This is a genomic window from Corynebacterium kefirresidentii (assembly GCF_016599755.1).
Lineage (GTDB): Bacteria > Actinomycetota > Actinomycetes > Mycobacteriales > Mycobacteriaceae > Corynebacterium > Corynebacterium kefirresidentii.
Genome location: NZ_CP067012.1, coordinates 2,018,506 through 2,075,902, shown reverse-complemented (window position 1 = coordinate 2,075,902; position 57,397 = coordinate 2,018,506). Strand labels below are relative to the sequence as shown.

Below are 57,397 nucleotides of genomic sequence, written 5' to 3'. Positions count from 1 at the left end.
GCGTGCTCATCAAACGGGATGACGGTAATCACCGCGTTAAAATCCTGCTGGGCTCGGTGCAGGCGATCAGAAAGTGTAGCCATAACGGAAGCTAAGTCCTTTCAACGTCGGCGTCCTCTGCTGTTTACTATGTATTAGAAGAATGCAGATGTTACTACCGTACATCAGGAATCGGTGAACAATCTCCCGTTTCTAGGCAAAGCACCGCTTGCATGGTGTTACCCAGCAAAAATCCCCAGTGCATCCCATACCAGCCAGCCTCCTTCGCGGAGGGTGAAGACGAGCTGGTTCTCTCCTTCCTTCAGGGTATCTTCGGCGAGAGCAAACTCGATTGCTGCCGGTCGCAGCGGGGTCGGTTCCCCGCTGGCATCGCCTTGGCGCGAACCTTGCGTTGCGCCTTGCGGGAGCTCTATTTGTTTATGAAAGTCATTAATCGTGACGTCGAGAACACCGCCGAGCTTGGTGGTATCAATGAGCCACAGTGCCAGTGCCGCCTTTGAGGCAGGCTTATCCAATTTCACCGTCCACTTCAGCGTGTAGGATTTGCTGCCGGCCCATTTATCGCCGGGACCGGGGAGGAGATAAGGGACGTCGGCAGGCGTAGCATCCGGTCCAACGGTGATCGTCTGGTCTGGGTGCGCAGTGACGATCTTCTTGTAGTCCTTTGGCGAGTACTGGAACTCTGTGCCTTTTCGATCAAAGGAACCAATCGTGGCTAGCGCTTGGCCAGCAGTAACCGAAGGCAGGGAGGTAGACGTTGCCTTGCCAGAAGGAGCGGACTCGGTACCGGAAGCATCTACTACCTTGACGTAGTAGGACCACTTTTCACCGGCGACGTCGCGCCGGGAGTGGTGGAAAAAGGGGAAGATGGTCTTGCCCAACAGCACGTCTACACCATTGGGATCGGTGCCGATGACACGGTAGTGATCCAAGACGACGTCCCAGGAAACAGGCTCCCAAGTGACGTAATTTTCCATGAGCTGCGGTTCTGCCTGAATGTTAGCTACGGCCGGTGGAGCAGCACTCGCGGTAGGAGCTGGGGTAGAGGACCCTTGGTCAGAGGAATGTTTGCGGGAAGAACCGTGGCGAGAGGAAGAAGAGGAAAGCGAGCTAAAAAGTCCCATGATGAATTGTCCTTTCGGGGTTTAGAGGGAGCGCAGCGTGTGCTCGCCGGCATTGGTACGGAAGGAGAAAGCAGTCTCGCGCGGGGCGGTATCATCGCGCTCAATCCAGGGCACGACGACGAATTCGGAATCGAGGTGCTCGCGGGTAGCGTGCACTTTGATGTAGCCACGGCGCTTATCCATGGCCTTCACATATGGCTTTTCCAACCACTCGGTGCTCTTGGAACCGGCAAAGCCATCGCCATCGGAAGCAATGGAGGTGGCGACCAATTCCACGCCGACGGGCTGGCCCGATTCGGATTGAATCTCGGCAGCGCAGTGTTGGTGAATATCGCCGGTAAAGACAACGGGATCGCTTACCTTAGATAGGGACTCGATAAGGCGGCGGCGCGCTGTTGGGAAGCCGTCCCATTGGTCGGTGCTATCGGCGATTGGTACGACGACCACGCTATTGACCACCACGTTCCACTGTGCCGGGGAGGTGGCGAGCTTATCGTTGAGCCACTGCTCCTGTTCCGCGCCCAAGATGCTGGCATCCTCCGCGGATTCCTCGCGGTATTGGCGGGTATCGACCAGGTTGAAACGCATTAGCGTGCCCACGTCGAAGGAATCATAAATGCGGTTATTGGGGCCTTCGGGAAGCGCGGGCGGGGCGACCGGAAGATTCTCATAAAAGGCACGGTAGGCAGCTGCGCGCTGGTAGAGGAAGTGCTCGGCCTTGGTGCCAATCTCGGACCAATTGCCGGCGTAGTTGTTTTCAACCTCGTGGTCATCCCACACAATCGCCATCGCAGCGCGCGCATGCGCGGCCTGCAGGTGCTCATCAGATTTGAAGAGCGAGTAGCGCAGGCGATATTGCTCCAGAGTCTCCACCTTTGCCTTGAAAACATCGGGCACGCTTGCGCCCTGGCGCCACAAATTATTGCCTTCCACAATGCCGTATTCGTAGATATAGTCGCCCACGAAAATGGTCATATCCAGATCCGGCTCCTGCGCAATATGCTTCCACGGGGTGAAATAGCCGTGATACCACGCCTGACACGAAGCCACTGTGAAGGTGAAATCATCCACCTTCGCGCCGGGTGCGGGCAGAGTTTTAAACCGACCTACTGGGCTTACCTTGCCATCCACGCGGAAGCGATAAAAATACTCAGTTGCCGGCTCCAGTCCAGTGACCTGCGGATGTACCGAGTGTGCCAGCTCGCGTTGGGCTAAGGCCTCGCCCTGCTTGACGACGTCCCCAAACCCCTCATCCTTCGCAACTTCCCAACCCACGCGGACATCGCCGCCGGTCATGCCGCCGTGACCATCCTCAGCCAGCGGTTCCGGGGCCAAGCGGGTCCACAGGATCATGGAATCATGCCGCGGCATACCCGCCGCTACGCCCAAGCCAAAAAGCTCCGAATCCTGCGGCAGATCCCCACCTCGTGACGATCCCCATGAGCTTAGGCTCGACTGCGCACCCGCCTTTGCTGGTGCATTAATACCCGCAGCCACCGCCGCGGCCGACACACCTGCAATCTGCAGGAAGTTACGACGATTAAAAGAAGAACGACTATTTGAATAAGGCATACAAAGCTCCACAAAAGGTTTAAAAGGAACTTTTTCAGCCTAAGCAGCCGCGGTGAATCGCTGGTTAAATCAGCATGAAATCTATGGACTCCAAGGATCGTTCTCGAGGCAGTATTCAGCCGAATGTTCTGCCTGGCAGTTAAACCACCACTTCTGGTTTTCAGCGCGCATCTGCTCAACCTCAGCGGAACGTGTCATATAAGCCGGGATGCTGGGATCATAATCCGAATCTGAGCCGCCAGTACCGTTGCCTACCGGGGACGAGCACTGAGACGGATCGGAGACGTAGTGATCTGTTTGCGGGCACCGGTAGGGGTATTTTGCCATTTGCTCGTCGTGGAGGTTTTGGCATTCTTGCGCCCAGCGGATAGTTCCATCGCTGTACCAACCGTTGGTAGTCCAGCTACCGCCGCCGTAGACGCACTCGGTCAGGGTGGGTTCTGAGGTGGATTCGGTGGTGTTCGCTAGGGGAGCGTCGGCAAGCGAAGGCTCAGCTTCCGCTGTCGGTTGCGGCTCCGAAGAGGACGGCTCGGGCGCAGAGCTTGTGGAACTAGAGCTGATAGTTGAACTATTGGCCGTGCTGGAGGAACTAGTTGCGGTTGCTCCTGCCGGCTGCGAATCCGGAGAGGAACAAGAAGCCAAAGAAAGCATCACCGTTATGAGAGCGACGAAGTAGGAGAGAGTTTTCATAATCTATGGATAGTAGACAATGAGAAAATATCTGGAGCGCAGGATTCATCAACTACATTGAAAGCCATGACTTCCACCACCTCTGAGCCCCCAAAGCTCCAGCCCAGCTCCTATATCCCGTTGATGTTCGCACTGCTTACTGCGGTGTTTGCGTTCCAGCTCAATGCGTCGATGCTCTCGCCAGCCTTGGCGACGATGGAAGACGAGTTGGGAGCTACCACCGCACAGATCGGCCTGACGCAAACGGCATTCTTTACGGCCGCGGCACTGTTCTCACTATTCCTGCCGCGCTGGGGTGACCTCATCGGGCGCAGGAAGGTCCTCGTTGGCATGATGGCGGTAGCTGCGCTGGGGTGCGTGGTATCAGCCATTGCGCCGAACGTCGCCGTGCTGCTTATTGGCCGCATTATTCAAGGCGTGGCAGGTCCTACGGTCCCACTGTGCTTGATTATGCTGCGCCAGCAAGTGCTCAATGAACAGCAGTACGCCCTGTTGCTGGGCATTGTGACCTCGGTAAACGGTGGTATTGCCGGCGTGGATGCGCTGGCCGGCGGCTGGCTGGCAGGCAACTTCGGCTACCGCTCGGTCTTTTGGACCATGGCAGTTCTGTGCGTCATTGCAGTAGTAGCGGTGCAGGTATTTACCAAGGAGTCCACGGCCACTGAAACCCCGCGCATGGATTGGGCAGGAGTTCTACCTCTGGCGGTGGCGCTGGGTTGCGTTCTCACTGCGTTCAACGAAGCCGGCAAGCTTGCTGAGGCCAATTGGTTCCTCGTCATCATCCTTCTCCTCATCGGTGCCGCCGGCTTCTGGGCCTTCTGGAATGTGGAGAAGAAGGTCGCCGATCCGCTCGTACCGGTGGCCTACCTCAAACAACGCCGCACGTGGGCACTGCTTTCTACCACGCTGCTCACCATGACCGGTGTCTTTGCCGTGATGAATGGCCTTATCCCTAACCTTGGCCAGGATGCAGATGCCGGCGCCGGAATTTCTGCCAGCGCCATTTCTTGGGTCACGCTCACCCCATACGCCCTCGCCGGCTTGGTCTTCGGCCCGATTGCCGGCTGGATGGCCTCCAAGTTGGGCTATAAATACGTCTTGCAAACCGGCCTCATCGGTACCGTCGTCGGCCTGATTATTTCTATCTTCGTGGTTGGTGCCCCGAACGCGTGGACCCTGCTTCTCGTCTCTATTTTCTTGGGCGTGACCTACGCGGGCATTGCCAATATCATGCTCAATGGCTTAGGAATTGTGCTCTCGCCGGCCGATAACCAGGGCTACCTGCCCGGCATGAACGCCGGCGCCTTCAACCTAGGCGCGGGCTTGTCCTTTGCAGTGCTGTTCGCGGTTTCCGGGTCTTTCGAGCATGGTTACCGCGCGGGCATGATTGCCGGCGTCATCATTCTGCTTGCAGCCCTAGCTTTGTCCTTCCGCATTCCGCGACCGGAGTCCATCGATGACACCGTGGCGGCCGTCAACGCCCGAAAGTAGGCTCGTGGCATGACGCGAAAAACCATTCTGGACTGCGACCCCGGCCACGATGACGCGGTGGCCCTGCTTCTAGCCATGGGAAACCCCACCATCGAGCTGCTGGGCATTACCACCGTGGGCGGCAACCAGACCTTGGATAAGGTCTCCCATAATGCCCTGGTGGTCAAGGAAATCGCTGGTCACCCGGAGATTCCCGTTTATGCCGGCTGCGACCGCCCACTCGTGCGCCCCGTCGAGGTTGCCGAGGCCATCCACGGCTCCACCGGCATGGACGTGGAAGGTGTCCAACTTCCGGAACCAAGCACCGCGCTTGCCGACGCCCACGCCATCGACTTCATCATCGACACCATCATGTCCCACGAGCCCGGCACCATCACCCTCGTGCCTACTGGGCCGCTAACTAATATTGCGATGGCCGCGCGCAAGGAGCCGCGCATCGTCGAGCGTGTCAAGGAAGTAGTCCTCATGGGCGGCGGCTACCACGAGGGCAATTGGTCCCCAGTCGCCGAGTTCAATATCAAGATCGATCCCGAGGCCGCCCACATCGTCTTTGAAGAGCCTTGGCCTGTAACCATGGTGGGCCTCGACCTCACGCACCAGGCGCTTGCCACCCTGGAGGTCGAAGCAGAAATCAAGGCTTTGGAGACCCCAGTCTCGGAGTTCGTCGTCGGCCTTTTCGGCTTCTTCCGCAAGGCCTACCAGGCCAACCAAGGCTTTGATAACCCGCCGGTCCACGACCCGTGCACCATCGCCTACCTCATCGATCCGGACATCGTTCAGACCCGCAAGGCACCCGTCCACGTCGAACTTGCCGGCGCCCTTACCACTGGCATGACCGTCACCGATCTCCGCGAGCCTGCCGACGCCTCCTGCCACACCCAAGTCGCCACCACCCTCGACCACGCCGGCTTCTGGCGGCTGGTTACCGACGCTCTCAAAAACCTCGCCTAGGCCACCTTCACCCCGCGAGCCAGCCAACTTTCAGCCACGTTATCGCCCCTTAACCCTCAGTTGGGGGGGCATAGCGTGGCTGCTTTCCTTGGCAGAGGCTCCCAACGGATGATTTATGCGAAATCATGTAGTCGCTGAACCAATTCAGCTATTGAGCCATCCTTAATTTTCTGGTGGAAGTTATTTCTGCCGAGATTCGTGGTTACCTTGATGTGCTTCGTCCAAACATCTAGGCCTTGGTCGCAATGACACAGATCGCACCGGTTGTGCCAGGGATGAGAACGGCGCAAAATAGGTCAGCGCTGGGGTTCAGCCTAAACTCGATTAAAACCCCAACCCTAGGAGCCACCATGAAGCAGCACAGTTTCCGCCACGTCGTTGTCATGGGAGTATCAGGCTCGGGCAAGACAACGGTGGGGGAGGCGCTCTCGCCGCTGGTTGGGCTGGAGTATCGCGATGGCGATGATATGCACCCGCAGGCCAATATCGACAAGATGGCGGCGGGGATACCGCTCGATGATGCGGACCGGGAACCGTGGCTGAAGCAGATTGGTCAGTGGTTGGCGGATAGGCCGGATGGTGCGATGGTGGGGTGTAGTGCGTTGAAGCGGAAATACCGGGATCTGATTCGCGAGTATTGCCCGGGCGTGGTGTTTGTCCACGTGCACGGGGATTTTGATGTGCTGTATGAACGCATGCAGCATCGGCCGGGGCACTTTATGCCGGCATCGCTTTTGCAATCGCAATTCGATACCTTGGAGCCGCTGGAAGATGACGAAACCGGCCGGGTCTTTGATGTGACACGGCCGGCGTCGGAAATTGCGGGCGATGCCGCAGCATGGATTAAAGCGGGTACTTAAAGCTGGCGCTAGAAGGCGGCTGCGGCGCCGTACATGACCAGGACTAGGGCGAAGCCGATAACGGAGATGAGCACCTGGTTGACAGTCCAGGTCTTAAGCGTGGTCATGGTGTCCATGCCCATGAGACGGCCGACGAGCCAGAAGCCGGAGTCATTGACATGGGAGCCGAAGACGGAACCGGCGGCGGTTGCAACAACGATAAGAGCGAGCTGGAGCTCGTTGAAGCCACCAGCTTCTACGGCTGGGACCATGAGGGCGGCAGCCGTAGTTAGCGCAACGGTCGCCGAGCCTTGGGCCAGGCGCAGGGCCACGGCGATGAGGTAGCAGGCCAGGATGACGGGGATGCCGAGGCCGGAAAGGGAATCAGCAAGCGCATCGCCAATCCCGGAGGTACGCAACACACCACCGAACATGCCGCCGGCACCGGTGATAAGCACGACCGAGCAGATGGGGCCGAGGGAGGAATCGACAAGCTTTTCCAACGCGGTCTTTTCTACGCCACGGCGCAGGCCCAAGACCACGAGCGCGACGAGGAGGGTAATCAGCAGGGCAATGGGGGTCTGGCCCAGCATGACAAAGAACCGTACCCACGCGGCGTCGGCGTCGATGGTGCCATAGGACGCCAAAGCATTGAGACCGGTGTTAAAGAAGATGAGTACCATCGGGATGAGCAGGATGGAAATCACCGTGGCGGCAGAGGCAGGCTTGTGAGGTTGCTCGTCCTCCGTGAGGAGGGGACCGGCGATGGCATCGGTTACCTTGATGGGGAATTTCTTACCGGAGAGCAGTCCAAAGCGGTAGCCGGAGATATACCAGGTGGGCAGGGCTAGGATGAGTCCGACTAAAAGAACGAGACCCATATCGGCGCCGTAGAATTCGCTGGCTGCAACGGGGCCCGGGTGCGGCGGCAGGTAGACGTGCATGACCGAGAATGCGCCAGCTGCCGGCAGACCGAAGGCAAGGACAGGGCCATTCAAGCGGCGAGCGACGGCGAAGATAACCGGCAGCATCACAATCAGGCCGGCATCGAAGAAAATGGGAAAGCCCATAATGAGCGACGCTAGGCCGAGTGCTAGGGGTGCTTTGGATTCGCCGAAGCGGCGGACCATGGCGTCGGCAAGCGATTTAGCGCCACCGGAAGCCTCCACCAGCCGGCCGATCATGGCGCCCAAGCCTACGAGCAGTGCCACCGAACCTAGGGTGGAGCTAAAGCTCTCTGTCATGGTGGGCACGATTCCGTCGAGGGGAATGCCCGCAGCCAGCGCCGTGAGTGCCGAGACCACCAATAGTGTGAGGAAGGCGTGAAGCTTGAAATAGATGACCAACACCTAAATTACGGCGATGGCGGCCACCGCAATGCCCAGCAGCGGGCCGGTCGACAGGGTGGGTTCCCACGTATCCATGGGCGGACTCCTTTTCTAATGCAAACCTTTGAATAACGGCAACGTTAGCAGCAGCTCTGCTTACCGACGCCCCCTTCCCCTAAATGCGACCAACCCGACACCCCTGCTGGGGTTGGCATATAAAAATTCCCTGGGAGCCAATGAACTGGCCCCAGGGTTTAGTGTTGGATACTGCATCCTGCGGGTTTACGTGGCAGGAAAACGGATTTTAACTGACGGCGGCATTTAGTTTAGACGTTCACCAGTGGTGGTGCTGAACAGATGCACATGGTCTGGGCTGGGAGAAACATAGAAAGTATCGCCCACCGCATAGCGGCTGCGGGCATTGACTAGGATTCCTGTCTGACCGCCCATGCGGGTAGAGGACTTAAGGATGCCATCGGCGGAGCTGCTGCCCGCGGCGCCGTTAAGGTCGCCATAAACGTAGGTCTGGTTACCCAGTTCCTCGATATGCGCGACAGTAAACTTTGCCCCACCGTTGCCGGTATCGCTTAACTGCCAGTCTTCAGGGCGGATGCCCACGGTGACAGTCTCAACGCCATCGAAGTTGTAATTGGCCAAGTTGATGCGGGTAGAGCCGATACGCAGCTCCGAGGAGTTATGGGATAGGTCGTAGATATTCATCGCCGGGGAGCCAATGAAACCGGCGACAAAGACGTTCTGCGGGCGGTCATAAATGGTACGGGTGGTATCCACCTGCTGTAGGACGCCGGCGTTGAGAACTGCGACGCGGTCACCCATGGTCATCGCCTCCGTCTGGTCATGGGTGACGTAGACGGTGGTGGTGCCAAGACGGCGCTGCAGGTTAGAGATCTGCGCGCGGGTGGATACGCGCAGTTTGGCATCCAAGTTGGACAAGGGCTCGTCCATGCAGAATACGGCCGGCTCACGCACGATGGCGCGTCCCATGGCCACGCGCTGGCGCTGGCCGCCGGAAAGATTGGCGGGCTTGCGGTCCAGCAGATCTTCCATCTGCAGGATTTTCGCGGCCGCTTGCACGCGAGACTTAATCTCGCTTTTAGGGACCTTGCGGTTTTCCAGTGCGAAAGACATATTCTGCGCTACGGACATATTGGGGTAGAGCGCATAGTTTTGAAAGACCATGGCTACGTCGCGGTCCGAGGGGCTCACGCCGGTGACGTCCTTACCGCCGATGCGAATGGAGCCGCGGTCGGTGGGTTCGAGGCCGGCGAGCATGCGCAGGCTGGTGGACTTACCGCAGCCGGAGGGGCCGACAAGGACCAAGAATTCGCCATCAGCAATATCGAGGTTGAGGCGGTCAACGGCGGGGCGTTTAGCATCCTTGGAGTAGATGCGGCTTGCGCCATCGAAGGTGACAGTAGCCATGGTTACCTTTCAGAATGTAGTGAGGGGAGGAGGGCGCCTGGGGGAGCCTACTTATTGATGACGGTCTTGACCTGGTTGTCATAAATGGACTGCAGGGTCTTTTGCAGGTCTGTAAGCACCTTGGTGACGTCATCGCGGTTGGTGACAATCTTTTCGAAAGCACCACCAATCTCCTGGTCCGCGCCGGGCAGGAAGACACGGGCATTATCCTGCGGGCGAGTCTCCGGAAGTTGCTTGATGGCGGTTTCGAAGTTCGGGTTTTCTTCCATGAACTTCTTCTGGTCCTTGTTGTCTACCGCGGTGGAGCGCACCGGCATATAGCCCACGTTCTGGGACCAGTAGCAGGTGTTTTCCTCATTGGTGATGAAGTCGATGAGCTTAATTGCAGCCAACTGGCGGTTCTTGCTGATGCCAGCTGGGATGGCAAGGCCAGCACCACCGGTAGGGCAGGCGCCATCGCCAGTAGGGTTAGGCAGGAATGCAGTACCGAGCTCGAATTTAGCGGTATCGGTCAGGCCTGCCAGGTCACCGGTGGACAGCACAGTCGCGGCTGCGCGGCCGGTGCCGAACTCCATGGCCATGTCATTGCCCACGTAGGAGTAGCCCTTCTTTTCATCGGTGATGTCTTTGAGCCACTCGACGGCCTTGATGGTCTTGTCATCGGTGAACTTCAAGTCCCACTCATCGGAGTAGGCACCGCCCTTGGACCACAGTGGGCCTTGGAAGATCCAGCCCAGGTAGTCCACGGCATCGCCCCAGCCAAATGGCTTCATCTTGGAATCGGCCGCGGCGAGCTTCTTGGACCACTCGTCCATCTCATCCCAGGATTTCGGACCGCGGTCTGGCAGACCGGCCTTCTTCCACGCGTCCTTGTTGTAGTAGAACAACGGCGTGGAACGAGCGAAAGGAAGCGCAAAGTGGCCGCCGTCGTAGTTGTAATCCTCGTAGAGTGGCTGCACATAGGTAGACAGGTCGATGCCGGCTTCTTTCGCCAGGTCATCCACGTTGGCGATCTGGCCGTTGATGGCAAAGTTGTACCACCAGACGTCGGAAAGCACCACGATGTCCGGTAGATCTTGGCCGGTGAGCGCGGCGTTGAATTTCTGTGCAGCCTCTTCGTAGTTCTTGCCGGCATCAACGAGGTTGACCTTGATATCAGGATTCTCCTTTTCAAAGCGGGAGATGATTTCCTTCTCAATGTCCTTAGACGTGCCCGGGTGGTTGGACCACCAGGTCAGTTCGGTGACTTCACCATCGCCGCCTTTGTCTTTACCGCCTTGTGGGTTAGTAGAAGAGGTGCCGGCGCAAGCGGCGAGAGTGGTGGCAGATGCGGCTGTGGTAGCAAGGGCGAGGAATGTGCGGCGTAGCATGTAGTTCTCCTGAAAAATCCTGGTTAAGGGGGGAAATAAAGTATGTGGAAACGGCGAGCGTGGGTGGGGTAGAAGTCCTTCTATCCCTTGACGGCGCCAGTGGTCAGGCCTTGAATCATGTACTTTTGCAAGGCTAGGAAGATGATCACCATCGGGATGATGGTGAGGATGGTGGCGGCCATAACCGGACCCCAGTTGGTCACGCCATCGTTGTTTTGCAGCATGGTCAGACCCACCTGCAGTGGGGCAACGTCCTCAGTATCGGCCATGAGGAATGGCCACAGGTAGGTATTCCATTCATTGACCATGGTGATGACGGAAAACGCGGTCAGCGTTGGCCAAGAGACCGGCAGGAGCACCTTGGTAAGCAGGCGGATGGGGCCGGCGCCGTCCATACGGGCGGCTTCCACCAGCTCATAGGGCAGGGATAAAAAGTGGTTGCGCATGAGGAAGGTGCCGAAAGCCACGCCGGCCAGCGGCACGATGATGCCCACGAAGGTATTGCGCCAGCCCAAGGAATTGACCAAGGCGTAGTTAGAAATGACGGTGATTTCGCTGGGCACCATGAGTGAGGAAATGACCAACAAGAACACCAGATGGCGGCCTGGGAAGCGCAGGATGGCCAGCGCATAGGCAGAGATGACACCAAGCACAATCTTGATGATGGACAGCACCGCGGTAATTACTACCGAGTTGCGCAGGTAGGTCCAGAAAGGCACGCGAGTGGTGGCATCGGAGTAATTCTCAGTCTCCCATACCGGCGGCAGCCAGTTGATCGGATCTGTATAAATATCGCCCTTGGCCTTGAAAGAGGTCATGAGGATCCAAAAGAGCGGGAGACCAATAAGGAGCAGTACCGCGAGGATGCCCAAATAGCCGCCTACGAGCTTGGCGCGACGGGTGGTGGGGGATTCATCCGTGACCATGTGAAGGGTTGAAGTAGCCATAGTGGGTTAACCTCGCTTATCCATGATGCGTACCTGGATCAGGGTGATGATGAGCAGGATCAGGAACAAGATGGTGGCGGCAGTCGCACCGTAGCCGGCGCGGAAGTTGACGAAGGTCTCGTTATAAATCTGGAAGACCAACGTCTGCGTGCCATTGCCCTGTGGGCCGCCACGGGTCATGACGTTGATGATGTCGAAGACCTGCACGGAGTTAAGAAGCACCGTGATGGAAAGGAAGAAGGTCGTATTGCGCAGCTGCGGCATGGTCACACGCCAGAATTTGCGCCAGCGTCCGGTGCCGTCGATAGCGGCGGCTTCATCCAGTTCCTTGTCTAGGCCCTGTAGTGCTGCCAAGTAGATGACGAAGGTATAGCCCAAGTTTTTCCACACGAAGGTGAACGTCACCATAAACATCGCCCAGCCTGGCACGGCATAGAAATTCGGGGAGTCGATGCCGAACCAGCCCAGCATGTCCTGGATGAGGCCAAAGTTCGGGTCAAAGACGAATTGGAAGGCGATACCAATGGCCGCGCCAGAGATGGCATAGGGCGCGAAGACCACCGAGCGTGCAAAGTTGCGGCCCTTAATGTTCTGGTTGAGCAGTAATGCCAGCGCTAGACCAATGACCATTGAGCCAATGACCGCAAAGAATGTAAATACCACAGTGTTGAGCACGATGGTCTTCGTATCCTCGCGGCTAAACCACTCCACATAATTGTCCAAGCCTACAAAGGTGGAGGTAGGGCTGGAAATATTCCAATTGAAAAAGGATAGCCGGATATTATCTAGCAGCGGCCGGTAAGTAAATACAGCCAGCAGGATCAGGTTCGGCGCTAAAAGCGCTGCGGCCAGCAGCCATTCCTTGTGGCGATTGCGCGCTGCTTTGCGTAGCAGCGCCGCAGAATCACTGGGGTTTTCCGTGTGGGCGGGACGGGCGATGGTAGTGCCTGAGTTGCCGCCACTGAGAGAGTCTTCCTGAAAGGTCACTCGGTTAATCTAGGGCGGATGGGTGAAGCCCAGATACATGGAAAACAAATAATCGGTGAATTATAAATGTCCGATGGGTTAAAGGTGGATACGTCATCGAACTTTCTGAAAACTCCAGCTCAGAGTGCCATGGCGCCTGTCTCTTTGCCATAAAACTATGGCTGGCATTACAAAAATGCCTTGCTTGCCGACGCCCACCTTTCTCCCGCCCTTCTACACTGGCACCCATATTCCACCGCGATTCCACAAGGAGGAAGCAATGTCTGTCCGCACTGTCTGCAGCAACTATGACTCCGTCAAAGTTTGGCAGGAGCCACTTTATAAGGACCTGCATCAGCACCCGGAGTTATCAATGCAGGAGGAGCGCACGCTTGGCATCATCAAGGGCAAGCTTGCTGACCTCGGGTTTGAACAAGTGGATGTAGGCGGTGGCGTGGTTGGCATCTTAGAAAATGGTGCCGGGCCAACTGTCTTGCTGCGCGCGGATTTTGATGGCCTACCAGTCAAGGAGGACACTGGCCTGGATTATGCCTCCACCGATACCGCCCTTGACTCGGATGGAAACCCCATTTCCGTCATGCACGCCTGCGGTCACGATTCGCACGTGGCCAGCCTGCTGGGCATGGGTGCGCTCATGGCGCAGGCCACCGACCAGTGGTCCGGCACCCTGCAACTAATTTTCCAACCGGGCGAGGAAATCGCTGCCGGTGCCCAGTCCATGGTGGATGACGGTCTGGTAGATAAGGTAGCAACTCCCGATGTTGTCCTAGGCCAACATGTTTTTGCTAGCCAATTTCCTGCTGGCACCGTTGCTCTTGCCGCAGGACCCTTTATGTCCACCGCGGTAAGTCTGGATGTCAAGGTTTATGGCCAAGGCTCGCACGGTTCCATGCCACACCTCAGCGTCGATCCAGTGGTGCTGGCCAGCTCCATTGTGACGCGCCTTCAGACAGTCATTTCCCGCGAACTAAGCCCTTCCGAGTTTGGCGTGTTGACCGTGGGTGCTATCAATGCCGGTTCGAAGGCAAATATCATTCCTTTTGAGGCTAACCTGAAGATCAACGTGCGTGCCTATAGCGAGCAAGTACGCGATAAAATCTCCGGCGCCATCGAGCGCATCGTCAACGCTGAGTGCCAGGCTGCCGGTAGCCCTCAGCCTGCTGAATTTAACTATCACGATGCCTACCCGCTTACCAGCAATGATGACGAGACCACGGCGCGGCTCCAGAAAGCCTTCACATCCTACTTCGGCGCCGACCGCGTTCTTACCGCAGAACCCCTCACAGCCAGTGAGGATTTCTCCACCATTGCGCGTGCCTTTGGGGTTCCCTATTGCTTCTGGGTATTTTCCGGCCGCGAAGAAGGAAAAGATGTTCCCAACCACAGCCCGCACTTCGCCCCACTGCTCCAACCCACATTGCGCACTGGCACCGAAGCACTTGCTGCCGCTGCATTGAGCTATCTGGGCAACGACTAAGCGGGAAACTGTACATGGCCGCACGGCTTTTAAAAGGTGTGTGGCCATTGCTGCTGGCATCCGGGCTGTGGGGGAGTAGTTCATAGCCGCCAGGTCTGGTGAGTTTTCTCTATGCAAGGTTTTCCTGCGTCCACCGTTTCTTAGTGCATTTAACCGGCAGACCCCTAAAACAGCTCCAACGCCCGGGCCTCACTTGGGGCCGCAGGGCGCTGGAACTGGTTCTCTCTATCTCTCTTGCGTTCTCTCAAACGCATGAACTTAAGATAACTTTCTAGCCTGCTACAGGCCTGCGTTTTACCTGTGAGTATTGTGGTAATGGGGTGGAAATCGGCTAATAGACGCGCAAACCTGCCCACGGTGTAAAGGGCGGCGACCTCTAGGCCGATGAAGAACTATTCATAGGGGTGCGGTTCTGCGTAGGATTCTAGGTAAAACTAAAAGTGTGTTCTCGGGCTTCGGTTGGGGTCGAGAAGCCTTTAAATAGGCGCTAAAACCGTGTCAGAGGAGGAGATGTGTCGCAACAATTTGATCCAGAATTGCACCGGCAAATGGGCGTGGAAGCGGATGTTGTCTTGCGGGTGGGAATGCTCCTAATGGGTGCCGGCACTTCTGGTTACCGTGTTTTAAGGGGGATGAAACGCAGTGCGCGTGCTTTGGGGTTTGACCACTTAGATGCCACAGTGGGTTTGACGCAGATTACTTGTACGTTCCACCGCGGGGAATATTTCAGGACAGTGATTGCCCGGCAACATTCTCCTGCGGTTGATGCTTCGCGGATAGAAGCCTTAGAAGACCTGACCCATAATCGGCTCTATGCGGGGATTACTGCCCAAGAATTGGCGGCAAAGCTGGATGGTATTGAGTTTGGAGTCAAAAAACGCTGGAGCGGTTTAGTTCTTTCTTTTGCCGCCGCGATCGCGTGCGCGGCGTTTGCGTATCTTAACTTTTTCCCGCTAGAAGCGGTGGGGTTGGTGGCTCTAGCGGCGTTTGCAGGCCAGTTTGTGCGGTACACGGTTCTCCACCGGCACGTCCATCAAATCGGGGGAGTAATTGCTGGCGGGGCAACGGCAAGTATCGTTTTCTTCCTTTTAACGGAATTTTTTGGTGCGATAGGCTCAGTGGCTCCGAGTGAATTGTCCTCGGGCGTGGTAGCAGCGGTTTTATTCTTGATCCCCGGATTTCCTCTTTTCTCTGCTTTGATCGACATTGCGCGTTTTGATTTGGACGCAGGAATAGTCAGGTTAGGGTACGCCTTCACTGTTATATTTACAGCGACTTTCACGGTCTCGATGGTTAGCTGGTTGACACAACTTACCCCTGATCCGCCCGCCCCTGCACAGGATATGAAGTGGTTTTTGTTGGCGCCGGTCGCAAGTTTTCTGGGAATTGCTGGCTTTGCCTTTCTTTTCAACTCTTCCCGCCGCATGGTTTTGGTCGCAGCGTGTGTCGGAACGGTGGCAAACGAGCTCCGTTTGATCCTCATTCACGCAGGTACAACTATTTTCTTTGCGGCATTCGTGGGAGGACTATTGATTGGGCTGCTAGGTGCGGTTGCTTCTAAAAAGGCGCGCCTTCCTCGTATTACAACGACCGTTCCGGCTGCCGTGATTATGATTCCGGGGGTGACAATGTTTCGAGCAGTGTTTTATTTGAATGACGGTCAAATGGATCAAGCTTTGGCAAACGTTGCGACAGGAATGATGGTGGTTGGTTCTATTGGCGCCGGATTGGTGTTTTCTCGCCTGCTAACTGATAAGGATTGGGCATTGGGCCGACTTATTGATTTTGATAAAAAAATTCCGCAGAAGCCCTCTACAGCATGAAGTTAGGGTCTTAACTGGGAAAACGCCTGTGGCCCCCACTTCCTTTCGGAACTGGGGGCCACAGGCGTCTCTCTCACTGTTTCCATATATCGGCATGTGCCGCCCTGTGGAAACTGCAGGGGGTTCTCTCTATCTCTCTCATATGCGCTCTCTCAAACGCACGATCTCAGTATGGGGCACTGTGCTGTAGTGTCCATGAGGCTCGGCTGTTGGGTGGCTGTTAATGGCTGGGAGGGGATGGATAAGGCGCTGACAAGCGTAACAATTGTGGGGGAGTGCAATATTGGCGCATAAAAGTGACGTACACCATAAGTTGATTCTGTAGGGTTGAGGGCATGCGCGCAGCGGGCCTGCGCCGTTTTCAACTGCTTGTATAGCTACAGAATTGAGGTGAGGAGCATGTCTCCTCTCACTTCCCAACCCCCAGCCAATGATGCCGTGCCGGCACAGGTGGAAGATACAGAAGAAACAAAACGCCAGCATCGCTCGGCCATCAAGGCAGCGTTTATAGGCACCTTCATTGAGTGGTTCGATTACGCAGCCTATATCTATATGTCCGCGATTATCTCCCGAGTCTTTTTCCCGGAGATGGAAGGCCGCCGTGCCCTGATTATGACGTTTGCGCTCTTTGCGCTGTCATTCTTGGTGCGGCCTTTGGGTGGCATCGTATGGGGTCACTTCGGTGATAAACACGGACGCATCCAGACCCTAACGGTCTCCATTGTGATGATGTCCCTGGCTACCGCGTGCATCGGTTTCCTTCCTGGCTATGCCACCATCGGCTTCGCCGCGTCCCTTTTGCTGCTGCTGTGCCGCATGGTGCAGGGTTTTTCGGCAGCCGGTGAGTATGCAGGCGCGGCCACGCACTTGGCCGAGATCGCTCCGGCCGGCAAGCGCGGCATATATTCCGCGGTGGTACCGTCCGCTACGGCTTCCGGCTTGTTGCTGGGCTCGCTCATTGCCTCGTTGCTGACGGGCGTGCTCGACGATGCCGCCTTGGATTCCTGGGGCTGGCGTGTGCCTTTCTTGATTGCGCTGCCTTTGGGCATGTATGGCCTGTGGATTCGCCGTCATACGGAGGAGTCCTCCCACTTTGAGGATCAGGATGAACCGGAAGAATCTCCGTTGCGGGAGGTGCTCAAGTATCCCAAGGCCTTGGCCATTGCCTTTGCTGGTGCGGTGCTCAACGCCATTGGTTTCTACGTCATCTTGACCTACCTGCCCACCTACCTCTCAGAAGAGTTGGGTATGGCCGCAACCCCGGCGTTTATAGCGTCCTCTGTTGCCTCCGCATTTTATGTGGGCTTTGCCTTGCTCACCGGCATGCTTTCGGACCGCCTGGGCCGCCGCACAACCATGCTGTGCGCGGCAGCTTTTATGGGCGTGACTATCATTCCAGCCTTTATGCTTCTCAACGGCGCCGGAATCCTCCTCGTCATTATCATTCAGGTTTGCTTGGGTGGCGTGCTGGCGCTTAACGACGGCGTCCTGCCCTCCTTCCTTTCCGAGCAGTTCCCCACGCACGTGCGTCTATCCGGCTTCGCGCTGACATTTAATACGGCCAATGCTGTCTTTGGCGGTACCGCTCCGATGATTGCCACCTGGCTTATTGATGTCACAGGACTGCAGCTTGCCCCTGCTTTTTATTTGGTGGCTGCGGCGCTGGTGACTGGAACCGCGGTGCTATTCGCGTCGAAAAAGAATAAGCTGCACCAGTAGCGTTTCGCTATAACAGGATAAAACGCCTGCGGCCCTCGGAACCGGAAGGAACCGAGGGCCGCAGGCGTCTCTCTCTACAAGGTGTTTCCATGTATCGGCCTAAGCCGCCCTCTGGAAACTGAGGGGTTCTCTCTATCTCTCTCGTATGCGCTCTCTCAAACGCATGATTAAAGTATGGGGCACGGGGCTGCTACCACAATGGATTGTGCCTGATAGGTCCCTGCTAGTTGCTGAAAGTTTACTGCTAGCCCATTTGTGACTTAGTAGTCATAACTTTCGGCAGTATTTGCATCCGCGCCAATGCGTTGCAGGTGTGTGCGGCGCTTTAAGCGGATGGCCGGGCGGGCTGCCATGCCGAGGCTGCCCAGGAGGTAGAAGACGGTAGCGACCATCGACAAGCCGGCAAGCGTTAGCACCGAGCCGAGGATAAACACCACGGAGATGGCGATATCATTGGCGATGGAAAACGTCTCGTATTTGTTTTTAATTTTGATTTCGTTATTCTGCCCGAGCTTGATTTTTAGGTCGGGGTCCTTTTCCTGTTCTGACATGATGCCTCCCACCTTGCCAGACAGGAAAAGTGCTTGTCGAACCACGTTTTTGTGGGATTATTGGAACATTCCCCAGATAGTGGCAAAGAGCACGATAAAGCCCATGACCGCCACGAAATAGTTGGTCTTTTTGCCGCGGAAGCGGGCTAGGGCGTCCACTCGGTAAATGACCCAGATGGGAAGCAGGTAGGTCATGAAGGCGAAGAAGACGCCGCCCACGACAGAAATCATGTCCAGGATGGAGGGGTTGAAAATTCCTACCAGTGACGTGGCGATGAAGATGAAGAGGTAGGTCCATAGGTCGAGCGTGCGGGCAGACATCTTCTTTGTGGCTTTCGGGGCGGCCAGGTTGAAGAGGTACTGGGTGCCCTCGATGGTGCCAAGGGCATGGCCGAAATAGGAAGAAGCCACTGCACAAATAACCACGATGGGTGCCATGTAGGCCATAAATGGGGTGCCGGTCTCGTTGGCGAAGTAGGAAAGTACCGGCAGGTTCTTGTCATTTGCCTCCTGCATGCCGTCTGCACCCATGGCCAGCGCGCAGGACCAGACAAAGAACATGGTGAAGACGGTTAGCAAGATGGCGGAATTGCGGATAACCTTATCGGATTGTGCGTGGTGGTCCGCGCCGTATTCCTTTTCCATGCCCAGCGAGAATTGGGAGATCGCAGCAACGAAGGAGAAGGAGAACACCAAGACGGGAAGGATAAGGATAATGGCCTTGATAACGCCGCCAGCGGTGTGATCGCCGGCCTCCATGAAGGACCCGAGGTCCCATTGTGGAATGAGGTAGAGCGATACTGCTGCCAGCGCCACGATGAGCGGGTAAACCACGAACTGAGCAATCTTCAACATGATGGCATTGCCAAAGGCAAGTGCCAGCGTCATCAGACCTACGCACAGCGGTGCCAAGATGTAGCGGGAAATTTCCGGCCCGCCTAGCTGGTTGACGATGAAACTATCGACTGTATTGGTAATAGATACGCCGTAAATGAGCACCACCGGGAAGATGGTGAACCAGTAGATAATCGCGAGGATGATGCCGTTGCCCCGGCCAAAGAAGTGAGTGAGTACTGCAAGGACGTCTTCGCCATGCAGCGGCGAATAGCTAATGATCCAGGAGAAAGCACGGTGGGCCAGGTAGGTCATCGGGAAGATGAGCAGGGTGGCTACCAGTAGCGGGACAAAGCCGAAACTGCCGGCGGAAATCGGCAAGAAGAGGATACCTGCGCCCACGGCAGTGCCGAAGAGCGTGATGGTCCACTGGCTATTGACGGCCTTATTGGTAGCTACCTGGCTGCCGCTTGGGGTGTCTGCGCCGCCGGTAGTGGGTGAACTAGCCGGTGAAGCAGGCGCATTCGCAGTCGTGTGAGACATAGAATTTATCCTTCAGTACGTGTGAATGAGCTAACATAAACAATCTATATGAAGGTTTTGGCAAACGAAAGCAAATGTGTGATCTAGATTAAATAAAAGCTAAAGACCGCCGCACCGAGGGTGGTGCAACGGTCTTTGGGAATCTTGCTAAGGCTTGGCAGCTAGTCCGCGATCAGGTTTTCTTCCTTCAAAAAATCGAGTGCCACGGTGGTGTAGTCCTCACCGTCGACGTCGACGCGGGCATTGAGTTCCTGCATCTTTTCGTCGGTAAGCAGCTGTGACAGGGGAGCGAAGAGCTCTTTAATTTCTGGGTGTTCATCTAAAACCTCGGTGCGGATAACCGGGGCAAGGTTGTACTTAGGGAAGAACAGATCAGGGTCCGTCAACACCTGCAGTTGGAGGGCTTTAATGCGGCCATCGGTGGCGAAAACGGAGCCAAAGGTGCATTCTCCCTTGTCTAAGGCGGCATAGACCGCGCCGGAATCCATTTCCTTAATGCGGCTGCGTGGAGGCTCTTTCACCCCATAACTCTTGAGCATGGGAAGGAGTCCATCATTGCGGGCGAGGAATTCGGCATCGGTGCAGAAGGTTTGCTGCTCGGGAGGAAGCTCCTTAATATCCGCGAGCGTCTCTACGTCCGATTCTTGGTGCGTCTTCTCACTTGTAGCCAAGGCGTAGGTATTGTTCATTGGCGCTGGCGGCAGCCACGTTAAGCCATTTTCCTTATCAGCCTTTTCCACGGCTGCGTATTGTTCCCGTGAACCAGGAACGGGATCATCATGGCCCAAATAGGTAATCCATGCGGTACCGGTGTACTCAAACATCGTGTCCATATCGCCTACTTGGAGGGCTTGGCGGGCCGAAGTAGATCCCGGAATATTGGTGAGATCCTTGACGTTGGCACCCGCTGACTGCAGCAAAATGGCTCCAATTTTTCCCAAAATGATCTGCTCGGTGAAGTTCTTTGACCCGATGGAAATGGTCTCGCCTCTCAGATCAATGCCGGCGAGATCGCCTTGCAGTTCGCCGCGGGGAATCAAACCACCTGCAGTACCAAGGCCACAGCCCGCCAGAAAAAGGGTGCCTACCGCGGTGAGTGTTGCCATCAGGCGTTTCATTTGATCATCCCCTTCGGCGTAAAAGCGAGTTCCAATAGTCGGCCCACCCATTCCACGGTGAGCGCTAAGGCTGCGATAAGTACCGCGCCCGAAACAAGGATCGGCGTGCGATAAAGGTTGATTCCAGAGGTGATGAGTCCGCCAAGCCCACCGGCATCGATAAACGTGGCAAACGCACCTGCGCCTACGAGAAGCACCAAAGACGTGCGGACACCGGTCATGATGACCGGCAGCGCAAGCGGAAGCTCTACCTTGGCGAGAACCTGCATGGGGGACATGCTTAGCCCGTGCGCTGCCTCAATGAGCTGCTTGTCGACGCCCCTTAAACCTGCAATGACATTGGCCAGCACCGGCAAGAAGGCATAAAACCACAACCCGAGGATGGCAACCGGAGTGCCGAAGCCGAGCCAAATGGCCAGGAGTACAATGACGCCAACGACCGGAGCTGCCTGACCAATATTGGCGATACCCGTGACCACGGGGGCAAGAAATTGCGTGGACTGTCTCGTGAGCAGAATCCCTAAGGGGATTGCGGCAGCGATAACCAAGAGTGCGGAAATAAGCACGAGCACGAGGTGCTCCCACGCCAAAGCCGCGACGGAATTGAGCTCCAAGGTGCGAGCCTCAATTTCATCAAGATCCGCGGTGGCGTGCCAAATGAGCCATCCGACAACTGCCGCGATGACTAGAACTGGAATACCGAAAATGAGGAGCCGGTTCTCTCCTCCGAGGCGTTTAAGCTTTTCCACTGCTACCTCCTTCACCGCGAGGAGAGTGGGCATCGGAGTTGATCTGACGGATGTAGTCATTGACCGTGTCATAAAGGAGCACGCCTTGGAATTTTCCGCGGCGGGTAACCATGGCGCCGCCGTGGGAGGAAGCAAGCATGGCCGACATGGCGTCGCTAAGCGTAGAACGAGCTTCCACCACAGAGGACAACTCTATAGTCGGATCAGGAATGAACTCAAAGCGGCTGAGCTGGCGTTTGGTGATCCATTCGCGCGGGTGATCGTGCTCGTCCAGGATAACGACAGTCCCTTCTCCGGCGGTATCTAAACGCTCGAGAACGTCTGCAGTCTTCTCGCCGATGCGCCCTATGGGTGGCGACCAAAGCTCAAGTTCATCCGCGCGCCGCAAATTTAGCTGCTTGAGGGCAGAGCCCGAACCGATGAAGTCTTCCACAAAATCATTCGCTGGTGCGGCCAGAATATTTTCCGGCGTATCGTACTGGCTAATCTGCGCGCCGGGTTCAAAAATGAGGATACGGTGGCCCAGCTTGATCGCCTCATCGATATCGTGCGTTACGCACACAACGGTCTTCTTTAGCTCCGATTGGATGTTTACCAGTTCATCCTGCAGGTGCGTGCGCGTAATCGGGTCCACTGCGCCGAAAGGCTCATCCATGAGCACCACTGGGGGATCGGCCGCGAGACCACGCGCTACACCCACACGCTGCTGTTGTCCGCCCGAAAGTTCTCGGGGGAAGCGGTCCCGGTAGATCGAGGGATCCAAGCCCACCATGTCCAAGAGCTCATCGGTGCGCTGTGAGATTTTGTTGTTATTCCATTTCTTGAGCTTTGGCACGAGTGCAATATTGTCTGCGACGGACATGTGGGGAATGAGGCCGCCGCCTTGAATAACATATCCGATGTCTCGGCGCAGCTGGGTGGAATTCTTCTTGGTTACGTCTTCACCGTTAATCCGGATTTCGCCGCTGGTGGGTTCGACCAGGCGGTTAATCATTTTAAGCGAAGTGGTCTTACCACAGCCGGAAGGTCCCACAAATGCCACGAGCTCTCCGGCGGGGATGCGGAAAGACAACTCTTTTACCGCAGGTGATTTCTGTCCTGGGTAAGACTTGGTCACGTGGTCAAAGACGATTTCAGCACCGCTGGTCTCGCTAGCTGAAACCGGACTTGATTGCTTGTTTTGTGTCATGCGGAAATGCCTTTCGGGGTGGTCAGTTTCTGGATGCCGGCAAGAATTGCATCCACGATGAGAGCGATTACCACGACGCCGAATGTGCCGACTAGCGTGTAATTCAGCGCGTTGGTGCCGCCAATTTGGCTAAGGCCGGAATAGATATAGCCGCCGAGGCCTGGTCCAAGTGCATAGGCCGCGATGGCGGCCACGCCCATAGACATCTGGGTTGCCACTCGGATGCCAGTCATGATGATGGGCCATGCCAGTGGCAAGCGGATGCGAAAAAGAATCGCCGCTTTGCTCATGCCTTGTCCGCGAGCAGATTCAATAATGCTGGGGTCCACCGTATGCAGCCCGACAATCGCGTTGCGCAGAATTGGCAAAACTGCATAAAAGACTACGAGAACTACGGAGGGCACTGTGCCGATTCCAAAGAGGGGAATGGCGAGGCCGAGAAGGGCGAGTGAGGGAAGCGTTAGGCCAATGGAGGATAGGGCATTGGCTAGGGCCGCTCCGCGTGGGCGTTGAGCCGCAAAAATAGCTATCACGAGAGCGATTATTAGTGCTACGGCCACGGATTGGATGACCAAGCTGGTGTGCTGATAGCTGCGGAAGAGGATGTCCTGCCAACGCGCAGCAATAAAATCTGTCATTTCATCACCTTAAAGAAAGAAGGAGAGGGTGGGATTGGTGTTTTAGTCTCTATAAAACTCCCTTCGAGAAGGCATGACGTACCGGTCAAGGATACAAAGTTGGAGGTGGGTCGGCCAATGGACAAGAAGAAGGCCGCCGCACCATGGGAGGTGCGGCGGCCTTCTGTTTGAGACGGGCTAGGAAACTATATTCCTAGGGCAGAAGTGAGGTGTTCTTAGAACAGGCCCTCAGCCTTCTTGCCAAAGTCATTCAAGGTGTGCTCGCGGGAATCAACGTTCTGGTCGTTGTACTTGGAGTCATCACCCTTGATGCGGGAGGTCTGGGTTACCTCGATGTTATTGATGAGGCGGCCTTCCTTGGTCTTGCCATCGCCGAAGTCCAGGTTCGCAATGCGAGCCTCCTCGCCAGCGTTAATCGGGTTAGCCAGGGTTACCTCGAAGGAGCGGGTGGAGGTCTTCTCGTTGAAGCCCAGGTCACGGATGTGAGCGCCTTTGGAGGAACGCGGAGTGATGAGGCGGTCAACGCCCTTCGGGCCCTTGGCGGTCTTCACATCAACGCGGAACTGGGTAGCTGGGAACTCGCCGTAGTAGCGCTCGGAGCCAACGTTCTTGGCGCGGACTGCAACGGTGCCTGCGAAGCCAGCGTGCTTAGCGCCGGAAACGGTCATGTAAGGCTCGAGGTCGAGCTTGTGCTTGGAGTCCTTCTTGTCCTCCTTGGCATCAACCTCTTCCTGCTTCTTCTTGTCAGCAGCCTCTTCGTTCTTGCCCTCTGCCTCAGAAACCTTCTCGGCATCTTCCTTGGCGGTGCCCTCGGTGTCCTTGATTACCTCTGCGTCAGCCTCGAGGTTCTTGTCCTCTTGCACAACCTTCGGGTCGTTGACGTCGGTGGTGTTCTGGGCATCCTTGTTAGGAGCGTAGGAATCAGACAGCTTGTCGTACAGCTTGACGCGAACTTCGTTCTTAACCGGCTGCATTGCATTCCAAGCGGTCGGGGTGGACCAGGTGCCGTTTGGCTTGCAGTACTGCTGGGTACCGGTCATGTTCAGCACGCGGAAGCCGTAGGTAGCTTCACCGGTGTGGTTTGGCGGAACGTCGTAAGGTCCGATGGACTGGCCAGCCTCCCAAGACAGGGAGTAGGAGGCGCTAGCACCAATCTTGGTTGCGATCTCGTGGGAGATGCCTGCGGAGCCTTCAGCATTCTTGCCGGAGCCCTTGCCGCCCAGGTTCATGGACGTGGTCTCGGTGCGGTCACCGTTGACGGAAACGGAGATGGACTGGGACTTGGACAGATCCTGCTGCAGCGGGATGTCCTTCTTGGTCTGGTTGGTGGTGGAGATGGTGCCGGCCGGCAGGAAGCGATCGGAAACCTTGTAGACCACGGTGCGGTGGTCCTCCCACGGGTTACATACCGGGCGAGGGTTCAGAACGTTCGCCTTCATGTGGTCGGAACCGTGGGTGGTGTGGATGATGGGCAGATCCGGGTTCAGCGCCGGGGTTTCCGGGTAGGACTCGGTCTGGGTGGTGGCGCCAGCCAGCGGTGCCGCGAATGCGGTGCCGGCGACGATGAGGCCGGCGGTCAAGCCGGTCATGCGACGACGAATCGACATCTAGAACTTCTCCTAATGCAGGTAGAAAATGAATGAACTTATGAATGAAATCCAGCAACACTCGACGTTGCGCTAAGAAAACGCTAAAACACGCTTAAAGTTACGTCATCTCTTAGATGTCTATATATTTTGCCTCCAGAAGGAGCGATATACTTCATATAGACCAAGCTGTTTATTAGGTCTTGTTCCTGCTAAGTGGTCGATAGTGCGTCAAAAATTATTGATGGATAGATGTCTATACAATTCCTATTTGGAGCGAATTGGAATACCCCCGTGTGGGGGTATTCTGCCTCTCCCAAAATTGACGTACGAGTCTTGTAGGGAAATTACGGGCGTACCACTATATGCGTCGTACGCTGCATTTAAGCGGGTGAAAGGTGGTTATAAAATGCCTGCGCGTGAATGTTACATGTCATAAGTTATAGGCGTTTACATGGCAGAGGTTGGTGCTTTTCGCAACCGGAACTGTCCAGGATGTTCCGAAGAGGGTGGGGTGCAGGGCTAGAAGAGGGCGGATTCGACGATCAGCATGAGGGCTGCAGAGATGGCCACAATGATGACGATGCGGTTGAGCAGTTTCCTATCTATAAATCGGTTGAGGTAGTTCGCTGCGATAAGTCCAATGACAATAAGGGGGAAATAGGCCGCCGCAGCGGTTACTTGGGTGCTGCTGATCTGTCCATTGAGGGTCAAAATTATAAGAGAAATTAAGGTTCCGAGGACGAAGGTGCCCGCCAAAGTGCCGCGGGTACGGTTCGGATCAAAACGCTTCATAATCAACGCCATGGGCGGGCCGCCTATGGAAGTGGAGGTGCCCAGGATGCCGGAGGCTACGCCGGCGATGAGCGTATTGAGGGTGGTCGGCCGCGGGCTCCATCCCAAACTGGATAGGGTCATGGCAAAGAGTACGGCGCAACCGATGAAGATGGATAATCCATCAGGGGACAGACTCGCGATTGCCCAAGCGCCTATTAAGGAACCGGGGATGCGGGCAAGAGAAGAGATTCCCACCACGCGCCAAGAAGTCTCGCGGTAGGAGCGCGATAGCGTATAGCTAGAAATGCACAACGCGAGCAGCAGAATGAGCGTGGGTAGCAGCTCAGGTCGAATGAGCGCGATGATGGGCGTGGCAATGGTCCCTAAACCAAAACCGATGGCGCCCTGAGTGATGGTGCCGGCAAGGATGAGGAGGCCGATGAAGATATAGGACCATGCGTCCGCGGAGATTCCCAGAAACATAACGAGTGCTAAGTGTATCTGGGCTCAATCCTGCCGACTAAACCTAGGAAAGGCGAGCTGTCACTTTCTCATTGGAGGCGATTTCCTCCAACCGCTCTGCTGGGCACACGCCGGCAACGATGACGGCGGAACCTCCCGCGGCGAGGGGCTCGAGCACGGCGCGGGAAAAAGACTCATTATCAGACCAGCCGGTAGATAGCAGGCGCTCGGCGCTCGCAGGAGTATTGACGAGTTGCGGCAGTGGCTGGGTTTCACCAAAGTACTGATCGCCGTAGAAGCGCACGGTAGGGCCGAAATCAATAGCGCCAGTGGGTAGATCGCCGCCGGATTCTACGACGCCGCGGCCAAAGGGGTCCTCGCTGATGAGCACGATATCGGCTTGGGGTTGACGATCATGGGCGGCGGGGTAGCGGGAGGGGGAGGTAAAGACGACGTCGGCAAGCGCGGCAGACTCGCCAAAGCTATAGGAAGGGCCGGAGGCGAGCGCACCCAAGGCCACAACGGCCGCTTGCCACGAGGAGGGCAGATCGATGGCAATGGTGGAATCTGCCTCTAGGTCGAGCTCTTCTTCCAGCATATTGGCGATCTTCGCTACCCAATTGTCGAGCGTTTGCCCGGAAAAATCCATGCGTGCGCCGGTGGTCTCGTTATATACGGTAAGGCGCGGAGAGGCGGCATCGGCATGCAAAAGATGGGCGAGTAGTTCCATACTCGCCCATCGTAGGGGAGAAGTGCTAGTTCACGCAGCGCGGGCCATCGCCACCGGCGTCGATTTCTGGGGAAACCTTGGCGGTACCGAAGTCATCGCCCGGGGTGCCTACCGGCTGGCTGGACTTGTCTTCCTCCGGCTCTTGGGCGCTGGCCTCCTTATCGGAGGGGCCCTGGTAGTCATCGGTAGCCACGACGATGAGGGTGTCATTATCGAGCTGCGGGTTCTCTGCCACCGGCAGGCCACCCAGTTTCTTGGCTAGGGCTTTCGCCTCCTTGCTCGTCGGATCAGCGGCTACCACTTGCGACTCACTGTAGATGCCCGGTTGCGCGTTAGCGGAGCGCTCTACCGTATAGCCCTTGCCCTCAAGCCAAGAGCCGATGCCGGAAGCTAGGCCGTCAATATTGCCGGCGTTGAGGACGTGGATATTGATATTAGCATCGACGTCCTTGTCCTTGTCCGCCTTTTTCTGCTTGTCCTTATCCTCGGCCTTGGCCTCATCGGTGGCTTCATCGTGGGACTTAGCCAAATCGTCCATGAAACGGTGAACCTCGGCGGCGTCGATAGTGACGATAGATTCGCCATAATCGCCCTGGCCGTCGATGGAGGTAACAGGGATGGTGGTGAAGGTGACATTGCCGCCTGCCAGGCCGGCAAGCTGGGTAACAAAGCCCATAATGTCCCAGCCCTCATCGATGACTACGGAGCGTTCCACCGCCTTGGCAATCTTGGAAAGCTTGGAGGGATTAGCCAGGGTGTCATTGTCCAAGATCTTATTGACCAGGGAAGCCATAAAAGCCTGCTGGCGCACGATGCGGTCGAGGTCGCCGCGCGGCAGGTTGTAGCGCTGGCGCACAAAGGCTAGGGCCTTGGCGCCATCGAGGGTCTGCTTGCCCTTGCTGAACTTAGCGCCAGACATATCGTCATTGACGTCATCATTGAGGCAGACTTCGACACCATCGACGGCGTCGGTAAGCAGGGTAAAGCCCAGCAGGCCCACCTCCGCGTAGTGGTCGATGGACGCACCGGTCAAGGACCGCACCATGGCCAATAACCCTTCGCGGCCGGCCTCGACGCCCTGCTTTTCGATGTCCTTATCCGAGTGCGGCTTCTTTTTGCCCTTTGCTTCTGCCTCTGCGTTTTCCTGCTTGAGCTCGTCCACCTTGGCGTTCTTGTGAGAGGCGAAGACAGCATTCATCTTCATATTGCCGTACTCCGGATCCTTAACATAGGTATCGCGCGGAATGGACACGGCGGTAGCACGGGAACCATCCTCCGGAACGCGGATGAGCATCATGGTGTCGGTATTTTCCTCACCATCGGCCACGCCGGCGTGCAGGTCTGCTAGTTCCTTATCGGAGAGGGGATCGCCCTTAGCATCGGTGCGCGAATCCTTGCCCACCAGCAAGATATCCACCGCGCCATCGAGCGAGTCACCGGAAAGTCCCTTGCCGCCTAAGGACAAGTCCTTGGCAGAAGACATACCATTATCAAGCCGGCCGACGGTGGCATAACCCACGCCAGATACCACCAGGATCAGGGCGGATAGCAGGGCTACGATCGTCTTTATGGCCGTGGAACCTTTTTGCTTTACCGCACTAGCGGCAGAGGGCGCCGGCTGAATGGTGCGCGCCCGGCGAGTGTTCTCAGAAGTCACAAGTGGAGGCTTTCTAGATTGGTGGGGATCTGGAGACAGTTTAGGGCAGAACGTTAAAAAATTAGTGATCCGCGTCCGATTTCGCGTGTTCGGGCAGTGTCCCTGCCCAGCGCGAGGAGTGCTTGTGACTAAGCTCGTGGCCATTGTGACTACTCCAACTCAACTCCCACTGGCCGTGATCACCGTGACTTATAGTCCCGGACAATACCTCGGTAGTTTTTTAGACTCCCTGCCGAGTGCGTACGCCCGCGGCACCAAGGTGGTGCTTGCGGATAATGGCTCTACCGACGGTGTTCCCGAGGCTGCCGCCCGCGAGCGCGCCGGGGTAGATTTCCTCGATACCGGCGGGAATATCGGCTATGGCGCTGGCATGAACGCCGGTGCCCGCTTCGCCCGCGAGCGCGGCGGAGTAGATGAGGAATTTTTCCTGATTTCCAACCCGGACGTTGCCTTTAGACCGGGATCTATCGATCGGCTCATCGAGTGTGCCCGCAAATGGCCGGACGCTGCGGCCGTGGGCCCGCGCATAGTAGAGCCGGACGGCACCAATTACCCCTCTGCCCGTGCCGTGCCTACCGTCGCCACCGGCATTGGGCACGCCCTCTTTTCCTCGATCTGGCCCTCTAATCCGTGGTCGCGCGCTTATCGCAATGAAACCGATATGACTACGCAGCGGCCGGCTGGTTGGTTATCTGGTTCCTGCCTTCTTGTGCGTTGGGAGGCTTTTGAAGCCATCGGCGGATTTGATGAGCGTTACTTCATGTACCTCGAAGACGTAGATCTAGGCGATCGCTTCGCGCGTGCCGGCTACCAAAACATTTTCTGCCCAGAAGCAGTCATCAGTCACGCCAAGGGGCATTCCACACAAGCGCACGCCGGCGCCATGCTACGCGCTCACCATGACTCCGCCTACCGCTTCCAAGCAGACCGCCACCCCGCCTGGTGGCAGGCCCCATTGCGTGGTGCACTGTGGCTGGGGCTGCGGGTGCGTGGGTTAATTGCCTCGGCATCGGCAGGTTCTTAGGCCGCGGTGCGCGTGCCGTTGACCTAGATTGCGCTTTTAAGCTCTACACTGTCCCTCAGAAAATCACCGAATAAAACTGTCTGCATACATAAGGAAGACTATGACTGAAGCAGTCACCACCCACGGTGCCAGCACGGATGCAGTGATTCTCGTTGGCGGTCGCGGTACCCGCCTGCGTCCACTAACCATCGGTACACCGAAGCCGATGCTGCCGACGGCCAACTATCCGTTCCTGCAGCATCTTCTCGCCCGCATCAAGGCCGCCGGCATCGAGCACGTGGTCATGTCTACCTCATATAAGGCTGAGGTCTTTGAGGAGTACTTCGGCGACGGTTCGGACCTAGGCCTGGAGATCGAGTACGTGGTGGAAGAGACCGCACTCGGTACCGGCGGCGGTATCCGCAATGTCTACGACAAGCTGCGCAATGACACCGTCATGGTCTTCAACGGCGATGTGCTGTCCGGCATGGACCTGGAGGGAATCCTCACCACGCACCATGACAAGGACGCCGATGTCACCATGCATCTGCTCAACGTGGCTGATCCTCGTGCCTTCGGCTGCGTGCCTACCGATTCCAATGGTCGGGTAACCGCCTTCTTGGAAAAGACTGAGGACCCGCCGACCAACCAGATCAACGCCGGCTGCTACGTATTCAAGCGTTCGGTCATCGAGTCTATTCCGGCCGATCGTGTCGTCTCTGTCGAGCGCGAGACTTTCCCGGGACTGCTGGCAGAGGGTCGCCTCGTTGTCGGTCACGTGGACAACTCCTACTGGCGCGACATGGGCCGCCCAGATGACTTCACTCGCGGATCGTCGGACTTGGTGCGCGGCATTGCGCCTTCCCCGCTGATTGAAGGCAAGACCGGCGAGTCCTTGGTGGATCCTTCGGCCGGCATCGCTGGTGGCGTGCTGCTGCTGTCCGGTACTGCCGTGGGCCGTGGTTCCGAGGTAGGCGCCGGATCTCGCCTCGAGGGCACCGTCGTCTTCGATGGCGTACGCATTGAGCCAGGTGCCATCATTCATAACTCCATTATTGCCTCCGGCGCACATATTGGCGCCAACGCGGTCATTGAAAACTGCGTCATTGGCGAGGGCGCCCACATTGGAGCGCGCTGCGAGCTTCTCGACGGCATGCGTGTCTTCCCCGGCGTTTCCATCCCGGACGCTGGAGTGCGTTTTAGCTCCGATGCTTAACGCTCCTGCCGTGGGCTAGGAACTGCGATAAGTCCAACCAGGACAGGCCGAACTGAGGAAAATGCGTCTTTGGTTCGGCCTTTTTCATGCGGAATTACTCAGTCCGTCCTTCTGAGGTTGCCACCATAATGCGAAATCTGTGCAGCGTTGCTGAGTACGTAGATCCCTTCTTTGAGAGATTGTGCGCGCGACACGCCGGAATTTTCTGAAAATTGTTGACAGAAAAACGGGGTGCCACTACATGTAGTACCCCCTACCTATACCCCCGGTGGGGAGTAGTTGTTACAGATGTGACGCGTGGGGATCGTGTGCTGCGTTTTTGCCGAAAAGTGCGAAGAAGCCGCTAATTCGGGTTGACGATATTTAGTGATCCGGTGTGAAATTACATCAGTGAAAGAAACAGCGGCCGACGCCGTTACTTCCACACCGGCCCAGCGGGGTTACCCAAAGGGAATGTGGTGTACGGTCGGTTGCACTGATTAGAATTACCCAACCTCGGAGAAAGGAAAAGGCGTGGACAAAATGGCTAATAACAACGCCATTCTCCGTGGCGGTGCTGCTGCAGAGATGTCACTCGATGAACTCTTCGGTGCCGTCGAGCAGGAGTGGCAGGACCAAGCGCTGTGCGCGCAGACGGACCCTGAAGCATTCTTCCCTGAAAAGGGAGGTTCTACCCGTGAGGCTAAGCGCATTTGCCAGGCCTGCGCGGTGCGTGATGAATGCTTGGAGTACGCGTTGGAGCACGACGAGCGCTTCGGTATTTGGGGCGGGCTATCGGACCGTGAGCGCCGCCGCCTCAAGCGCGAGATTGGATAATTAAGGTGTCCAGAAAGGCCCCGGGCAAGCACATGACGTGCGGCCCAGGGCCTTTCTGCTGGGTCATATCGTGAAGGTGGCTACCAGCTATAGCGTGGATCCACTTCCTCCGGGTCCAAGTTGAGATAATTCGCCACGAGCGCGGTAATAACCGTACCTAGAAGCTCGGAACGCTCGGACGGGGTGGAAGCGCGCTGCTCGATGGGCATGCGGAAAATGACCAACCGGGCGCGCGTGGGGTGGCCGGCGGAGTCTACGCCGGCAGGAACCACGCGCCCGAGGGGGACCGGCCCATCGGCGATAATCTCATCCGGGAGCACGGTCATATCGGGTGAGAGCCGCATGCGCGGAATGGTGTCTACGGCTAGGTCGAGGCCACGCAATTGCGGGGCGAAGGAGTTTTGGATGGGGGCATAGGCCTCCAAGACGGCCATGTCGAAGTGCTCGCGCGCGCTGCGGTAGCGCGGAGTCTGCTGGGGGAGGAGGGGTCCGCGCATGCCGTGGCCGTGTCGGTCGCGGGCGGGGCGGATGTGCGGGCGAGCGGCGGTCATGCCCTGATTCTAAGGCGCAGGTGGTCTGGATTTAGCGGAGCCACGCCGGGGCGAAGACTATCTAAATCTCAACTAAGGGTTTAGACTTATGCGCTGTGACTATTTCTCGCCATTGCTCCCGCCCAGGCTGCGGCCGCCCCGCCGTGGCGACATTGACCTATGCGTACGCGGACCAGACGGCCGTGGTCGGCCCGCTGGCGGAAGAAGAGAACCCGCACAGTTGGGACCTGTGCGCCACGCACCGCGATCGCATCTCGGCTCCGGTGGGCTGGGAGCTGGTGCGCGTCGATCGCATCGAGCTGGATGAGGAAGACGATCTGATGGCCCTGGCAGAAGCGGTCAAGGAAGACGGCCGCGTGACCACCGGCTTGGTCGATGACGGTAGCGCCGGTTCGGGGGCAGACCCTATCGACTATTCCGCGACCTTTGATGGCGCTGACCCAGCTAATTCGAATCACCCGGTCTTTCGTACCCGTCGCGTGGCTTATGCCAAAAAGGCCCGCCGTGCCCACCTTTCGGTTGTACCCGATGAAATAACGCCGGCGGAATCGGAACTGGACTGACACGGACCCCGCAGTGCAGTAGTTTCCCTGCGGGCGAGAGTACTATTGCTGGGTATGCGAACTCGTGAGCAGCTTGATGCAGTAATTAAGGCCTATGACGTCCGTGGCGTGGTGGGCGAAGACATCGATGAACACTTCGTGCGCGATACGGGCGCTGCGTTTGCCGCCATCTTGCGTGAGGAAGGCGAAAATACCGTGGCCGTCGGCCACGATATGCGTCCCTCCTCACCGTCTTTGGCGCGCGCCTTCGCTGAGGGTGTGACCTCGCAGGGCCTCAATGTGACCCTGTTGGGGCTGACCTCTACCGACGAGCTTTACTACGCCGCTGGTTCCCTGGAGTGCGCGGGCGCTATGTTTACCGCCTCCCACAACCCAGCCAAGTACAACGGAATTAAGCTCTGTCGTGCCGGCGCAGTGCCTGTGGGCCAGGAGACTGGTTTGGGGAAGATTAAGCAGATGCTTATTGAAGGCACCCCTGAGTACACCGGCACTGAAGGTGCGATTGCAGAGCAGGAGATTCTGGCTGGCTATGCGGACTTCCTACGCAAGCTGGTGCCGTTGGAGGATTCCAAGCCTCTCGTCGTGGCTGTAGATGCCGCCAATGGTATGGGTGGCCACACCGTGCCGGCTGTCTTCGATGGCCTGCCTTTCGAGGTTCGTGATTTGTACTTCGAACTTGACGGTACCTTCCCGAACCACGAGGCTAATCCGCTGGACCCGAAGAACCTGGTGGATCTGCAGAAGTTCACCGTGGAGCAGAAAGCCGATATTGGCTTGGCTTTTGATGGTGATGCGGACCGCTGCTTCGTCGTGGATGAAAAAGGCCAGCCTGTTTCCCCGTCTGCCATTTGCGCGTTGGTGGCAGGACGCTACTTGGATAAGTTCCCCGGCGCTACCATCATCCACAACTTGATTACCTCTAAGACCGTGCCGGAGCTCATCAAGGAAAAGGGCGGCACCCCAGTGCGCACCCGCGTGGGTCACTCCTTCATTAAGGCGCAGATGGCTGAGCACAAGGCCGCCTTCGGCGGTGAGCACTCCGCGCACTATTACTTCCAGGAGTTCTGGAATGCTGATTCCGGCATGCTTGCCGCTATGCACGTGCTGGCAACGCTCGGACAGTCCGATAAGCCGCTAAGCGAGCTCATGGCAGAATACTCCCGCTATGAAGCCTCTGGTGAGATCAATTCCACCGTGGAGGATCAGAAAGCCGCTACCCAGGCAGTGCTGGATGAGCTGGCGGATAAAATTGAGTCCGTCGATGAGCTGGATGGTGTGACCGTCGAGCTCAAGGGAACCGAGGCATGGTTTAACGTACGCGCCTCCAATACGGAACCGCTGCTACGCCTCAACGTAGAGGCAAAGACCGCCGACGAAGTTCAGGCCATCGTCGACGAAGTCCTCGCCATCATCCGCCGTTAAACCTCGGCGCGCGAGTGGGAGACCATGTCCTCCCACTCCACGAACTTCTTGCGTTCGCGGCCCTCGCGTTCGCCCAGTGCGCGCTCGGCCGCGTCTAAACGCTGCCAGTCTTGCCACGTCAAGTATTCGATTCCCCGCTCGCTAAGGACCTCGGTGATATCTGCGTCGCTGGAAGGGGAGGGGAGGGTGCCGGAGGCGGCGTCGGCAAGCAGCATGCCAATCGTTTCCGTGGCATCGGACTTGGTATTGCCAATGAGCCCCACTGGCCCGCGCTTAATCCATCCGGTGGTGTACAGGCCCGGAACTACCTTGCCGGCCGCATCGATGACATGGCCACCATCGTTATTGATGACGTTTTTGTCCTGGTTGAAGGGCACGCCATCGACCGCATCGGAGCGGTAGCCGGTGGCGAAATAGACCGCCTGCGCCGGCCATTCGGTGAACTTCCCGGTACCGTGCACGCTGCCATCCCCATTAAGGGCGGTGCGCTCGGTCTTAATCCCGCTGACTTTGCCGTCCTTACCCATGATCTCCACCGGCTGCTCAAAAAGGTGAATCTGCAGGGTGTGCGGTGCCTTTTTCGGATCTCGAATGGCGTACTGCTCGAGCACCTGGCACACCAAGTCAGTGGACTTGCTTTCTTGGCGCGCGGCCAGCGAAGCCTCGTCATAGTCAATGTCCTCCGGGGAAACCACGACATTAATGGACTCGGAATGGTCCAGCTCCTTGAGCTCCTGCGGGGTGAACTTGGCCTGCGCCGGGCCGCGGCGGCCGAAGACGCGCACGGTCTCGGCCTGGTTCTGGGCCAGGGAATCGTAGACATTATCGGGGATTTCGGTCACCTTGAGCTCGTCACCAGTCTTGGCCAGGATGCGGGAGACATCAAGGCCCACGTTACCCACGCCGATGACTGCGACCTCTGTGGCGGAAAGATCCCAATTGCGCTCGAAGCGCGGGTTGCCATCGTAGAAGCCCACGAACTCGCCGGCACCATGCACGCCGTCGAGGTCCGCGCCGGGGATATCGCGGTGGCGGTCGCCCACGGCGCCGGTGGCAAAGACCACGGCATCATAATGCTGCTGCAGCTCATCGACGGTGATATCCCGGCCGATGTGCACGTTGGTCAGCAGGCGAATCTGCTCCGTATCGAGTACGCGGTGGAGGGATTTAATGATGCCTTTAATGCGCGGATGGTCCGGTGCTACGCCGTAACGGATGAGGCCAAAGGGGGCGGGCATCTGCTCAATGAGGTCAATCTGTACCTCACCACCGGTCTTTTTTACCAAGATGTCGGAGGCATAGATGCCGGCTGGACCGGCACCGATCACGGCTACTTTTAAGGGCTGATTCATGTTGTGCGAAGGCCTTTCTCTTTCTCGCGGGGCTAGACCGCTGGGTTCATTTTCTTAGCTTTATCTTTCTGGCAATTGAACCGTCTGGTCTAGATTGCGGCAAGGCTAAGAATTAGTTTCTAAAATTATTCTGACTTTTGCGCAGGTTATGGCGATTTTTTACTTGAAAATAAAAAAGACCGCTTTGTCTGTCTGATTTAGACGGGTAGGTTGTCTTTCAATACTTAGGAAAGGCAGGTTGAGATCTACACCATGACCACCGCGACTAATACCAAGCGCACTCCCCGCGCCAAGAAGCCCGAAGGCCAATGGAAGATTGACGGTACCAAGCCCCTCAATAACGATGAGGTAATTAAGCAGGAGGATGGTGGGCTTTCTGCCAAGCAGCGCGTCATCGATATCTATTCCAAGCAAGGATTTTCCTCGATCCCTTCTGATGACCTAGCTCCTCGGTTCAAGTGGTTGGGCCTTTATACCCAGCGCAACCAAAACTTGGGCGGTGAGATGACCGCCAAGCTTTCTAACGCTGAGCTGCAGGATGAGTACTTCATGATGCGCGTGCGCTTCGATGGTGGCCGCGCCGATCCCGCCAAGCTGCGCGCTGTGGGTGAGATCTCGCGTGATTATGCCCGCTCTACCGCGGACTTCACGGACCGCCAAAATATCCAGCTGCATTGGATTCGTATCGAGGATGTGCCCACCATCTGGGACAAGCTTGAGTCGGTGGGGCTGAGCACGCTTATGGGGTGCGGCGACGTGCCCCGCGTTATCCTGGGCTCGCCTGTCGCGGGCGTGGCAGAAGATGAAATTATTGACGCCACCCCGGCCATTGAAGAGATCAAAAATAACTATCTGCCGCGTGAGGAGTTCCATAACCTACCGCGCAAATTCAAAACCGCCATCTCTGGCAACTCCCGTCAAGACGTCACACACGAGATACAAGACGTCGCATTCGTAGGCGTGAACCATCCAGAGTACGGCCCTGGATTCGATTGCTTTGTTGGCGGAGGCCTTTCTACTAACCCGATGCTCTCGCAGTCCCTCGGCGCCTGGGTTCCCCTAGAACGCGTGCCTGAGGTGTGGGCCGGTGTGGTCGGCATCTTCCGTGACTACGGCTTCCGCCGTAATCGAAACCGAGCCCGCCTGAAGTTCTTGGTGGCTAAGTGGGGCATTGAAAAGTTCCGCCAGGTGTTGGAAGAGGAATACCTAGATGAGCCGCTGCTGGATGGCGTCCCGTTGGAAGTCGAGCCCGGCTCTCGCGATCATCTTGGCGTGCACCGCCAAAAGGACGGCAAGTTCTACGTGGGCGTGAAGCCTACCGTGGGCCATGCCACCGGCGAACAGCTCATCGCTATCGCAGACGTGGCTGAGAAATTTGGGATTAGCCGTATTCGCACTACCCCGATGAAAGAGCTGCTTTTCCTCGACGTCGATGAAGAGGACATCCCGAGCCTATCCCGTGCGCTCGACGAGACCGGACTGTATTCCCAGCCATCCGAGTTTCGCCGTGGCGTCATTTCCTGCACCGGGCTGGAGTTTTGCAAGCTCGCGCACGTGACCACCAAGGCCCGCGCCATCGAGTTGGTGGACATCCTGGAAGACACCCTGGGTGATCTGGATGTGCCGATTTCCATCGCGCTTAACGGCTGCCCCAACGCCTGTGCGCGTTCACAGGTAGCAGACATTGGCCTGAAGGGGCAGATCGTCACTGATTCCGAGGGCAACCGCGTCGAGGGTTTCCAGGTCCATCTAGGCGGCGCCCTTGGCCTGTCTCCGGACTGGGGCCGCAAGCTGCGTGGCCACAAGGTCGTGGCCGATGAGGTGCCCGAGTACGTCATCCGCTTGGTCAACAAATACAAGGAGCAGCGCGAGGAAGGTGAGCAGTTCCGCCACTGGGTTTTGCGCGCAGCTGAGGAGGACTTGCAGTGAATTTTCGCCGCCAGCCCAATCCCAACCGCAACCATCCCAGCTTCTGCCCATATTGCGCCGGAACCGACCTCTTTCCGGATGAGGAAGACGACTTTGCCTGGAAATGCCAGGAATGCTTGCGGATTTTCTCCGTGCGTTTCCACGGCCAGGACGATGCCCCGGTAGTCCCTGCACCGGCCGTGTCCTCCAACGAAGCACTGAAGCGCTCGCTTGCCCGCCGCGGCCATACCACGGCGCTAAAGGCTTAAGGATGCCCCATGCCCGCACTCATTACCCTGTCTCACGGTTCACGGCATCCGGGTGCTGCGGCCGGAATTGAGCGTTTGACCCAGGCCACGGGCCTGCGTCCAGCTCGCGCGGCGCACCTGGAATTCAACGAGCCTGACCTCACCGCGGCCGCGCTCGAGCTTGCCCAGGTGGGGGAAACCGAGGCAATTGTGGTTCCCCTGCTTTTCACCCAGGGGTATCACCAGCGCGTTGATGTTCCGCGCGCGCTTGCCGCAGCCTCCCAGGCCTCACACTTGTCCCTCTACCTCGCCGCAGGCCTCGGCACTGGCGAGGACCTCGCCCATGTGCTCGCCTCACGTACCCGGCCTGGCGACGCCCACGTGGTCATCTATTCCGTTGGTTCCTCCGATTCAGCGGCGAATGATGCCATCCGTGAGCTCGCCCACCGCACCTTCGCGCTCACCGGCGTACCCGTGACGGTGGAATTTGCTACCCGCGGTGGCCGCGAGGGGATCGTGCGCCTGTGCCGCGAGCATGCGGACCCTAAGCGGGTGCGCGTCATACCGCTCTTTGTCACCGAGGGGCTGCTCCTAGACCGCTTGGCGGGTGTTCCCGCGACCGTTGAGCACCCGCTCGGCACTGATATTTCAGGCCTCGTCGCAGACCGTTTTCATCATGCACGCCGCGGTGCAAAGGAGGTATTCGCGCCATGCTAACTCTCATTCTCATCGCCCTCGCCGGTGCGGCCGCCAACCTCGTGGACGGTGGCATCGGCATGGGGTTCGGCGTCACGTCTACCACGATGCTGCTCCTTGCCGGCCTAGGTCCCGCGCAGGCCTCTGCCGTCGTGCACACCGCTGAGCTTGGCACCACTGCCATTTCCGGTTTGAGCCACGCACGCTTCGGCAACGTGGACTGGAAGACGGTGGTCCGCCTTGGCGTCCCCGGCGGTATTGCCGCGTTTGTGGGGGCCACGTTGCTTTCGAATATTTCCACTGCCGCTGCTGCACCGGTGACCGCACTCATCCTGGTAGGCATTGGTGCTAACCTCATCTGGCGGTTCTCCCAACCGCGCCGCCGCGGTTCCGCCTACAAGCGCTCGCATTCCACTCCGTTTCTCGCCGGCCTTGGCCTGGTGGGCGGATTTGTCGATTCTACCGGTGGCGGTGGCTGGGGTCCCGTGTCGACCTCCACGCTTATGGCCATTGGTCGGGAGCAGCCGCGCCGCATTGTGGGCACGGTCAACGCCGCCGAATTCCTCGTGACCTTGGGTGCCACCGCGGGCTTTATCGTTGGCCTCTGGCACGACATCGTCGGCAACCTTGCCGCCGTTATCGCGCTTCTCATCGGCGGCGCCATCACTGCTCCGATCGCTGCGTGGCTCATCTCCCGTATCAACCCAGTCCTGCTTGGTGGATTGGTGGGCACGGCCATCGTAGGGCTTAATATCAGCAAGGTTATCGGTGGCGCCGAGACCTACTTTGGCTGGTCAGTGCCATCAGCAGTTACCTCGATAGTCATCGCCGTCGTGGTCGCTGCTGGTGCGGCCGCAACAGTTCGTGGCACGCTGCGCACTACGCGTGCCCGTGCAGCGGAATTGGAAGCAGAAAACGCTGAGGAAGCCGCCCACGCGGACTTTCATGCCCCGGATTACCCAGAGCGTGTCGCCGCCGCCCATCACTTCCACGGTTCGCGCAGGTCAGGTGTCACCATCGTGCAGGATAAGGCGCCCGAAAGCCCCGCCTCGGACCGAATGTAGCGCATCGACTGCGGCCTTTGGCCAGGCAATAGACCAAGGTTTGGCTGCAGTAGGCGGAACGCGGCCGAAAGTGGGGTTAGGGCTTATGCGAGTCTTGCTACCCTGAACCCGCTAGAGGCCGGCCACCTCGCCGATGACATAGACCGCCGGCGAGGAGATATCGTGCTCTGTTATCGTCTGCGCCAGTGTGGCCAAGGTGCAGCGGTAAGCGCGCTCGGTAGAAAGCGTGCCTTCTTGGATGATGGCGCAGGGGGTGGAAGGGGAGAGGGAGGCTGCAATAAGCGTGCTAGCAATCGCCGGTGCATTCTTAACCCCCATAATGACCGCCAGCGTGGCGCCAGAACGGGCGAGAGCTTCCCAGTCCACCAAGGATTTCTCGTGGCCGGGTGGTAGATGCCCGGAAACCACCGTGAAGCCGTGGACGATGCCGCGCTGAGTTACCGGAACGCCAACGGCTGCGGGAACGGAAATAGCTGAAGTTACGCCCGGTATGACCGTGGTGGGAATCGAAGCTTCCGCCAGCGCTTGAACTTCCTCAAATCCGCGCCCAAAGACGAAGGGATCGCCTCCCTTAAGGCGGGCTACCTTGCGGCCAGAGCGGGCATGAGTGATGAGTAACTCGTTGATCTTTTCCTGCGAGATTGACTTCTTATAGGGGAGTTTAGAGACGTCAATGAGCTCTTTGGAAGAAATATCACACAGCCTATCGAGCTGCGCTGTAGGTCCCAGGTGATCGGCGAGAATAACCTCTGCATCCTGCAAGGCGCGCATGCCGCGTACAGTAATGAGGTCCCACGCGCCGGGGCCGCCGCCAATGAGGGTCACGGGATGGATCTGTGCGGAAGTCATGGGACTCCATCTTAGTGGGTGCCCGACTATGCTTAAGCCACATGGATACCGGTAATTATGATGCCGAAACCGTGCGCTTTTTTGATGTCGCGCACGAAGGCGCTCAAATCCGCCTATTGGCCGGAGAAGTGGAGCTTTGGAGCGAGGCGCTCCGCGGGCTTAATCCTCGCTCGCTGGTCATAATCCCCACCGATGCGATTGCCAGGGAAGCCGCCCACTTGGGTGTCGGCCTTGCAGAGCCGCTGCGAATCCCGCTCGTCGTCACCGAATCGCTCCCGCGTTACGTGGGAGCATTGGACGTGGTTGTTGTCGTAGGCGAGACCGGCGAATGCGATTGGGCTTCGTGCGCATTAATTGCCGCCAGCCAGCGCGGCGCCACCACCGTTTTGATTGGCCCGGCCAAGGGCCCGCTCGTGGAGGACTGCCCGGACGATACCCTCATCGCCCCCTGCCTACCTACGGCAGAGGGCAGTTCGCCTGCCCGCAACATCGCCGCACTGCATGCTCTGTGCTGCCTGCTCTACCAGGACCCGACCGCGGTGAAAGAGATCCTGGAGGATCTTGCTGCAGCCGTGGACCGCGAACTCGCGCAGCTTTCCCCTGAGCGCGATGCCACTACCAATCCGGGCCGCCAACTGCGCGAATTTATCGAAGGCGCCCGCATCATCCACTCCTGCGTGCTCGACCCTTATTCCTTTTCTGAGCGGCGTGAGCACGTGCAGATCGACGCCCTCGTCGCTCGTATGGCTGCGACCATCTGGGCGGTGCATGGCCTGCCGAGCGCTTTCGTGGACCCTGCGGAATTGCGACGCGCACTCGACCGAGATTCCGATAGCTCCCGAGCAAATGATCTCTTCTTTGACCCCTTCATTGATGGCGATGGCACTACGGATGCTTTGGTACCCTTGAAGGTGATTTTCTGGGGGCAGGAAGAGGCGAACCTGCCCAACTCGCTTGCAGTCCGCAGCATTGACCCGGAACCGGGCCTCGGGCATCTTGCCCGCTCACTGCAGCTTATTACGCGGAGTTTCTCCGCGACCGCCTACGAGATTTCTAAAGGATAGAAACACATGCAGCTGTTGCACAGCGCCACCCGCAACTATTCCTGGGGCTCGCGTACCCTCATCCCACACCTGCAGGGTCAGCCCGATTCAGAAAAGCCCGTCGCAGAGCTGTGGTTCGGCGCCCACCCCGGAGACCCGTCTACGGTGGATGACCGCCTTCTCAATGAGGTCATTGCGGAGGATCCAGCAGGGCAGCTAGGCAGCCGCGTTTCCGTCGAGTACGGTGAGCGCCTGCCTTTCCTCCTCAAGGTGCTAGCGGCCGAGGAGCCGCTATCCCTACAGGCGCACCCGTCGAAGGAGCAGGCAGAGGAAGGTTTTGCCCGCGAGAATGCCGCTGGGATTGAACTCACCGCACCCAACCGCAACTACAAGGACGATAACCACAAGCCCGAGCTTATCGTTGCGCTCACGGATTTCTATGCCATGGCTGGCTTCCGCCCGCTGGCGCGCACTCGCGAGCTTTTTGCTGCCTTGGAGTGCCCCGAGCTGGATCATTACGTTGCCATGCTGGACGAGGACCCCTCGGTAACCACCGAGTCCGCCAACCTTCGCGTTCTCTTTACCACGTGGATTACCATCCCGTCCGCCAAGCGCAAGGAACTCATCGCCGCCATAGTCTCCGCTGGTGAGCGCCTTATTGCCGCGGACCCGGCCGATTGGAAGTCCCGTGTAATGTCCACGGTGCTGGAACTCAACCAGCGTTACCCGGGCGATATCGGTGTATTGGGTGCACTGTTGCTTAACCACATCGAACTTTCTCCCGGCGAGGCCGTCTACCTAGATGCGGGCCAGCTGCACGCCTATGTCTCCGGCCTTGGCGTAGAGATTATGGCCAACTCCGATAACGTTTTGCGCGGCGGCCTTACCCCCAAGTTCGTTGACGTTCCCGAACTAGTCAAGGTTCTCACCTACGCGGCTGCCGATGAACCGCGTGTTCAACAGCAGGATAAGTCCGCTCAGAATAATGTGCACGACGCCGCCGCATGGTCTTACCCGGTCCCGATTGAAGAATTCCTGCTAGACCGTGTAGAGCTTAGCGGAGCATCTTCTGTGGATTTTGATTACGATGGCCCGACCATCGCCCTGTGTACCGCAGGCTCCGTTACCTTTACTGATGCCGCCGGCAAGACCCTCACCGTGACCCCCGGCCAAGCCGTCTGGTTGCCTGCCTCTGAGGGGCGAGTCACCGCCACTGCGGCATCCGACGCCGCCGACCTCTTCGTCGCCCGCGCTTAGCCCGCCTGCGCTTGGCTCGCCTGCGCACCAGCGCGCTTTGCCGAACCCCTCTCCGCCGGGGCTCAGGCGAGGCGTGGAGCTTCATTTCAGGCGCGCTGCCGCAGCTTTCGTCGCTGCGCGAGTGCCTCACATGGCTGTTTCTTTTACAGCTCTAATGGTCCGGCGTATACAAAAGCACGTTTCCTCGAAATTCGCGTTCAGAATCGAGGAAACGTGCTTTTTGTATTCAGCTAATAGAGCAGTGGGCTGTGGATTAGCGTGAAGGGGCTGCCTTGCGCGGCGCCTGCTTGGTCGGCACGAAATCGGTCGGCTCTTGGTTCTGCTCGGCAGAAGGCTGCTCTGCGGCGGCTTGATCGTCGCGTGGTACTTCTGCCTCTGCGACCTCTTGCTGCTTGTTTTCGGTTAGTTGTCCCCGGTCCGGGTTGGGCTTGTTCTCACCAGTGGTTGTGCCCGTCCCATTTTGCTCCGAAGGCTGCGTCGGGGAAGGCTGCGGAGCGGACGGGGCAGTGGTGGTTTGCGGAGCGGTGCCGCCATTGCCGCCGTTGTTGCCCTGGTTGCCCTGTGGGGAACCGGTAGCCTGCGAGCCGTTTTGATTGCTTGGGTAATCAGGCGTCGGGCGCAGAACGCCTTGGCCGGTGTCTTGTTCACCCTGGATGCTGCCCATACCCTGCGAGGAGGCTCCTTGTGGGGAAATATTCTCCGGACGATAAACCTTGGTGGGCTGGGTAGCCGCCTGCGGGTGCATGACCGCATTGGGGGCTAGATACGGATCACTGTTATGCGGCTGGTGGTGCTTCGAATCGCCGGACGAAGCTGTAGAGCTTGTCGCATGTGCAGAGCGCTTGTTTGAAGGCGAATGGTCCGTGGGAGAAGTGGTGGTCTCCTCGGCCGCAGTGTGCGTCGGGGAGACGGAGGTGGTCCCGGACTGATCCGCGGCATTGGAATAGTTAGCGCTCGGCGAGCTCATGCGCCAGACTGTGAATCCGACGACGGCCGCGGCTATCAGTCCGGCCACAATGAACACGTAGACGCGGCGCGAATCTGGCTTCATCGTGGCTGTCCTTTCTGTGAGGTGGGCCGATTTAACCCCATAGGAGGTGGCGGTATAGCACCCCGGTAACAAGTTGGTAACGAGACTATCATGTTTAGGAAACATTGCTACGGCGTTGTGATTCTGTGATATGCCAACAAAACGCCAGTTCGCGGATGTAGGATGCCCTGCAAACCTTTTCATTGCGTGCTTTCTTTAGCTGGGAAAGCGTGTATAAATGGCGCTGAAAGCACCGAAGGAGTCAAAAAGTGAGTACTTGGGACGAAGATATTTTCAGCACGGACCTCAACGTCGATTTCTTGGAAGAAATGGCAAACCTCGATGAAGAAGGGGTAATTCGCGCCGTTGAGGATGCCTGCGAAGTAGCACATAGCAAGCCGCAGCTCAGTGAAGAAGAGGAACAGAACGCGCAAGCAGCAGCCACCATCGCTGCCATTTGGGCTGGCGCGCCCTTCAGTGCGGGCGAGGTTGTTGAAGACTACCCCTATATTAGGGAGCTGGTGGGGTCTGGCAGCGAAACCTTGACGGAAAATGCCCTCGAGGTACTAGAAAATGTCGAGGAAGAATATGACCTCGAAGCGTTTATAGAGGCCCTGTCCTAAGCCATACCTACTGCCCGCAGCAGTGGCCTCATGCCAGACAAAATAGAAGGGAAGGTACCCCACACCTATGCTTATCAGCATCGAAGGCATCGACGGTGCCGGTAAGAATACGCTGGTCTCCACAATCAGGGAGTCGTTGGATCGACCCGTGGAGGTCATCGCCTTCCCGCGCTATGCAGAATCGATTCACGCCCAGCTCGCCCAAAAGGCGCTCTACGGAAAAATGGGTGACCTGACAGATTCGGCATATGCCATGGCAACTCTTTTTGCCTTGGATCGTTACGGCGTAAAAGACCAATTGCAGCGAGCTAAGGGTACGGACGCCGTGGTGCTATTGGATCGGTATGTGGCTTCCAATGCGGCATATTCGGCGGCGCGACTCGAAGACGATGCCGTCATGGACTGGGTGCATGATCTGGAATTTGGCACTTTAGGCCTGCCGCAAGCGGATCTGCAGGTTTATCTGGATACTGCGGTAGAAGTGGCGTCGGAAAGAGCGCAGGCAAGAGCCCAAGCAGATGCCAACCGGGAGCGTGACCGCTACGAGCGAGATGGCGGATTGCAGGAACGCACCGCCGCGGCCTACCAGCGCCTAGCAGATGCGGGCTGGGGTGGACGCTGGATTGTCACCGCCGATGCGGATACTATAATTTCAGCGATAAAAGACCTTGTAGGAGAATAAAACGTGGCGCCCAAGATTTTGGTAGTCGATGACGATCCGGCTATCTCGGAGATGCTGACCATTGTGCTCGAGTCTGAGGGACTTAAGCCCATTCCGGTCATGGACGGCAATGACGCCGTGCCCGCCTTTGAGCAACACGAGCCGGACCTCATTCTGCTGGACCTTATGCTGCCGGGCATGAACGGCGTGGATATCTGCCGCGCCATTCGCCGTGAATCCTCCGTACCCATCGTTATGCTGACCGCCAAGACGGATACGGTCGATGTGGTACTAGGCCTTGAATCCGGCGCGGATGATTACATCACCAAGCCATTTAAACCCAAGGAACTCATCGCCCGCATTCGCGCGCGCTTGCGCCGCACCGATTCCGCGGAGTCTGAAATCTTGGAGGTGGCGGACCTCATCATTGACGTGCCGGAGCATACCGTGCGCCGCACGGATGGTACCGAACTGAACTTGACTCCTTTGGAATTTGACCTGCTGCTGGAGATGGCGCGCCGCCCTGGCCAAGTGCATACGCGTGAGTCGCTGCTGGAGTCCGTATGGGGCTACCGCAATGCCTCTGATACGCGCTTGGTTAATGTCCACGTGCAGCGCCTACGCGCCAAGATCGAGCATGATCCGGAGGATCCGCAGATTGTGCTGACCGTGCGTGGCGTGGGGTATAAGACCGGTAAGCCCGGCGCCGGGGAGTAAGAACCATCGGCATCATTGAGCGTTTAAGGCGTATTCGAGACGCCTTCATTACAACGTGGCGTACCTCTTTGCAGGCGCGCGTCATTGGCATGATTTTGGTCGCCTCCTCGGTGGTCATGATCATCTTGGCCTACGCGTTGGTTTCTGTGCTGACTCAGCGCTTGGTTAGCCAAAAGGAAGACGTGGCGCAGCAGGAGCTGGAGCGTGCCCGCACGGCCGTGGAACAGCAGATTGATGCCACCAGTTCCGCCAATTCGGTGCAGGTACGCATCAATTCTGCACGTGCGGCACTGGGCCAGCTCTCTGCCCAGCAGGGCGATGCCCAGGCGGTTTATGAACCGGTCATCGTGGTGGAAAACCAGGATGGCTCGGTTATTACCTCGCCAGAAGGTTTCCCCGTGCCGGATCAGTTGCGGGAGATGGTGGATCAAGGTCAGATTGCGCAGCAGTATTTCCCGGCTCCGCGGGAAAACGGTGAGTATTACAACGCCCTGCTGGTAGGAACACCTACCGATACCGATATCCCGCATACTCAGGTCTACTTGGCACTGTCCATGGAGTCGGAAGAATCCACCATGGCATTGATGCGAGGCCTGCTTTCGGCGGCCGGTGTGGTCGTCGTGGTGCTGTTGGTGGGCATTGCCTGGCTGGCCACCCAGCAGGTTATTACGCCGATTCGTTCGGCTTCGCGCATTGCACAGCGCTTGGCGGCTGGTCATTTGAAGGAACGCATGGCCGTCGATAGTGACGATGAGATGGGCCGCCTGGCCGCGTCCTTCAATAACATGGCCGATAAGCTTTCTTCCCAGATTGCGCAGCTGGAGGAATACGGCGATTTGCAGCGGCAGTTTACTTCCGACGTCTCCCATGAGCTGCGTACCCCATTGACCACCGTGCGCATGGCCGCGGACATGATTGAGGCCGAAAGCGATAGCTTGCCGCACGGCGCCCAGCGAGCTTCCCGCCTGATGTCAAGCGAGCTCGATCGTTTCGAGGAATTGCTCGCGGACCTGCTAGAGATTTCTCGCCACGATGCCGGCGTGGCGGACCTGTCTACCGCCGCCATTGATCTGCGCTCCTGCGTGGAGTCCGCCTATGAGCAAGTCGAACATTTGGCTCGCGAGCTCAACGTAGAGGTCCAGCTCAACCTGCCGGATGAGCGCATCGCCGTCGAAGCCGATTCACGCCGCCTTGAGCGCATCTTGCGCAATCTTTTGGCCAATGCCATCGACCATTCGGAAGGCAATCCGGTAGCGGTGGATGTCGCCACCACGGAAACCGCGGTGGGCGTTACCGTTACAGACCATGGCGTGGGCTTGAAACCGGGCCAGGAAGAGCTGGTATTTAACCGCTTTTGGCGCGCGGATTCCTCCCGCAAGCGCCACTCCGGTGGCACCGGCCTGGGGCTGGCTATCGCCCGCGAGGACGCCGTCCTGCACGGCGGCACGCTGGATGCCACCGGCTACGAGGGCTTTGGCTCGCGCTTCCGCCTCATTATCCCGCGCACCCCGAATGCCGAGGTGGGAGAAGAACCCATCTCTGTGGAGATCCCTGGCGCACCCGTAAACAACCCTGCGGAAGGCGGCTCGTTGCCGGAATCGACCCCAGATGCCGGAGTTGAACTTCCAGAAGCGCAGGACTCTAGCACCGGTAATCCGGGTGTCGAACCCGCCTCTGCTACGCCTGCCATTGCATCCGGGATGAGCTCACCGCGCGCCGAAAAGAGCGATAAGACTACCACTGGCCAGGCGGAGGGGGATGGCATCCTATGGCCCTCGGAACGAGAGCTCAACCGTGGTGCGGCCGCCCCAGATAGGCGCGCCTATAAGGCCCCGGACTTTGAGGGGAGGAGGAAGTGAGCGTGTTCAGCAGCAACTATTGCAAAACCGCGGTCTTTAGTACCGCAGCGGTCGTGCTTTTTGTCAGCGGTTGTTCCACTCTGCCGAGTGACACCGGGCCGCAGGTGGTAGGGACCTACCAGCGACAGGAAGACAGCCCTGGGGAAGTTATTGCACCGCAACCGGGCGATGACCCGGATCTGACGTTGCGAGATTTCTATCAGGCTTCGGCCGTGCCCGGAAATGATCACGAAGTCGCCCGTGGTTTTCTTACGGATACTGCCCGTGGTGCATGGGACGCCAGCGGCGATGTGATGGTGGTCGATAGCCTGGATATCGTTACCGCGCCCGCCAATAAACAAAGCTCGAAAGATAATGAACGCGCCTTTACAGTACGTGGCACTATTATCGGCCGCCTGAAATCCGGTGGCGCGTATGTCCCGGAAAATGAGGGCTATGAGGCAGTCATCTACATGAAGATGCAAGACGATAGGTGGCGCGTCGATGGCCTGCCGGCCGGAGTGGTGATGGAGCGCAATGAAATGCGCAACCACTACGCCCCGCAATCGCTGTACTTCTATAAGCAGAGTAACGATGTGCTGGTTCCGGATCGTCGCTGGTTGTATAAGGGGGGCGAAGAATCGGAGTCGACGCTTATCACGTTGTTGATGGAGGGGCCTTCGGCCAGCATTGCCCCTGCCACCCGCCGTGCGGCGGGGGAGAATGTTACCTATGCCGGCTATGACCGCGAGCAAGGCTACCAATTCGAAGGCCTAGTGGACTTGGACGCCCACGACCGCACTCTCTTTGCCGCCCAACTGGTGTGGACGCTTAGCAAAGCCGGCCATACCGGTCCCTTTAAGGTCAAGGCCGATGGCGGTGACCTGGTGGAAGGTATGGATAGCTTGAGCGTGGATGACTTTGCGGACTATAACCCGGAAGAAAGCAGCACCGCGTTGTCTAAGCTCTACGCCCTTAATGAGGGCAACCTGCTGGAGGTAGACGATGGCGTGGCCGAGCCCGTTCAATCCACCTTGGGCAGTAGCGGAGACGTGCAGTCCGTGGATGTGGCCGATAGCGGCCTCGTTGCGGCCGTGCGCCGCAAATCCAATAATGATTTCTCCCTGCAGATAGGCGAGCTCGATGGCCAGCTGCAGGATGCGGTGGATGGTCCCACGCTGGCACGGCCGACCTTTGAATACAACGGGCAAGCCGCGTGGACTGTGGTTGACGGAGATCGCATCGTGCGCGTGGTGCGCTCCAAGACCACGGGCCGCATCTCCAAATCCGAGGTGGATGCCCGCAGCATTGACGATATTGAGGGCGAAATCTCCGTCATCCGCTTGTCCCATAGCGGTGCCCGCGTGGCCATGGTTATCGATGGGCACGTGTATATCGCGGCGGTTGCCCAATCCAGCAGTGGGGATAAGCGCATCGTCAACGCCCGCGAGGTCGGCCCAGAAGTTTCCGGTTCGGCGCTATCGTTGGACTGGAATATGGATGGCTCGCTCATCGTTGGTACCTCCTCGAGCCAGTCACCCGTCTGGCGCATCGAGCAGGATGGTTCCTCGGCTTCGACCATGCCTACCAGCAATATCACCGCCCCCGTGGTGGCTGTAGCTTCCTCGCCCACCAAGCTTTTCATCACTGATTCTCACGCCATGCTTGAGCTACCTTCCACCGTGATGGATGAGACCAACTGGCGTGAGGTCTCTGGGCTGCAGGGCCGGCGTTCTTCCCCTATCGTTTCTAACTAGCCGTCGGAAGGCTTGTGCGGCTAGGGGGGAGGCAACACGATGAGCTTGGGGGAGCTTATTTTTCCGCGCGCGTGTGCTGGATGCGGCGCGCCGGGCGAGGTGTTGTGTGAACACTGCCGCGAGCACTTGCGGCACCCGCCCTACCTGGTAGCACGGCCCCGGCTGCTGGGAGCGCCCGTGTATGCCCTTGGCTCTTATTCCGATATTCGCCGCCGCATCATCATTGGCATGAAGGAGCGCGGAAACCAGCCGGTTCGCGAGTATGTCGGGGCCGTCTTTGCAGCTGGGCTGGCCTACCTGAGTGCCCGTGGTGCTATCCCGCGCGAGTTCACCCTTGTTCCTGCGCCTACCCGTCCGCGCTCGGCGCGGGCGCGCGGGGGAGACCCTGTGGCCGCTGTGTGCCATACAGCGGCGCAGCTGCAGCGCGTGGGCGTGTGCGCGGCTCTTTCCATGGGGCAGTCTACCGCGGATCAGTCCGAGCTTAATGCGCAGGATAGGTGGGCTAACCTGCAGGGGCGAGTCCGCGTTCATGCTCCCATTGCTCGCGCCCCTGCGCTGCTTGCCGACGACGTCGTTACCACCGGCGCCACCCTAGCCGCGAGCATTGCTGCCCTGCAGGCCGCGGGCGTAGAAGTATGTGGAGCATTGGTCTTTGCGGATGCCTAGATAAAGGCGGGATCTACCCTCGAGGTAGGGGAGCGAGAAAAATTTCGCCCTGTCAGGTCATAACCAGTGATACCATGAGGAGTGTCACAGAGAGATAGCTACTGTGATTGATTCCAGTCCCCACTACTCAAGGGAGGCATTTCAATGTCCCAGCCAAACAAAGCTCAGGTAACGATTACGGGCCGTAATGTCGAGGTCCCTGATCACTTTCAAGAGCGAGTCAATGACAAGCTGGCCAAGATTGAACGCCTTGACCCCACCCTGACCTTCTTCCACGTGGAGCTGCAGCACGAGCCGAACCCGCGCCGCGATTCTGAAGCGGATCGCATCCAGATCACCGCTACGGGTAAGGGACATATCGCCCGTGCCGAAGCAAAGGAAGATTCTTTCTACGCTGCGCTCGAGACCGCCTTGGGCAAGATGGAGCGCTCCCTGCGCAAGGTGAAGGTGCGCCGCGAAAACGTCAAGAGCGGTCACCGCGCGCAAAAGGGCACCGGAGAGATTGCCGCTGAGATGGTGGCACAGGCTGAGGCACAGCGCGCCAAGGAAGAGCGCTACGTTGACCCTTATGCTGAGACCGTCGAGGATGTTCGTCCCGGCCAGATTGTGCGCACCAAGGAGCACCCGGCTACCCCGATGAGCGTGGATGATGCCTTGAGCGAGATGGAGCTGGTTGGCCACGACTTCTTCCTCTTCGTTAACGAGGAGAATAATAAGCCCTCCGTGGTTTATCGCCGCCACGCCTTCGACTATGGCCTTATCTCCCTGGCTGAAGACGCGGAGGCCTAAAGCGTTCGCACTTTCCTGAGGTAATGACCCCGCTGCATAACTGCAGCGGGGTCGAATTCGTATCAAGGGAAATGGTGTCTTGGTGGGGGGAGGTTCGACGTCGGCAAGCGGCTTTAAAGGCTTAGATATGCCAGATGAAGGTTGCGCGCATGCCCTATGCGCTAGGCGGAAGGTGCTTTGTGAATGCGAGTGAGTACAATAGCGACGAGTTAACTTTATTGTCGCGACTAGAAGGACTAACTAACCGTGTTTGGACTTTCCAAGCTGCTGCGCGCGGGCGAGGGCCGTACGGTCAAGCGCCTGGGCAAAATGGCAGACGACGTAATTGCCCTTGAGGATAAGTACGCGGAGCTTTCGGACGAAGAACTTAAGGCAAAGACCGATGAGTTCAAAACTCGTCTTAAAGACGGCGAAGAGATGAATGACATCTTGCTCGAGGCATTTGCCACCGTCCGCGAGGCTGCCTGGCGCGTCCTCGATCAAAAGCACTACCGCGTGCAGATCATGGGTGGCGCGGCCCTGCACTTCGGCAACGTTGCCGAGATGCGCACCGGTGAGGGCAAGACCCTGACCTCACTCCTGCCTGCCTACCTTAATGCGCTTGAGGGCAAGGGCGTCCACATCGTGACCGTCAATGATTACTTGGCAAAGCGCGACGCGGAGATGATGGGCCGTGTCCACCGCTGGCTCGGCCTGTCCGTAGGCGTCATCCTGTCTGAGATGCGCCCACCAGAGCGCAAGGCTGCCTACGATTGCGACATTACTTACGGCACCAATAACGAGCTAGGTTTTGACTACCTGCGCGATAACATGGTGCGCTCCCTCAATGAAGTGGTGCAGCGCGGTCACAACTTCTGCATCGTGGATGAGGTTGACTCGATTCTTATCGATGAAGCCCGAACCCCGCTTATCATCTCCGGCCCAGTAGACGGTTCCTCCCAGTTCTACAGTGTCTTCGCCCAGCTGACACCGCGCATGCGCGAAGGCATCCACTACGAGGTAGACCACAAAAAGCGCACCATCGGTGTGCTGGAAGAGGGCGTGGAATACGTAGAGGATCAGCTCGGCATCGATAACCTCTACGCCCCGGAGCACTCCCAGCTGGTGTCCTACCTGAACAACGCCTTGAAGGCCAAGGAGCTTTTCACCCGCGATAAGGACTATATCGTCCGCAATGGTGAAGTCATGATCGTCGACAGCTTCACCGGCCGCGTGCTGGCCGGCCGCCGCTACAACGAAGGCATGCACCAGGCCATCGAGGCCAAGGAGCAGGTAGAGATCAAGAACGAGAACCAGACGCTGGCTACCGTTACCCTGCAAAACTACTTCCGCCTCTATGAGAAGATCTCCGGCATGACCGGTACGGCAGAGACCGAAGCCGCCGAGCTGCATTCCATCTATGGCCTGGACGTAGTGCCGATTCCTACCAATAAGCCAAATCAGCGTGCGGACCACTCTGACCGCATTTACAAGACGCAGGAAGCCAAGTTCGCCGCCGTGGTGGACGATATTGCTGAGCACGTCGAGGCCGGTCAGCCAGTACTGGTAGGTACCACCTCTGTGGAGCGCTCCGAGTACCTGTCCCAGCTGCTATCCAAGCGGGGAATCAAGCACAACGTGCTCAACGCTAAGCACCACGAGGAAGAGGGCCAGATCATCGCCCGTGCCGGCCGTCCTGGCACCGTAACCGTGGCTACCAACATGGCCGGCCGTGGTACGGATATCGTGCTTGGTGGTAACCCCGAGGTCATCCTCGATGAGAAGCTGCGTGAGCGCGGCCTAGATCCATTCGAGGATGAGGAAAAGTACCAGGAGGCCTGGGAGGCAGAGATCGATGCCGAAAAGGAACACTCCAAGAAGTTGGGTGACCAGGTCCGCGAGGCCGGTGGACTCTACGTGCTGGGTACTGAGCGCCACGAGTCGCGCCGCATTGATAACCAGCTGCGTGGTCGTACTGGCCGCCAGGGTGACCCGGGTGAGACCCGCTTCTACCTGTCCATGCGCGATGAGTTGATGGTGCGCTTCGTGGGACAGTCCATGGAGAACATGATGAATCGCCTCAATGTGCCGGACGATGTTCCAATCGAAGCCAAGATGGTCTCCAACTCCATTAAGGGCGCCCAGGCGCAGGTGGAGAACCAGAACTTTGAGATGCGTAAGAACGTTCTCAAGTACGACGAGGTGCTTAACGAGCAGCGCAAGGTGGTCTACGCTACCCGCCACGATATCCTCGATGCCGGCGATATTCAGGACAATATCCGCGGCATGATTGATGACACCGTTTCCGCTTATGTCGCCGGCGCTACCGCCACCGGCTACGTGGAGGATTGGGACCTAGATGCGCTGTGGAACGCATTGGATTCCCTGTACGGTCCCACCATTCCCCACGAGGAACTGGTCGAAGGCTCCGAGTATGGTTCCCCAGGCGAGCTTTCCGCTGAGCAGCTTCGCGACGCTTTGGTAGAAGACGCCAATAACGAATATGACAAGCTCGAGGAATCTGTAACCGCAATTGGCGGCGAGCAGCAGATGCGCAATACCGAGCGCATGGTCATCCTGCCGATTATTGACCAAAAGTGGCGTGAGCACCTCTATGAGATGGACTACCTCAAGGAGGGCATTGGCCTGCGCGCGATGGCGCAGCGCGATCCGCTGGTGGAGTACCAGAAGGAGGGCGGCGAGATGTTCAATGCGATGAACGAAGGCGTCAAGGAAGAGACCGTCCGCCAGCTCTTTATGCTGCGCAAGCAGTTCAAGCAGCAGGAAGAGGAACAGGCCGGTGAGTCTTCGACCGCTGCGAACAACAACGGTGGGGATACCGTAGAGGCCTAAAACCCGGTGTTCTTTCTCAAACTCCGCCCCGCACCCACTCTTAAAAGTGGGAGCGGGGCGGGTTTCTTTTTAGGGAAAAATGAGTAGAATATAAGAATCTTGTCCAATCTGCTTTTTTCCTGTGAGGAACTCCACTGACGATGCGTCGCCGTTCTTTGCGTCTAGGAATTACGACGCTTCTGTCTGCTACCTTGCTTGGTGGCGCCACCCCAGCCGTGGCGTATGAGATGCAGCGCGACTCTGCGTCTTCTCTGCGCATCATCTTGGACTCGGGCGAAAAACTAGAACAGGACAACGCGGCAGCGGCCATTTTGGCTATCGCTACCCAGCGTAAGGAAGCGTTGGTGGCAGATGGAATTTTGTCGCAGGAGAAAGCGGATGCTGCCTTTGACCATTATTTTGGCGCATCCCGGCTCAATACTGCGCGCGCCGATGGCAATATCTATGCCACACCGCTCGATTTCCCGTGGGAGCCCGACGCGCGTCCACAATCGCGAGAAGGTAAGCAGTTCACCGAAGCTGCCGTGCTGGATTACCTTGACGTGCTGGGTGCCAACTATGCCCAGGCGGTGATTCGCGCCGAGCTGGGTGAATTCACTAAGGATCTGCCGCAGTCCACTGCAGGCAATGCAGAGTCTTCTCCGCGGCCACAGAGGCCCGCCACCGGGGATACAGGCTCCGCCTTCCCGGATGAGTTCTCGGATTACGCGTCAGCGCTGCGCGATATCGTCACTATCACCAAGCAGGTCAATGCTCCTTTGGAAAAGGCCGCAGCAACCCACCGTGGTGTGAATACCGTACTCGCGGATGGCACTGCTGATGACAATTCCGGGCTATCCGTCCTGGAAGGTGGTCTGCTGACTACCGGTATTGCGGCGCTAGCAAGCGCTGCCGGAATTGGATGGTCCGCACTGAACTGGTCCGATATTCTTTCTCAACTCGGCCAGTTCATTTCCTAGGCGGTGAGGTCCGTTCGCATAGCTTAGAGCAAGCGGAACGAGGTTAATCCCGTGTGACTGGCTGATCCTGTAAAAGCATGCTGCTGTTGACCTATATAAACAGAGCCGAAATACTCTCCGTTTGAGCGCGCGTGCAGGCTTGTCAATTGCAATCTGTCCGTGGTGTAGGGGCTGGAGCGTTGGCGCACCCACGAGCCAATATGCAGCCGGATTGCGTCCGAATAGCGCGCGGAATTGAGGTGAGCTAGCGGCCGATAGCCGGCAGCAACCTCGAGTGCGAAGATTACCCAGCCTTGGATGCGGTGTTGGGCGGCGACCTCCGCGGACGTCGGCAAGCGGCCGTAGCGCACGCGATGAGGCGCGAGGAAGAGTTTGAGGTGTGAGTAGCCAGGGATGGGCTCGTACATGATGGGGAAGTAGTGCTCCTGAATAAGGGCAGGAGGCGGACGCGTGATAATTGTCTCATGCCCGGCTCGCGGCCGCCATTTCTGAGGGTTTCCTGAAAGGGGTGGCCGCGAATGCGCGCGCGGTTCGCTATACTCTCGGGGAGTTAAAGAGAAAATCGTAACCAAAGGATTTAAGTACATGCGTGGTCTGATCGTTGACTATGTCGGCGTCCTCGACGGCACCGAAGAAGATAACCGTCGCTGGAAGGCGCTGCTGGCCGCCGCCAAGGCAAATGGCGCGGCAACCGCCATCCTCTCCAATGACCCGGGCGGTCCAGGCGCGGAGCACATTCGCGAGTGGGAGTACCGCGGAAACGTAGATGCAGTTATTCTCTCTGGTGAGGTTGGGGCGGAAAAGCCAGAGGTCGCTGCATTTCAGGCGGCCGCAGATGCCCTAGAGCTTCCGCTCAATGATTGCGTCATGGTTGATGATTCTATTCTCAACGTCCGCGCCGCCGTGGAAACCGGCATGGTGGGCTTTTTGTACACCAGCTTTGATCGCGTTTCCGTAGAAATCCAGGCTGTCTTCGATATTGAAGGTGAGTTTTAGTGGCTAAAGCCCGCGTCTACATTCCCGCAACCTACGCCATGCTGGCGGAATTGGAAGAAACCGGTTCCCTTTCTGCGCGCTCCGGCTGGGGTTTCATGGTGACACCAGCGCTGCAGGATTTCTATACCGAGGGCGATGAAGAAGAGATTGCCTACTCGGCATTCCTCGAGGCATCTATGGCCTCTATGCGCCTTCTGGCCATCGGCGATGAAGAAAAGTTCCCGCATCGCCGCGTGGTCATCTCCGTGGACTTGGATGATTCTGTCATCACCCCGCGACCGGATATGGGCGAGCCGGTGGTAGAACTCCAGCCGGCGCAATTCAGCAAAGACGATCTAGCGGCCATCCACGTGGATATTGCGGAATCCGAAGAAACCACCGCGAAGGCCATCGAGGCTATTGACACCGCGGACCTTGGCGATGAGGACGCGGAGCTGGCCGTGGGAGATGCGCTGGATAAGTTTATGGCCTTTTATCACCCCAGCGAACTGCCTTTCCTCGTAGAATTGCTCTAAAACTGAAGGAGAAAACATGACTCAGCGTTTCAAGAACCTGGCTGCAGCTACCGTTACCGCAGGCGTAGCCCTCATTTCCGCGCCAGCCGCTCTGGCGGCCGATACCACCCCGGCCGCAGATGCCGCTGCCGATGCCGTGCCCACCACCCCGTGGCTAGCGCTGCTAGAGACCTCGTCCCAGGGCACTTGGGGCCAGATCCTGGATGTGGTCTTTGGCATCGTAGATGTCCTGCTAGGCGTGATGGCCGATACTGGCTTCCACCTTTAATTTTCCCAGTCCACGTTGGTGCGCAGGGCCTCGAGCAGGCCGCGCACCGCGTCGCGCCGCCGCGCACTGGCGGTATCCGGGGGGATAAGCGCAGGGTCATCCAGCCCGCATTCTGGGTCCGCAGGCGGGCCCATATGCGTACAACCACGGGGGCAATCCTCGACGGCGGCCGCAAGATCTTCAAAGACACCGAGCACGTCATCAGCATCCACGTGTGCGAGGCCGAAGGAACGAATGCCGGGGGTATCGATAATCCAGCCGGCAGAGTATGCATCATCGGCGGGGAGGGGAAGCGCTACCGATTGGGTAGAGGTATGCCTGCCTTTGCCTACGCCCGATACTTCCCCCGTCTCCCTATCCGCATCCGGAACCAGGCGGTTGACCAGGGTGGATTTGCCCACGCCGGAGTGGCCGATGAGCGCGGTGACGTGGCCATCGATGTGCTGGCGCACGGACTCGAGGCCGTCTTCGACGCCGGCTTTCACCACCGTGACATCAAGATCAGCAAACTCGGCCGCGAACGGCTCAGGATCCGTGAGATCTGTTTTAGTCAGGCACAAGATCGGGTGGATATTGCCCACGAAGGCGGCGATGAGGGCCCGCTCGACAAACCCGGAACGCGGTGGTGGATCGGCCACGGCGGTGACGATGAGCATCTGGTCCGCATTCGCCACCACGATGCGCTCATAGGGGTCGGTGTCATCGGCGGTGCGCCGAAGGACGGAGGTGCGCTCTTCCAGCTTCACTATGCGCGCTAAGGTGTCCTTCTTGCCGGAAGTATCGCCCACGACACCTACGCGGTCGCCCACCTCGATGGCGGTGCGGCCGAGTTCGCGGGCGCGCATGGCGGTGACCCGTGGGCCGTCATCTAGCGCGACGCCCCAGCGCCCACGGTCTTTGGTGATGACCATGCCGAACTTGGCATTTTTATGTTTGGGACGATCCTTGGTGCGCGGCCGCGAACCCTTGCCAGGGCGCACGCGCACGTCGGATTCATCAAAGGAACCGAAACGCCTAGCCATTGCTCTCCTGTTGTTCGGGGTCCAGCATCGTCTCCCACATGCGGTCGAAGCCGGGAAGGGTCTTCGCCGTGGTAGAAATATCTTCGATCTCTATGCCCGGCACCTTCAGACCGAGGATGGCACCAGCGGTGGCCATGCGGT

Annotated in this window: 54 protein-coding genes and 1 pseudogene (2 of these 55 running past the window's edge); 29 read left to right on the top strand and 26 right to left on the bottom strand. The window is 58.0% G+C overall.

The genetic code is table 11. The features are described from left to right. The 4 genes from I6I12_RS09950 to I6I12_RS09935 form a co-directional block, all read right to left on the bottom strand. A protein-coding gene (locus I6I12_RS09950; RefSeq protein WP_200288128.1) for an amidase crosses the window boundary here: on the bottom strand, positions 1-83 show its 5' end (the start). Its footprint begins 1,111 nt before the window's first position; 83 of the gene's 1,194 nt are visible here — the first part of the coding sequence; its start codon is at positions 81-83; its stop codon lies off the left edge, out of view. A 135-nt stretch (positions 84-218) separates the two neighbouring features. Beyond that, positions 219-1,124, bottom strand: coding sequence for a polysaccharide lyase family protein (locus I6I12_RS09945; protein WP_200288127.1), 906 nt, complete (start codon positions 1,122-1,124; stop codon positions 219-221). A gap of 21 nt (positions 1,125-1,145) precedes the next feature. Further along, complete coding sequence (locus tag I6I12_RS09940; protein ID WP_200288126.1) at positions 1,146-2,696, bottom strand: alkaline phosphatase D family protein; 1,551 nt, start codon at positions 2,694-2,696, stop codon at positions 1,146-1,148. Between the two features lie 81 nt (positions 2,697-2,777). Then, on the bottom strand, positions 2,778-3,386 hold the full coding sequence (locus I6I12_RS09935) for a hypothetical protein (protein WP_200288124.1): 609 nt from the start codon (positions 3,384-3,386) through the stop codon (positions 2,778-2,780). A gap of 66 nt (positions 3,387-3,452) precedes the next feature. Between I6I12_RS09935 and uriT the strand changes: the two genes are divergently transcribed. The 3 genes from uriT to I6I12_RS09920 all read left to right on the top strand — a co-directional run bounded on the left by uriT (position 3,453) and on the right by I6I12_RS09920 (position 6,688). Next, complete coding sequence (gene uriT / locus I6I12_RS09930; protein ID WP_200288122.1) at positions 3,453-4,877, top strand: uridine transporter UriT; 1,425 nt, start codon at positions 3,453-3,455, stop codon at positions 4,875-4,877. Positions 4,878-4,886: 9 nt separating this feature from the next. Continuing rightward, positions 4,887-5,828 (top strand): uridine-preferring nucleoside hydrolase UriH, encoded by a 942-nt coding sequence (gene uriH / locus I6I12_RS09925; RefSeq protein ID WP_200288120.1) that lies wholly within the window; start codon positions 4,887-4,889, stop codon positions 5,826-5,828. A gap of 350 nt (positions 5,829-6,178) precedes the next feature. Continuing rightward, positions 6,179-6,688 (top strand): gluconokinase, encoded by a 510-nt coding sequence (locus tag I6I12_RS09920; protein ID WP_200288118.1) that lies wholly within the window; start codon positions 6,179-6,181, stop codon positions 6,686-6,688. Between the two features lie 8 nt (positions 6,689-6,696). Here the strand turns inward: I6I12_RS09920 and I6I12_RS09915 are convergent. The 5 genes and pseudogenes from I6I12_RS09915 to I6I12_RS09895 all read right to left on the bottom strand — a co-directional run bounded on the left by I6I12_RS09915 (position 6,697) and on the right by I6I12_RS09895 (position 12,694). Further along, a pseudogene (locus I6I12_RS09915) lies at positions 6,697-8,091 on the bottom strand (GntP family permease). Positions 8,092-8,316: 225 nt separating this feature from the next. Beyond that, entirely contained in the window at positions 8,317-9,438 is a 1,122-nt protein-coding gene (locus I6I12_RS09910; protein WP_200288116.1) for an ABC transporter ATP-binding protein, read from the bottom strand. A 47-nt stretch (positions 9,439-9,485) separates the two neighbouring features. Next, a complete protein-coding gene (locus I6I12_RS09905) occupies positions 9,486-10,808 on the bottom strand; it encodes an ABC transporter substrate-binding protein (RefSeq protein WP_049359450.1) in 1,323 nt (440 codons plus the stop codon). Positions 10,809-10,888: 80 nt separating this feature from the next. Continuing rightward, a complete protein-coding gene (locus tag I6I12_RS09900) occupies positions 10,889-11,734 on the bottom strand; it encodes a carbohydrate ABC transporter permease (RefSeq protein ID WP_200289062.1) in 846 nt (281 codons plus the stop codon). A 27-nt stretch (positions 11,735-11,761) separates the two neighbouring features. Next, on the bottom strand, positions 11,762-12,694 hold the full coding sequence (locus tag I6I12_RS09895) for a carbohydrate ABC transporter permease (RefSeq protein WP_200289061.1): 933 nt from the start codon (positions 12,692-12,694) through the stop codon (positions 11,762-11,764). A gap of 307 nt (positions 12,695-13,001) precedes the next feature. Between I6I12_RS09895 and I6I12_RS09890 the strand changes: the two genes are divergently transcribed. From I6I12_RS09890 to I6I12_RS09880, 3 genes are all read left to right on the top strand, one after another. Further along, positions 13,002-14,219 (top strand): amidohydrolase, encoded by a 1,218-nt coding sequence (locus I6I12_RS09890; RefSeq protein ID WP_200288114.1) that lies wholly within the window; start codon positions 13,002-13,004, stop codon positions 14,217-14,219. Positions 14,220-14,767: 548 nt separating this feature from the next. Further along, positions 14,768-16,042, top strand: coding sequence for a threonine/serine exporter family protein (locus I6I12_RS09885; RefSeq protein WP_200289060.1), 1,275 nt, complete (start codon positions 14,768-14,770; stop codon positions 16,040-16,042). 399 nt (positions 16,043-16,441) lie between these two features. Beyond that, positions 16,442-17,761, top strand: coding sequence for an MFS transporter (locus tag I6I12_RS09880; RefSeq protein WP_200288112.1), 1,320 nt, complete (start codon positions 16,442-16,444; stop codon positions 17,759-17,761). A 260-nt stretch (positions 17,762-18,021) separates the two neighbouring features. On the opposite strand, the gene I6I12_RS09875 is transcribed toward I6I12_RS09880, so the two are convergent. The 10 genes from I6I12_RS09875 to I6I12_RS09830 all read right to left on the bottom strand — a co-directional run bounded on the left by I6I12_RS09875 (position 18,022) and on the right by I6I12_RS09830 (position 28,595). Next, entirely contained in the window at positions 18,022-18,312 is a 291-nt protein-coding gene (locus tag I6I12_RS09875) for a YrhK family protein (protein ID WP_234288124.1), read from the bottom strand. A gap of 57 nt (positions 18,313-18,369) precedes the next feature. Continuing rightward, entirely contained in the window at positions 18,370-19,689 is a 1,320-nt protein-coding gene (locus I6I12_RS09870; protein WP_200288108.1) for an amino acid permease, read from the bottom strand. A 161-nt stretch (positions 19,690-19,850) separates the two neighbouring features. Next, on the bottom strand, positions 19,851-20,807 hold the full coding sequence (locus I6I12_RS09865; RefSeq protein ID WP_200288106.1) for a glycine betaine ABC transporter substrate-binding protein: 957 nt from the start codon (positions 20,805-20,807) through the stop codon (positions 19,851-19,853). Beyond that, positions 20,804-21,556, bottom strand: a complete 753-nt coding sequence (locus I6I12_RS09860) for an ABC transporter permease (RefSeq protein ID WP_200288104.1) — start codon at positions 21,554-21,556, stop codon at positions 20,804-20,806. Before I6I12_RS09860 ends, I6I12_RS09865 begins: the two co-directional genes overlap by 4 nt. Next, positions 21,543-22,745: an ABC transporter ATP-binding protein gene (locus I6I12_RS09855; protein WP_200288102.1), complete on the bottom strand. Its 1,203-nt coding sequence runs from the start codon at positions 22,743-22,745 to the stop codon at positions 21,543-21,545. The genes I6I12_RS09860 and I6I12_RS09855 overlap by 14 nt, the downstream gene beginning before the upstream one ends. Continuing rightward, positions 22,742-23,383: an ABC transporter permease gene (locus I6I12_RS09850; RefSeq protein ID WP_200288093.1), complete on the bottom strand. Its 642-nt coding sequence runs from the start codon at positions 23,381-23,383 to the stop codon at positions 22,742-22,744. The genes I6I12_RS09855 and I6I12_RS09850 overlap by 4 nt, the downstream gene beginning before the upstream one ends. Positions 23,384-23,598: 215 nt before the next feature. Next, positions 23,599-24,990, bottom strand: coding sequence for a hypothetical protein (locus I6I12_RS09845; RefSeq protein WP_200288091.1), 1,392 nt, complete (start codon positions 24,988-24,990; stop codon positions 23,599-23,601). A 501-nt stretch (positions 24,991-25,491) separates the two neighbouring features. After that, positions 25,492-26,229, bottom strand: coding sequence for a sulfite exporter TauE/SafE family protein (locus I6I12_RS09840; protein WP_049359436.1), 738 nt, complete (start codon positions 26,227-26,229; stop codon positions 25,492-25,494). Positions 26,230-26,272: 43 nt separating this feature from the next. Then, entirely contained in the window at positions 26,273-26,938 is a 666-nt protein-coding gene (locus tag I6I12_RS09835; RefSeq protein ID WP_200288089.1) for a TIGR03089 family protein, read from the bottom strand. A 25-nt stretch (positions 26,939-26,963) separates the two neighbouring features. Then, a complete protein-coding gene (locus I6I12_RS09830; RefSeq protein WP_200288087.1) occupies positions 26,964-28,595 on the bottom strand; it encodes an LCP family protein in 1,632 nt (543 codons plus the stop codon). A gap of 124 nt (positions 28,596-28,719) precedes the next feature. Between I6I12_RS09830 and I6I12_RS09825 the strand changes: the two genes are divergently transcribed. The 3 genes from I6I12_RS09825 to I6I12_RS09815 all read left to right on the top strand — a co-directional run bounded on the left by I6I12_RS09825 (position 28,720) and on the right by I6I12_RS09815 (position 31,630). Then, positions 28,720-29,619, top strand: a complete 900-nt coding sequence (locus tag I6I12_RS09825) for a glycosyltransferase family 2 protein (protein WP_023020759.1) — start codon at positions 28,720-28,722, stop codon at positions 29,617-29,619. A 100-nt stretch (positions 29,620-29,719) separates the two neighbouring features. Continuing rightward, on the top strand, positions 29,720-30,814 hold the full coding sequence (gene manB / locus I6I12_RS09820; RefSeq protein WP_023020760.1) for a mannose-1-phosphate guanylyltransferase: 1,095 nt from the start codon (positions 29,720-29,722) through the stop codon (positions 30,812-30,814). Positions 30,815-31,381: 567 nt separating this feature from the next. Then, on the top strand, positions 31,382-31,630 hold the full coding sequence (locus I6I12_RS09815; RefSeq protein WP_005528147.1) for a WhiB family transcriptional regulator: 249 nt from the start codon (positions 31,382-31,384) through the stop codon (positions 31,628-31,630). Between the two features lie 80 nt (positions 31,631-31,710). Here I6I12_RS09815 and I6I12_RS09810 read toward each other — a convergent pair whose 3' ends face one another. After that, the gene (locus tag I6I12_RS09810; RefSeq protein WP_023020761.1) at positions 31,711-32,181 is read right to left on the bottom strand and encodes a metallopeptidase family protein; all 471 of its coding nucleotides are present in this window, start codon (positions 32,179-32,181) and stop codon (positions 31,711-31,713) included. Between the two features lie 143 nt (positions 32,182-32,324). On the opposite strand from I6I12_RS09810, the gene I6I12_RS09805 reads away from it, so the two are divergent. Together I6I12_RS09805 and I6I12_RS09800 are read left to right on the top strand one after the other, a co-directional pair. Then, positions 32,325-32,744, top strand: a complete 420-nt coding sequence (locus I6I12_RS09805) for a DUF3499 domain-containing protein (RefSeq protein WP_034656272.1) — start codon at positions 32,325-32,327, stop codon at positions 32,742-32,744. Positions 32,745-32,798: 54 nt separating this feature from the next. After that, entirely contained in the window at positions 32,799-34,166 is a 1,368-nt protein-coding gene (locus I6I12_RS09800; RefSeq protein ID WP_200288085.1) for a phosphomannomutase/phosphoglucomutase, read from the top strand. Here I6I12_RS09800 and I6I12_RS09795 read toward each other — a convergent pair. Beyond that, positions 34,163-35,518, bottom strand: coding sequence for an FAD-dependent oxidoreductase (locus I6I12_RS09795; protein WP_023020764.1), 1,356 nt, complete (start codon positions 35,516-35,518; stop codon positions 34,163-34,165). The genes I6I12_RS09800 and I6I12_RS09795 overlap by 4 nt on opposite strands. Positions 35,519-35,770: 252 nt before the next feature. Here I6I12_RS09795 and I6I12_RS09790 point away from each other — a divergent pair, with 252 nt between their 5' ends. The 4 genes from I6I12_RS09790 to I6I12_RS09775 are packed head-to-tail and all read left to right on the top strand — an operon-like array spanning position 35,771 to position 39,434. After that, a complete protein-coding gene (locus tag I6I12_RS09790; protein ID WP_200288083.1) occupies positions 35,771-37,447 on the top strand; it encodes a nitrite/sulfite reductase in 1,677 nt (558 codons plus the stop codon). Further along, a complete protein-coding gene (locus I6I12_RS09785; RefSeq protein ID WP_200288081.1) occupies positions 37,444-37,695 on the top strand; it encodes a hypothetical protein in 252 nt (83 codons plus the stop codon). Before I6I12_RS09790 ends, I6I12_RS09785 begins: the two co-directional genes overlap by 4 nt. A 9-nt stretch (positions 37,696-37,704) precedes the next feature. Then, positions 37,705-38,391 (top strand): sirohydrochlorin chelatase, encoded by a 687-nt coding sequence (locus I6I12_RS09780; protein WP_200288079.1) that lies wholly within the window; start codon positions 37,705-37,707, stop codon positions 38,389-38,391. Next, on the top strand, positions 38,385-39,434 hold the full coding sequence (locus tag I6I12_RS09775; RefSeq protein ID WP_023020768.1) for a sulfite exporter TauE/SafE family protein: 1,050 nt from the start codon (positions 38,385-38,387) through the stop codon (positions 39,432-39,434). Before I6I12_RS09780 ends, I6I12_RS09775 begins: the two co-directional genes overlap by 7 nt. 111 nt (positions 39,435-39,545) lie before the next feature. Here I6I12_RS09775 and cobA read toward each other — a convergent pair whose 3' ends face one another. After that, positions 39,546-40,283, bottom strand: coding sequence for a uroporphyrinogen-III C-methyltransferase (gene cobA, locus I6I12_RS09770; protein ID WP_023020769.1), 738 nt, complete (start codon positions 40,281-40,283; stop codon positions 39,546-39,548). A gap of 41 nt (positions 40,284-40,324) precedes the next feature. On the opposite strand from cobA, the gene I6I12_RS09765 reads away from it, so the two are divergent. Together I6I12_RS09765 and manA are read left to right on the top strand one after the other, a co-directional pair. After that, positions 40,325-41,347: an exopolyphosphatase gene (locus tag I6I12_RS09765; RefSeq protein WP_200288077.1), complete on the top strand. Its 1,023-nt coding sequence runs from the start codon at positions 40,325-40,327 to the stop codon at positions 41,345-41,347. A gap of 6 nt (positions 41,348-41,353) precedes the next feature. Further along, the gene (manA, locus tag I6I12_RS09760; RefSeq protein WP_200288075.1) at positions 41,354-42,583 is read left to right on the top strand and encodes a mannose-6-phosphate isomerase, class I; all 1,230 of its coding nucleotides are present in this window, start codon (positions 41,354-41,356) and stop codon (positions 42,581-42,583) included. A gap of 253 nt (positions 42,584-42,836) precedes the next feature. On the opposite strand, the gene I6I12_RS09755 is transcribed toward manA, so the two are convergent. Further along, a complete protein-coding gene (locus I6I12_RS09755; protein ID WP_200288073.1) occupies positions 42,837-43,634 on the bottom strand; it encodes a hypothetical protein in 798 nt (265 codons plus the stop codon). A gap of 248 nt (positions 43,635-43,882) precedes the next feature. Between I6I12_RS09755 and I6I12_RS09750 the strand changes: the two genes are divergently transcribed. From I6I12_RS09750 to I6I12_RS09710, 9 genes are all read left to right on the top strand, one after another. Then, positions 43,883-44,236, top strand: coding sequence for a DUF4259 domain-containing protein (locus I6I12_RS09750; RefSeq protein ID WP_023020773.1), 354 nt, complete (start codon positions 43,883-43,885; stop codon positions 44,234-44,236). 67 nt (positions 44,237-44,303) lie between these two features. After that, entirely contained in the window at positions 44,304-44,918 is a 615-nt protein-coding gene (locus I6I12_RS09745) for a dTMP kinase (RefSeq protein WP_023020774.1), read from the top strand. A gap of 3 nt (positions 44,919-44,921) precedes the next feature. Continuing rightward, entirely contained in the window at positions 44,922-45,614 is a 693-nt protein-coding gene (gene mtrA, locus I6I12_RS09740; protein ID WP_023027822.1) for an MtrAB system response regulator MtrA, read from the top strand. Between the two features lie 68 nt (positions 45,615-45,682). Further along, positions 45,683-47,473 carry an MtrAB system histidine kinase MtrB gene (gene mtrB / locus I6I12_RS09735; protein WP_200288071.1) on the top strand — a complete coding sequence of 597 codons (1,791 nt, stop codon included), beginning with the start codon at positions 45,683-45,685 and terminating at the stop codon, positions 47,471-47,473. Then, positions 47,470-49,209, top strand: a complete 1,740-nt coding sequence (lpqB, locus tag I6I12_RS09730) for an MtrAB system accessory lipoprotein LpqB (protein WP_234288123.1) — start codon at positions 47,470-47,472, stop codon at positions 49,207-49,209. The genes mtrB and lpqB overlap by 4 nt, the downstream gene beginning before the upstream one ends. Before the next feature lie 177 nt (positions 49,210-49,386). Further along, positions 49,387-49,875, top strand: a complete 489-nt coding sequence (locus I6I12_RS09725; protein WP_234288122.1) for a ComF family protein — start codon at positions 49,387-49,389, stop codon at positions 49,873-49,875. Positions 49,876-50,019: 144 nt separating this feature from the next. After that, positions 50,020-50,664, top strand: coding sequence for a ribosome hibernation-promoting factor, HPF/YfiA family (gene hpf, locus I6I12_RS09720; RefSeq protein WP_023020779.1), 645 nt, complete (start codon positions 50,020-50,022; stop codon positions 50,662-50,664). A 246-nt stretch (positions 50,665-50,910) separates the two neighbouring features. After that, a complete protein-coding gene (gene secA / locus I6I12_RS09715) occupies positions 50,911-53,496 on the top strand; it encodes a preprotein translocase subunit SecA (protein WP_200288067.1) in 2,586 nt (861 codons plus the stop codon). A gap of 140 nt (positions 53,497-53,636) precedes the next feature. Continuing rightward, positions 53,637-54,455, top strand: a complete 819-nt coding sequence (locus I6I12_RS09710; RefSeq protein ID WP_200288058.1) for a hypothetical protein — start codon at positions 53,637-53,639, stop codon at positions 54,453-54,455. Between the two features lie 23 nt (positions 54,456-54,478). Here I6I12_RS09710 and I6I12_RS09705 read toward each other — a convergent pair whose 3' ends face one another. After that, positions 54,479-54,862, bottom strand: a complete 384-nt coding sequence (locus I6I12_RS09705) for a hypothetical protein (protein WP_023020782.1) — start codon at positions 54,860-54,862, stop codon at positions 54,479-54,481. Positions 54,863-55,040: 178 nt separating this feature from the next. Between I6I12_RS09705 and I6I12_RS09700 the strand changes: the two genes are divergently transcribed. From I6I12_RS09700 to I6I12_RS09690, 3 genes are read left to right on the top strand one after another with little or no spacing between them, the layout of a single operon-like run. After that, the gene (locus I6I12_RS09700) at positions 55,041-55,451 is read left to right on the top strand and encodes an HAD-IA family hydrolase (RefSeq protein WP_023020783.1); all 411 of its coding nucleotides are present in this window, start codon (positions 55,041-55,043) and stop codon (positions 55,449-55,451) included. 38 nt (positions 55,452-55,489) lie between these two features. Then, complete coding sequence (locus tag I6I12_RS09695) at positions 55,490-55,966, top strand: DUF6912 family protein (protein ID WP_051138325.1); 477 nt, start codon at positions 55,490-55,492, stop codon at positions 55,964-55,966. 16 nt (positions 55,967-55,982) lie between these two features. Beyond that, positions 55,983-56,234, top strand: a complete 252-nt coding sequence (locus I6I12_RS09690; RefSeq protein ID WP_023020785.1) for a hypothetical protein — start codon at positions 55,983-55,985, stop codon at positions 56,232-56,234. Here the strand turns inward: I6I12_RS09690 and rsgA are convergent. After that, a complete protein-coding gene (gene rsgA / locus I6I12_RS09685; RefSeq protein WP_023020786.1) occupies positions 56,231-57,256 on the bottom strand; it encodes a ribosome small subunit-dependent GTPase A in 1,026 nt (341 codons plus the stop codon). The two genes, I6I12_RS09690 and rsgA, sit on opposite strands and share 4 nt — an antisense overlap. Then, on the bottom strand, positions 57,249-57,397 hold the final stretch of the coding sequence (gene aroA, locus I6I12_RS09680) for a 3-phosphoshikimate 1-carboxyvinyltransferase (RefSeq protein WP_200288056.1). It continues 1,153 nt past the right edge of the window; 149 of the gene's 1,302 nt are visible here — the last part of the coding sequence; its start codon lies beyond the right edge, outside the window; its stop codon occupies positions 57,249-57,251. Before aroA ends, rsgA begins: the two co-directional genes overlap by 8 nt.

Excerpts from the sequence above, each read along its gene's own strand:
- I6I12_RS09945 (WP_200288127.1), bottom strand. The coding sequence starts at position 1,124 with ATGGGACTTTTTAGCTCGCTTTCCTCTTCTTCCTCTCGCCACGGTTCT.
- I6I12_RS09940 (WP_200288126.1), bottom strand. The coding sequence starts at position 2,696 with ATGCCTTATTCAAATAGTCGTTCTTCTTTTAATCGTCGTAACTTCCTG.
- I6I12_RS09935 (WP_200288124.1), bottom strand. The coding sequence starts at position 3,386 with ATGAAAACTCTCTCCTACTTCGTCGCTCTCATAACGGTGATGCTTTCT.
- uriT (WP_200288122.1), top strand. The coding sequence starts at position 3,453 with ATGACTTCCACCACCTCTGAGCCCCCAAAGCTCCAGCCCAGCTCCTAT.
- uriH (WP_200288120.1), top strand. The coding sequence starts at position 4,887 with ATGACGCGAAAAACCATTCTGGACTGCGACCCCGGCCACGATGACGCG.
- I6I12_RS09920 (WP_200288118.1), top strand. The coding sequence starts at position 6,179 with ATGAAGCAGCACAGTTTCCGCCACGTCGTTGTCATGGGAGTATCAGGC.
- I6I12_RS09910 (WP_200288116.1), bottom strand. The coding sequence starts at position 9,438 with ATGGCTACTGTCACCTTCGATGGCGCAAGCCGCATCTACTCCAAGGAT.
- I6I12_RS09905 (WP_049359450.1), bottom strand. The coding sequence starts at position 10,808 with ATGCTACGCCGCACATTCCTCGCCCTTGCTACCACAGCCGCATCTGCC.
- I6I12_RS09900 (WP_200289062.1), bottom strand. The coding sequence starts at position 11,734 with ATGGTCACGGATGAATCCCCCACCACCCGTCGCGCCAAGCTCGTAGGC.
- I6I12_RS09890 (WP_200288114.1), top strand. The coding sequence starts at position 13,002 with ATGTCTGTCCGCACTGTCTGCAGCAACTATGACTCCGTCAAAGTTTGG.
- I6I12_RS09885 (WP_200289060.1), top strand. The coding sequence starts at position 14,768 with ATGGGCGTGGAAGCGGATGTTGTCTTGCGGGTGGGAATGCTCCTAATG.
- I6I12_RS09880 (WP_200288112.1), top strand. The coding sequence starts at position 16,442 with ATGTCTCCTCTCACTTCCCAACCCCCAGCCAATGATGCCGTGCCGGCA.
- I6I12_RS09875 (WP_234288124.1), bottom strand. The coding sequence starts at position 18,312 with ATGTCAGAACAGGAAAAGGACCCCGACCTAAAAATCAAGCTCGGGCAG.
- I6I12_RS09870 (WP_200288108.1), bottom strand. The coding sequence starts at position 19,689 with ATGTCTCACACGACTGCGAATGCGCCTGCTTCACCGGCTAGTTCACCC.
- I6I12_RS09865 (WP_200288106.1), bottom strand. The coding sequence starts at position 20,807 with ATGAAACGCCTGATGGCAACACTCACCGCGGTAGGCACCCTTTTTCTG.
- I6I12_RS09855 (WP_200288102.1), bottom strand. The coding sequence starts at position 22,745 with ATGACACAAAACAAGCAATCAAGTCCGGTTTCAGCTAGCGAGACCAGC.
- I6I12_RS09850 (WP_200288093.1), bottom strand. The coding sequence starts at position 23,383 with ATGACAGATTTTATTGCTGCGCGTTGGCAGGACATCCTCTTCCGCAGC.
- I6I12_RS09845 (WP_200288091.1), bottom strand. The coding sequence starts at position 24,990 with ATGTCGATTCGTCGTCGCATGACCGGCTTGACCGCCGGCCTCATCGTC.
- I6I12_RS09840 (WP_049359436.1), bottom strand. The coding sequence starts at position 26,229 with ATGTTTCTGGGAATCTCCGCGGACGCATGGTCCTATATCTTCATCGGC.
- I6I12_RS09835 (WP_200288089.1), bottom strand. The coding sequence starts at position 26,938 with ATGGAACTACTCGCCCATCTTTTGCATGCCGATGCCGCCTCTCCGCGC.
- manB (WP_023020760.1), top strand. The coding sequence starts at position 29,720 with ATGACTGAAGCAGTCACCACCCACGGTGCCAGCACGGATGCAGTGATT.
- I6I12_RS09815 (WP_005528147.1), top strand. The coding sequence starts at position 31,382 with ATGTCACTCGATGAACTCTTCGGTGCCGTCGAGCAGGAGTGGCAGGAC.
- I6I12_RS09810 (WP_023020761.1), bottom strand. The coding sequence starts at position 32,181 with ATGACCGCCGCTCGCCCGCACATCCGCCCCGCCCGCGACCGACACGGC.
- I6I12_RS09800 (WP_200288085.1), top strand. The coding sequence starts at position 32,799 with ATGCGAACTCGTGAGCAGCTTGATGCAGTAATTAAGGCCTATGACGTC.
- I6I12_RS09795 (WP_023020764.1), bottom strand. The coding sequence starts at position 35,518 with ATGAATCAGCCCTTAAAAGTAGCCGTGATCGGTGCCGGTCCAGCCGGC.
- I6I12_RS09790 (WP_200288083.1), top strand. The coding sequence starts at position 35,771 with ATGACCACCGCGACTAATACCAAGCGCACTCCCCGCGCCAAGAAGCCC.
- I6I12_RS09780 (WP_200288079.1), top strand. The coding sequence starts at position 37,705 with ATGCCCGCACTCATTACCCTGTCTCACGGTTCACGGCATCCGGGTGCT.
- I6I12_RS09775 (WP_023020768.1), top strand. The coding sequence starts at position 38,385 with ATGCTAACTCTCATTCTCATCGCCCTCGCCGGTGCGGCCGCCAACCTC.
- cobA (WP_023020769.1), bottom strand. The coding sequence starts at position 40,283 with ATGACTTCCGCACAGATCCATCCCGTGACCCTCATTGGCGGCGGCCCC.
- I6I12_RS09765 (WP_200288077.1), top strand. The coding sequence starts at position 40,325 with ATGGATACCGGTAATTATGATGCCGAAACCGTGCGCTTTTTTGATGTC.
- manA (WP_200288075.1), top strand. The coding sequence starts at position 41,354 with ATGCAGCTGTTGCACAGCGCCACCCGCAACTATTCCTGGGGCTCGCGT.
- I6I12_RS09755 (WP_200288073.1), bottom strand. The coding sequence starts at position 43,634 with ATGAAGCCAGATTCGCGCCGCGTCTACGTGTTCATTGTGGCCGGACTG.
- I6I12_RS09745 (WP_023020774.1), top strand. The coding sequence starts at position 44,304 with ATGCTTATCAGCATCGAAGGCATCGACGGTGCCGGTAAGAATACGCTG.
- hpf (WP_023020779.1), top strand. The coding sequence starts at position 50,020 with ATGTCCCAGCCAAACAAAGCTCAGGTAACGATTACGGGCCGTAATGTC.
- I6I12_RS09710 (WP_200288058.1), top strand. The coding sequence starts at position 53,637 with ATGCGTCGCCGTTCTTTGCGTCTAGGAATTACGACGCTTCTGTCTGCT.
- I6I12_RS09705 (WP_023020782.1), bottom strand. The coding sequence starts at position 54,862 with ATGTACGAGCCCATCCCTGGCTACTCACACCTCAAACTCTTCCTCGCG.
- I6I12_RS09700 (WP_023020783.1), top strand. The coding sequence starts at position 55,041 with ATGCGTGGTCTGATCGTTGACTATGTCGGCGTCCTCGACGGCACCGAA.
- I6I12_RS09695 (WP_051138325.1), top strand. The coding sequence starts at position 55,490 with ATGCTGGCGGAATTGGAAGAAACCGGTTCCCTTTCTGCGCGCTCCGGC.
- I6I12_RS09690 (WP_023020785.1), top strand. The coding sequence starts at position 55,983 with ATGACTCAGCGTTTCAAGAACCTGGCTGCAGCTACCGTTACCGCAGGC.
- rsgA (WP_023020786.1), bottom strand. The coding sequence starts at position 57,256 with ATGGCTAGGCGTTTCGGTTCCTTTGATGAATCCGACGTGCGCGTGCGC.